Below are 57,671 nucleotides of genomic sequence, written 5' to 3' on the forward strand. Positions count from 1 at the left end.
CAGCCAACCGGCTCAGCGCCAAGCAGCCCTCAGGCAGGAAACGCGCCTTGGGGACCAGGGCGCCTTGCCGCTGCGGGACAGCGTGGACCTGCATCAAACCCCCATGATGAGAGGTGGCCGTGACGGAAACCCGTCACGGCCACCTTGCCCTACGCCAGCACGATCAGCAGATCGCCGCCTTCAACCTGCTGCACCGAGCCGATTGCCAGGCGCTGCACGCGGCCGCCCTTCGGCGCGGTGATCGCGGCCTCCATCTTCATCGCCTCGATCGTGGCTACCGTGGCACCGGCTTCGACCTCGTCGCCTTCGGACACCGCCAGCGTCACGACACCAGCGAATGGTGCCGGAACGTGGTTCGGGTTGCCCTTTTCCGCCTTTTCCGCCACCGGCAGGTTCGACGCGATCGATCGGTCGCGCACGGGAATCGGGCGCAACTGGCCGTTCAGCGTCGCCATCACGGTTCGCATGCCGCGATCGTCGGCTTCACCGACCGCTTCGAGCTCGATCAGCAGCCGGACGCCCTGCTCCAGGTCGACCGGGTACTCCGTCCCGGGCCGCAGGCCGTAGAAGAAGTCCTTGCTCGCCAGCACCGACGTGTCGCCGTACTGCTCGCGGTGCGCCAGGAACTCCTTTGTCGGCCCGGGGAACAACAACCTGTTCAACGTGCCGCGCGGGTCTTCTTCCAGCGCCTGCTTGTCCTCATCGGACAACTCCGTAACGCCCTTCGGCGCCGAACGACCGCGCAGTGCCTTGGTACGGAAAGGTTCTGGCCATCCGCCCGCTGGGTCGCCGAGTTCGCCGTGCAAGAATCCGATCACCGAGTCCGGGATGTCGAAACGCCCGGGATCGGCCTCGAACTCCTTCGGGTCAACGCCCGCGCCGACCAAGTGCAACGCGAGGTCACCGACCACTTTGGACGACGGCGTCACCTTGATCAGGTGACCAAGCATTCGGTCGGCTGCCGCGTACACCGTCTCGATGTCCTCGAACCGGTCGCCAAGGCCGAGCGCCTTGGCCTGGGTACGCAGGTTCGACAGCTGACCACCAGGCATCTCGTGCAGGTAGACACGCCCGGTCGGGCCGGGGAGACCGGCCTCGAACGGGTAGTACACCCGGCGCACGATCTCCCAGTACGGCTCCAAATCGGACACCGCCTGCAAGCTCAGCCCGGTCTCCCGTTCACTGTGGTCAGTCGCGGCCACGATCGCCGACAGTGACGGTTGTGAAGTGGTACCGGACAACGAGGCCGCCGCGCCGTCCACAGCGTCCACACCGGCCTGGATCGCCGCGAGGTAAGTCGCCAGCTGGCCGCCCGCTGTGTCGTGCGTGTGCAAGTGGACAGGAAGGTCGAATTCCTTACGCAGCGCGGTGATCAGCTTCGTCGCGGCTGGTGGCCTGAGTAGACCGGCCATGTCCTTCACCGCGAGGATGTGGGCGCCAGCGCCGACGATCTGCTCGGCCAGCTTGAGGTAGTAGTCCAATGTGTACAGCTGCTCGCCCGGATCCGACAGGTCGGACGTGTAGCAAAGGGACACTTCGGCAACGGCCGTGCCGGTGGCGCGGACCGCCTCGATCGCCGGGCGCATCTGCTCGACGTCGTTGAGGGCGTCGAAGATCCGGAAGATGTCGATCCCGGTCTTCGTGGCCTCCTCGACGAACTTGTTCGTCACCGCCTCCGGGTACGGCGTGTACCCGACCGTGTTGCGGCCACGAAGCAACATCTGCGTGCAGATGTTCGGGATTGCTTCACGAAGCGCGGCCAGTCGCTCCCACGGGTCCTCGGCGAGGAACCGCAGCGCGACGTCGTAGGTCGCGCCACCCCAGCACTCCACCGAGAGCAGCTCAGGCATGGTGTGCGCGACGTGTGGCGCCACGGCGAGCAGGTCCTTGGTCCGTACTCGCGTGGCCAGCAAGGACTGGTGCGCGTCACGGAACGTCGTGTCGGTGACGCCGACCAGTTTGGCTTCACGCAGCCAGCGCGCGAATCCCTCTGGGCCGAGTTCGGTCAGTTTCTGCTTCGAACCCGCGGGCGGGGCGCCGTTGAGCTCGATCGGCGGCAGCTTCTCCACCGGGTCGACGAACCTCGGCCGCTCGCCGTTGGGCTTGTTGACCGTGACATCCGCGAGGTACGACAGCAGTTTCGTACCTCGGTCGGCAGAACTGCGCGCGGTGAGCAGGTACGGCCGCTGCTCGATGAAACCGGTGGTGATCCGGCCTGCCCGGAAGTCCGGGTCGTCCAGCACTGCCTGCAGGAACGGGATGTTGGTTGCCACACCACGGATCCGGAACTCCGCGACCGCGCGACGCGCCCTGGCCACGGCCGTCTCCAGGTTGCGACCACGGCAGGTCAGCTTGACCAGCATGGAGTCGAAGTGCGCGCTGATCTCCGTGCCCGCGAAGGCCGTTCCGCCGTCCAGCCGGATGCCCGCGCCGCCCGGCGAACGATAGGCGCTGATCATGCCGGTGTCCGGACGGAATCCGTTCGCCGGATCCTCGGTGGTGATCCGGCACTGCATCGCGAATCCACGCAGCCGCACAGTGTCCTGGCTCAGGCCGAGGTCCGCGAGCGTCTCGCCGGAGGCGATCCGCAGCTGCGACTGGACCAGGTCGACGTCCGTGACCTCCTCGGTCACGGTGTGCTCGACCTGGATGCGCGGGTTCATCTCGATGAAGACGTGCTTGCCGGCCGGGTCGAGCAGGAACTCGACCGTACCGGCGTTGCGGTATCCGATGTGCCTCGCGAACTTGACCGCGTCACCGCAGATGCGTTCGCGCAGCTCTTCGGACAGGTTCGGCGCGGGCGCCAGCTCGATCACCTTCTGGTGGCGGCGCTGCATCGAACAGTCGCGCTCGAACAGGTGCATCACTTCGCCGGTGCCGTCGGCCAGGATCTGCACCTCGATGTGCCGTGGGTCGACCACGGCCTGCTCGAGGAAGACGGTGGCGTCGCCGAACGCCGACTCGGCCTCGCGCATCGCGGCCTCGATCGACTCGCGCAGTGCGCTTGGCTGCTCCACCCGTCGCATACCGCGGCCGCCACCACCGGCGACCGCCTTGACGAAGACCGGGAAGCCGATGCGCTCAGCCTCGCCGAGCAACTCGTCCACATCGGACGAAGGAGCGGACGATTCGAGCACCGGCAGCCCGGCAGCTTTGGCCGCGGCGACCGCCCTGGCCTTGTTGCCGGTCAGCTCGAGCACCTCGGTGGTCGGACCGACGAACGTGATTCCGGCTTCGGCACAGGCCCGTGCCAGGTCGGGATTCTCCGACAGGAAGCCGTAACCGGGATACACCGCGTCCGCACCGGACCTACGAGCTGCCTTCACGATTTCGTCTACCGACAAGTACGCCCGTACTGGATGGCCTTGCGCACCGATCTGGTACGCCTCGTCGGCCTTCAGCCTGTGTAGCGAATTGCGGTCCTCGTAAGGAAAGACGGCAACCGTTCCGGCGCCGAGCTCATAGCCGGCGCGAAACGCCCTGATGGCGATCTCGCCGCGGTTGGCGACGAGTATCTTGCGGAACATCGCCCGGATACCTCCTGGTCGCGCGCTGGTCGTCCGGAGAACGCTACCGGTCGGAGGCACCCGGGGCACGGGTTCAGGTGATCGATGTCATGCGGGCGTGTCCACTGGTTGGAACTCAGTTCGAATCAACCAGGCCATAGCCGCGCGCGTTGGTCAGGGCTTGCGGGCGGTTTCTGGCGCTGAGCTTGGAGAACAGCTGCCGCTGTTCGCTTTGGACGGTCTTGATGGCGATGCCGAGGGCTTGCGCGGTCTGCCGGACCGATTCACCCCTGGCGATCGAGTCGAGGATGTCGCGCTCGCGCCTGGTCAGATTGCGCGGCGCCTCACCACTGGGTCTTCGCGACTGCTGGCCGGGCAGCCGCATGCCGAGCCTGCCGACTTCGGCGGTGGCCTGCGTGCGGCTCTGCACGTCCAGCTTGGCGAAGATCCGGCGCTTGTGGTTGGTGACGGTGTGCGGGCTGATGCCGAGCTCGCCCGCGATCTCCGCGGCCGAGCAGCCCGCGCAGATCAGGGCGAGGATCTCCAGCTCCCGGCCACTCAGCCCATGGCCGGCGACGGCAGGGCGCCAGCCTTCGTCGGCTTCGACCAGTGCGTCACGCAGACCAGCGACGCCGAACCGCGTACTGACCAGCCGGTGGACACCGGCGTGATGCAGGAACGCGAGGCTGCGGGCGTCCAATGCGCGATGCAGGCCCACGATGTGCGGTTCGCAGCGGACCGCACGCAGTTCCCCGACGAACTCGAGCTCTTCCGGCGCGGCCGAACGCAGTTCGACCACTGCCGTGTCGGGCGATCGCAGAGTGCACAGGCGCAGCAGACCATCGCCCGTCGCCGCGGCTCCGGCGACCAGATATCCGGGTAACGACGCTATCCAGTTGGCTAACGCATCCCTTAACAGGCCGTCCACGCAACGCAGGACGACGGTGTGTCGGTAATCCGACATAGTGCGGCCCACTTCCCGCCACGCCGCGTAAGGGTGTGGACACAGGGTAAACGACCGGCGACAGACAGGTCTGGACCATTAGGGCTAATTGACTGTCCGCATGCGGGTCAGTCGACAAGGTGATCACCAATGGGCCGACTGGACCAAGATCGCTACTACCCGGTGGGCGCACCTCACAGGTTGCGCGATCGGAGGATTCACTAAAGTGGTGCAATGGCCGTTGCCAACGAGTCCCAGAAGTCCACGCCCACCTACTTCGACTCCGCGTTGAACGGATATAACAAGAAGCAGGTGAACGAGCGGGTCACCGGGCTCGTCAGCGATCTGAAAGACGCGTCGATCGCCCGCGACGAAGCGAATTCGCGAGTCGCCGAACTATCCAAGGCGCTGAACTACGCGCAGCAGGAGCTGACGGACACCAAGGGCCGGCTCGAACGGATGGCCACGAACCCCAGCAGCGCCACGGCGATGACCGAGCGCGTCCGCGAGATGATGCGGCTGGCAGAGGAAGAAGTGGCAGAACTTCGCCGAGGCGGCGAAGAACACGTGAAAGAACTTCGCGCCAAAGCGGACGCCTATTCGACGGAAACCCGATTCGGCGCGGACAAGTACGCGGTGAAGATCCGCGACGACGCGGACAAGTACGCGGCGAAAATCCGGGCAAAAGCCGACGCACTGGCCGGTGAGCTGCAAACCCAGCACGACACCCGGATGGCAGAACTGGATCGCCGCCGGGCGGAATTGGAAGAGAAGTACACGAAGCACAACAACGACCTTGACGCCGAGTTCGACCGGCTCAAGTCGCAGTTGACGGCCGAGCACCAGCAGCTGATGACCGAAGCCCGGGCAGAGGCGACGAAGATGCTCGCCGAGGCCAAGCGTGCGGCCGAGGCCGTGGACAAAGACTCGGCGGCGGTCCGGCAGAAGCTCGACGCGGACGCCGCGGCCCAGCGAAAGAAGCTGGCCGACGAGGCCGCGGCGGCTATTGCCGCTCAGCAGGCCGAGGCCGAGCGGGTGGCCGCGGAAACCAGGTCGGGCGCTGAGGAGATCGCTTCCGAGATCCTGACGAAGGCCGAGCAGAAGCAGACCGCGGCCGACACCTCGACCAAGCGCCTGATCGAGCTCCGCAACCAGATCGCGGAACGCCTGGCCGCTACCAACCAGGCCGTGCAGGAAGCGATCAAGCACTTCGAGGGCGCCGAGAAGCCCTCGAAGTAGCAGGTCACCCCTCGTGAGTGGTTACGCCGGTTAGAACCGGCGTAACCACTCACGAGGGTTTATCAGGCCTTTTGGAGGTATTCGGCTCGTTCGGAGTCGACCAGGGTTTCGGCCATCCCGCGCAGGCCTAGGCTCTTGGTGAGGCCGGGGTCGGCGGCTACCAGACGCTGGGCTTCTTCGCGGGCTTCGGCGATCATCTCCGAGTCCCGCAGCAGCGACAGCATCTTCAGCTGCGACTTCCGTCCTGACTGTGTCGCCCCGAGGATGTCGCCTTCACGACGGATCTCCAGGTCCAGCTGGGCCAGCTCGAATCCGTCCAAAGTGGACGCCACGGCATCCAGGCGTTCACGCGTAGTCGTGCCCTCAAACGCCTCGCTGACCAGCAGGCACAGGCCGGGCGCGCTGCCGCGGCCGACGCGGCCGCGGAGCTGGTGGAGTTGGCTGACGCCGAACCGGTCGGCGTCCATGATCACCATGGCCGTGGCGTTTGGGACGTTCACGCCGACCTCGACAACCGTCGTCGCGACCAAAACGTCGACCTCACCAGCGGCAAACGCCCGCATTCTGGCGTCCTTGTCGTCCGCGGGCATCTTGCCGTGCAGGACCGCGATCCGGAGGCCCTTCAACGGACCCGCGGCCAGCATTGGCGCGACTTCCTCCACTGCCAACGGCTGACGGCGCCCGTCGTCGTTCAACGGCGGCTCTTCCATTTCCTCCGAGCCAGCCTCGCCGATCCGGGGGCACACCACGTATGCCTGGTGACCGTTGGCGATCTCCTCGCGCACGCGCTGCCAGACACGGTCGAGCCACTGGGGTTTCTCGGCGACAGGGACCACGTTCGTCGCGATGGGTGAACGACCGCGCGGCAGCTCGCGAAGAGCCGACGTCTCAAGGTCGCCATAAACCGTCATGGCCACCGTGCGGGGAATCGGTGTCGCCGTCATGACCAGCACATGCGGGCTTGAACCGTCGGCGGCCCTTGTGCGCAAAGCGTCCCGTTGCTCCACGCCGAACCGATGCTGTTCATCCACAACCACAAAGCCCAGGTCGGCGAACGACACCTTGTCCTGGATCAAAGCGTGGGTGCCGACCACGATCCCCGCCGCGCCGGATGCCGCGTCCAACAAAGCTTGTTTACGCGCAGCCGCAGGCAAAGAACCGGTCAGCAGGGTCAGCCGGGTCGCCTGGTCGGCAGAACCCAGTTCGCCTGCTTGAGCCAAGTCGCCGAGCATCTCCTGCAACGAGCGGGCATGCTGCGCGGCAAGGACTTCCGTCGGCGCGAGCATCGCGGCCTGCCTGCCCGAGTCCACGACCTGCAGCATCGCGCGCAGGGCCACGATTGTCTTTCCACTACCGACTTCGCCTTGCAACAGCCGGTTCATCGGGTGCGTGCTGGCCAGGTCTGCCGCGATGGCTTCGCCGACTTCCTTCTGTCCAGCCGTCAGCTCGAACGGCAGGCGCGCGTCGAACGCGTCCATGATCCCGCCGGACTTGCATGGGCACGCTGGCGCCGGACGGGCCGCGGCCGCTTGGCGGCGCAGGGCCAAAGCGAGCTGGACCGCGATGGCTTCGTCCCACTTCAGGCGTTTACGGGCCGCGCCGATCTGGTCCCAGCCTTCGGGCATGTGGATTGCCCGCAAGGCCGCGTCCAGCGGCATCATTCCGCGGTCCTTACGCAGCTCGACGGGCAGCGGGTCGTCCGCGCCCTCCCAGACTCCGAGCAGCTGCTTCACGCAGTTGCTGATCTTCCAGGTCGGCATTTTCGCCGCCGCCGGGTAGATCGGCCGCATCTTCTGCAGGTCCGGATCGTCGTCCTCGTCGAAGATCTGCACTTCCGCGTTCTGCAGCTGCAGCTTCTTGTTGAACACGCCGACTTTGCCAGCGAAGAAGCCCTGCTTGCCGACCTGCAGCTGCTCCTTGTACTTCCCAAGCTGGTTGAAGAAGGACATGGTCAGCTTGCTCTTGCCGTCGGTGATCTCCACCTCGGTCCGCGTTCCGTGCCGCTGACGCATCTGGTGGCGGGTGACCTTGGTGATCTCGGCCTGGATCGTCACGTGTTCGCCGATCTCCAGCCCGGCGATGTTGGTCAGCTCGCCGAACTCGACGTACCGGCGCGGGTAGTGCCGCAGCAGGTCGCCAACGGTGTGCAGGTCAAGCGCCTGCGCCAGGGCATCGGCCGACTTCTTGCCCAGCACGGGCTGCAGGCTGTCATCGAACGAACTCATCGGAGAACAGACTATCGAGACCCACCGACACTTCTATTCGACACCGAGCATGACCACGCTGTCGCGCTGTCCACCCCGGTAAGCGACGAACTCCGCCGCCGGATACGAGCGACGAAGGTGTTTCTCCAGCTCGTCAGCCAAACTGTCCGGCGCATCGGCGCCCAGCATGGCTGTGACCAGCTCGCCGCCCGCGGCCAGCATTCGGTCGAGAACCGCGAACGCGCCTGTGGTGATCATCGAAGCGGTCACGGGCCCGTGCTCGATCCGCATCACGTCACCGTCGGCGAAGCCCAGGAGATCGCCTGCCTTGCACGGACCAATCCACGTGATCGCGTCCTCGCTGGCCACCACGAGCTCGCCGCGCCGAGTCGCGGCGGACGCCTCGGCCATCGAGACCACGTCGTCGCCCGCGCGCCGGGCCGGATCGTGTACGGCCAAGGCCGCAAGCGCTTGCACCGGCGAGGCGCACGGGATCACGATCACGTCCTGGCCACCGGCGACTGCCCTGGTCGCGGCCTCGTCCGCAATACCCATCAGGCCCTCGTCACCAGGCAGGACAGTCACGTGGGACGCGCCCGTCGAGGTGATCAGGTTCAGCAGGTCCCACACGTCAGGCTCGTCATTAGGGCCGATCTCGAGAACAAGGGCGCCCTCGGTACGGAACAGCGCCGCGATACCCGCGCCACGAGCCGGTATGACCACAACCCGCGCGCGTCCGAACCGTGACGGCGCGCCCTCGGCGTCGGCGAAGCGCGCGACCATGATCCGGTGCGGGCGCCCTGACTCGACGCCCGCCTCGATAGCCGCGCCGACGTCGTTGCAGTGCACGTGGACGGTCCACAACCCGTCGCCGTCACCGACAACGGACACGCAGTCGCCGAGCGTCATCAACGTGTCGCGAAGGACGGTCGTTTTGTCCTCGGCTGTGGAGTCGAGCAGGTACATGACCTCGTAGCCGAACTCGGTCGACCCGGCCTCACGAGCCGCCAAAGGCGACGGCTGAGACGTCGAGTACGGCACAACCGGCTCGTCACGCTCATTCACGACCGTGACCAACGACTCCAGCAACACGAGAACGCCACGTCCCCCAGCGTCCACCACACCTGCCTCAGCCAGCACGTCGAGCTGCTGTGGCGTCAGGGCCAACGCCTCCGACGCAGCCCGCGCGGCGGCGGCCGTGACCTCGCGCAATACGCCTGAGCGGACCCGACGAGCGCCCGCAGCCGACGCTGTGAGAACCGTCAGCATCGTGCCCGGGCGTGGCTCTGCGACGGCCTCTGCGGCCAGCTCAGCGGCTCTGACCAGGGCTTTCGCCAGGTCGTCCGCACCAGCTTGATCCACTTCACGCAGCGATTCGGCCAGGCCACGCAGCATCTGAGAGACGATCACGCCCGAGTTGCCGCGCGCGCCCGCCAAAGCACCCTTGGCCAGGACCGTCAGCGCAGCTCCGGTCTCAGAGCGCTCGTCAACCGGCGCCCTGAGCAAGGCCTCCAGGGCCGCGCGCATGGTTCCGAGCAGGTTGGAGCCGGTGTCACCGTCCGCGACCGGGAACACGTTGATGCCGTCGATCGCTTCCCGCTGCGAGTCGAGCGTCTGTACGCTCACCGCGGCCCAGCGGCGGATCGCGGCAGCGTCCAGAGCCTGCAGCACGGTCGTGTCCTCCCGCTCACGAGATGGTTCGCGCGAGAGTAACCACGAACACACGCCCGCTGCCGAGAATGGGGCCGGTTTGTAACCGCCGGACGCGACCCGTTACCCTGTCTAAGTTGCCTGGCTGGCCCGGGCTATACGTCGTCGGCTTTGATCCGCCGGCAACCCAGAGGAAAGGACACTGACGTGGCTGCTGTGTGCGACGTCTGCGGTAAGGGGCCGGGCTTCGGCAAGTCGGTCTCGCACTCCCACCGGCGGACCAACCGTAGGTGGAACCCGAACATCCAGACCGTGCACGCCAAGCTGGGCGTTTCGCAGCGCAAGCGGCTGAACGTGTGCACCTCCTGCCTGAAGGCTGGCAAGGTCGTCCGGGGCTGAGCTCTCGCTCTTTCAACCGGCCCGGGTTGCTTCGGCGACCCGGGCCGGTTCGCGTTCCCGGGTCGCCAGCAGCGTCGCGACCCCGACCAGCGCAGCCGCAACACCCGCGGTCCCCATAGCCCACTGCGGCCCAACGCCCGTGACGGCGAAACCGCCGATCAACGTGCCGAGCACGCCAGCGAGACGTATCACCGAGTCATTCGCGGCAAAGGCACGGCCGTGCAGATGTTCCGGAGTGCGCATCCGCACCAAAGCCTGTCGCGCGACCATCTGCATGCCGTTGGCGAACCCGCCGAACAGAAATGCGATCAGCATCACGGCGGTGTACGCGAAGACCGCGGGCATGAAAATCGCCAACCCGAGAGTCACCCCAGCCCAGCTCAGCGTGCGGATCATCGCGCGCTGCGTGACGAACCGGCCTGCTGTTCGGGCGCCGAGCACCTGACCGACCATCCACGTCGCGTAGATCCAGCCGACCAGCACCGGCCCGCCGTGCAGCACGTCGAGGATGAGGAAAACGTCGGCGACGTTGATCAAGGTCACACAGGTCGCGACCACCGCGAGGCCGCCGATGCTGATGACGATGATCCGATCGCCCTTCAGGTGCCGGATCCCCGCCATCGCCGCGCCTTTTTCTCTGCGTACGGATCCGTGCTCGACCCGAGGGTCCCGATCGACCCGCAGCAGCAACAACAGCAGCGCCTGGATCAGGAACGCGGCCGTGTTCAGCAGAATCGCCTGCCTCGCGCCGACCAGTTCGAGCAGCAGGCCGCCCGTGCCTGTGCCCAAGACGAGTCCGGCCGACCGGGCGCTGGCCAGCCAGGCGAAACCCTTGGCGACGTCGCCTTCGCCCGCGGCTCGTGGCGCGAGGGTGGCCGCGGTTGGGTCGGATATCGCTGAGCCACAGCCGACCAGCAACGTCAAAACGAGAATGGCGATCACGCTGTCGAGGGCGAACGCCATCCCCAGTGACGAAAGTGCTTGCAGCAGTTGGGCTGCCTGCATCAAGCGGCGGTTCGGCAGTCTGTCGACCAGCAACCCGGCGATCGGCGCGCCCAACGCGGCGGGCAGGATCCACGCGATCATCGCCGCGGAAACAGCCAGCGCGCCATCATCCTTGAGCTGCACCAAGAGGACAAGCCTGGTCAGGCTGGCGCCGAACATCGAGATGCCGACCCCGGTGACGATCAACCCCAGATCCCGCCGCATCACCCCAAGCTATTGATGATCGAGGTGAAGAAGAAACGGGTTTTCCCTATTGACTGATGACTTCCGCCAACGTCATCTCCTCCGCACTTCCCAACACCCTGTCCGCCGCCCCCAACAGCGACGCGTCAGTGTGCGGGTTCGGGATCGCGACGCAGCGCAGGCCTGCGGCCTTGGCAGCGGCCACACCGTGTGGCGTGTCCTCGAAGGCCATCGCCTCCGAAGCCACGATCCCCAGGCGCTCCAACGCGAGGTAGTACACGGCCGGATCCGGCTTGTGCGCGGAAACCTCGTCACCGCAGGCGACAACCTCGAACCGCGACCGATAACCGGACTGCTCAAGCAAAGGCAGCACCCACGAGGCAGGCGAACTGCTCGCCACAGCCAACCGGAAACCAGAAGCAGCATCGAGCCACGCCTGAATACCCGGACGGAACTGCAGGACCGCGTTCAGCGAATCCCGGTAAGCCACCCGCCGGGCATGGCTCGAAACACGGTCATACCCGGCACCGACCGCGGAAGCCAAAGTCGCGTACCGAAGCTCGCTCACGTCCCCGCCGTGATCGGCGAAGAACGTGGCAACGTCGAGTTCGAGGCCATGCTGACGCCACTCGTACTGCCAGCTCTCCAGCTGCGTGGACTCGGTGTCCATCAGCAGGCCGTCGAAATCGAAGATCAGTGCTTTCAGGGCAGTTTCCAGTCCACTGGCGACGCCCCCTGCTGCTCGAGCAACTGGTTGGCCCGGCTGAACGGCTTGGAACCGAAGAACCCACCGGCCGCCGACATCGGGCTTGGGTGCGCGGATTCGATGCACGGCAACGGATCCAGGAGCGGCCGGAGGTTACGGGCGTTGCGGCCCCACAGGATCGACACGAGCGGCGTGCCACGCGCGGCCAGCGCCCGGATCGCCTGCTCGGTCACCTCTTCCCAGCCTTTGCCCTGGTGCGAGTTCGGCTTGCCCGGCATCACGGTCAACGCCCTGTTGAGCAACAGCACGCCGTTCTCCGTCCACGGCGTCAGGTCGCCGTTGGACGGCTTCGGGTAGCCGAGGTCCTCGCAGTACTCCTTGTAGATGTTGATCAGGCTCTTGGGGATCGGCCGGACGTCCGGCGCGACCGAGAAGGACAGGCCGACCGCGTGCCCCGGCGTCGGATACGGGTCCTGCCCAACGATCAGCACACGGACGTCGTCGAACGGCTGCTTGAACGCGCGCAACACGTTCTCACCGGCGGGCAGGTACGTGCGACCCGCAGCGATCTCGGCGCGCAGGAACTCGCCCATCGTCGCGATCTTCTCCGCGACCGGCTCAAGCGCCTGTGCCCAACCGGCGTCCATGACTTCGTTCAAGGGGCGTGCCATGCAGCCGGAGGATAGTCCACCCGGAAATGCCGCTAGTCCAGGCGTCGCAGGCCCGCTTTGTAGATCTTGATCCGCTCGACGTACCCGTCCGCGATCGGCACTGTCGACATCGCGGGCACCTCGTAGTTCTCGCGGATACGAGCGGGCACGCCAAGGGCCATCCGGCGGGCGGGCAGGTGTCCGTTGAACGACATCACGGCACCCGCGCCGAGCACCGCGCCTTCCTCGACCACCGATCCGTTCAGCAGCACCGAACCCGAGGCGACCAGGCAGTAGTCGCCGACCGTCGCGCCTTCGATGTGCACGTTGTGGCCGATCACGCAGTTCGCCCCGATCACGGTCGGGTGGAACTCCGTGCAGTGCAGGATGCTGCCGTCCTGGACGCTGGTCCGTTCGCCGATCTGGATGCTGCCGGAGTCACCGCGCAGCACGGCCGTCGGCCACACCGAGGCGAACGCGCGGATCGTCACGTCCCCGATGACTGTCGCATCTGGATGGACGTACGCGTCCGGGTGGATGATCGGTTCCTTGTCGCCAAGGGCATAGATGGGCACAACACCCTCCAAAGTGGATAATCAGCGCCAGTGCTGCCAGCCGGCCGGTGCCTCGTACGGACGGCCGTCGACGGTAACCCCTTCGCCCCGTCTGACCGTGCCGATGGTGACCCAGCCCTCCGGAACTTCCGACGGCCCTGGGAAAGTCGCGGCGAGCGCGTGGTCCTCGCCGCCGGTCAGCACCCAGTGCCGGGGGTCGGCGCCGAGTGCGGTGCCGACGTCGACCAGACGTTGGTGCACCTCAAGAAGATCCGTCCGGACGTCGATCGCGACGCCGGACGCGGCGGAGATGTGGCCGAGGTCGGCGAGCAGGCCGTCGGACACGTCGATCATCGCGGTCGCCCCGCCCAACGACGCTTGCGCGCCTGCCTCGTAGGGCGGTTCCGGCGCACGATGCGCGCTGACAACCGTGACCGGTGAGCGGAACCCGCGGCCCAGCACGGCAAGCCCAGCCGCCGACCACCCCAGCCGGCCACACACCGCGACGACGTCCCCAGCCAACGCCCCGGACCGCGTGACAGGCTCCCGCCCCTGCAGATCTCCCAGCGCAGTGATGGAAATCACCAAGTTCTGCGAGCTGACGACATCGCCGCCGACCACGCCAGCGCGAGCCCGGTTCGCTTCCTTCCACATCCCGGCGGTGATCCCGTCGAGCAGCTCCACTGTGGTCTCCGGCGGACACGCCAGCCCGACGAGCACGGCTGTCGGCGTGGCGCCCATCGCGGCCACGTCCGCGAGGTTCACGGCGACCGCCTTGTGTCCAACCTGTTCCGGTGTGGACCAGTCCAACCGGAAATGCACGCCTTCGACGAGAACGTCCGTACTCGCCACCACCCGCCCGTCGGACGCCACCACAATGGCCGCGTCGTCACCGGGTCCGAGCAGCGTGCTTGGCGGCTGGCCGCGCCCGCCCGTCAGCCGCTGAATCAGGCTGAACTCACCCAACTCGGCGACGGTGCCGGGCTGATCCGGCGTGTCCGATCGCACAAAAGCCTCCGATACCGAATGTTCGGATCACCAAACATTCCCCGGTTGGGGTACGTTGCTGACCACGTTCCTACCTTGAGCATTCTTGTCCAGACGAAGGGGCACGCCGGTGGTCCACGCTTACATCCTTATTCAGACCGAGGTCGGCAAGGCGGCCGCGGTGGCCGCGGAGATCGCAGGCATACAGGGAGTCACCACCGCGGAGGATGTCACCGGTCCCTACGACGTGATCGTGCGCGCCGAGGCGGACAGTGTCGACCTGCTCGGCCAGCTGGTTGTCGCGCGGATCCAGAACGTCGACGGGATCACACGGACGCTGACCTGCCCGGTGGTTCATCTCTAGGTCATGCTGTAGTGGATAGGTGGACAGGCCAAGGATTCTGATCGCAGCCGGGCTGGCCGGGCTGCTCGTCGTCGGCGTGATCATCGTCGCCATCGTCTTCGGTTCACGGACCGACGAGCTGGCCGAGCCCGCGGTGCCACCGGCGCCACTGCGGACCGGACCGGTCGCCCTTGTGCCTGTGCCCGCACCGAATGCGGGATCCGCCGACTGCACCACCCTTGTCCAGAAGGTCCCCGCGACACTGCAGTCCGGGTCGACCACGCTGACCAAGGCGGCGCTGGCCGAGCCCGCGCCGCCGGCGTCGGTCGCGTGGACCGACCAGCGCTCCGACCCGATCGTGCTGCGCTGTGGTCTGGACAAGCCGGCCGAGCTGAAGCCGGACACACAGAACCTCCGTGCGATCGATGGTGTCGCGTGGCTGCCGATCGACAGCGAGACCGCGACCACCTGGTATCTGGCCGACCGGCCGGTGTACGTCGCGCTGACCATCCCACGCGGCACGGGAACCGGTCCACTGCAGGACATCTCCAGCCTCATCGGCAAGACCCTCACCAAAAAACCCTTGTGAGTGGTTATCAGGGTTAGAACGCGGATAACCACTCACGAGGGTCTCATGGTGTCCGGCCTGCGTGCTTGAGCAGGTCGACCAGTTGCGGCAACACACTGGCGAGCTCGTCACGCGAGCACGCCGCGTAGCCTAAGGCGATCCCGTGCCATCGGGGCCTGCCAGCGTGATGCCTGGTCAGTCCGTCAACCCTGGCCCCGAATTCCTCGGCTTTGATCCGCACTTCCCGTTCCGCGCGAGCCGAGGGCAACGGGATCACGACATGGGCACCCGCGTCATCGCCGAGAACCTCGAAACCTGCTTCCCGCAAGGCATCCACCACGAGCCAACGCCGCTCGGACAACTCCCGGCGCAGCCGTCGCAGATGCCTGCCGAGATCCCCGTTGCGGGCGTACTCGACCAGTACGCGTTGCCCGGCGACCGCGGGTCCCATTCCCGTGCGGTCACGCAGTTCCAGGATCGCCGACACGACTGACGGCGGCGCGACCATCCACCCGGTGCCCAGGGTCGGGGTGAGGATCTTGCTCGTGGTTCCCAGGTGCACCACGACATCCGGGGCCAGCGCGGCGAGCAAAGGCAGCGGCGCCACGTCATACCGCAGCTCGCCGTCGTAGTCGTCCTCGATGACAAGGAAACCGTCTCGGCGCGCGCGTTCAACGAGCTCGACGCGACGACCCGCGGGCATCCGGCCCCCCAAGGGATATTGGTGCGCGGGCGAGCAATAGACCGCTTTCACCCCATCGGGCACCGAATCGACACGGAACCCTTCCACATCGACAGGCGCCTGGACGACGTTCAGCCCGGCCGCGATCATCGCCTGGGCCGCGCGTTGGTATCCGGGTTCCTCGATCGCCACCGTCGCGCCAGGTCCCAGGACGGCGAACGCGAGTTCGGACACGGCCGACGCCGTGCCACTGGTTGCCAGCACGGTCTCGTCCTCGGCGCCGACCCGCAAACCGCGGTGCCGCAACAGATGCTCGGCGATGACCGCCCGATACTCCGCCAGGCCCGCGCGTTCCGGGCGCATCAGCGGGGGCGCGTCCGCTGCGGCACGCCACGCTCGCCGCCAGGCCGCGCGGTCGATTCCGCCTGCCCACGGGGTTCCGGGCGTGAAGTCGATCAAAGTCGGCGTGCTCGCACCGCGTTTCGGCCGGGGCGCGGATTCCGGCAGGCTGCCCGGCGGGGCTGTCGTTATATATGTGCCCGATCCGTGCTTGCCCGCGATCCAACCTTCCGCGTGCAGCTGTTCGTACGCCGCCGACGTGACTGTCCGGCTGACGTTGAGCCGTGTGGCAAGCGCGCGAGTGGAGGGAAGACGGTCCCCGCTGCGCAGCCGTCCGTCCGCTGCGGCCGAGCGCAGCGCGTCGGCAAGTTGCACGGCCAGCGGGGTTTCGGACTCGCGGTCCAACGTGACCGGCGGCGCTGGCGGGTCGGCTGACACCAGAATTGGCCTTTCGGTTTTCGATCTTTTTGGCCCTTTTATGATGCCACTTTGCCGAAGACACTGGTAGCCGTGACCAGACCTCAACTATCCCCTACACCACGCAGCACAATCAAACGCGGAAAGAAGCGCGCCGTCACCGGCCGGGCCGCGCTGGACGCCATTCTCGACGCCGGAATCATCTGCCACCTGTCGGTCGTCGTCGACGGCTCGCCGCTCGTCCTTCCAACTGGATACGGCCGCGACGGCGAAACCCTGTACCTGCATGGGTCCACTGGCGCGCTGAGCCTGCGCAGTGCGCTGGCCAACGAGATCTGTGTCGCGGTGACCCTGCTCGACGGGATCGTCTACGCCCGTTCGGTGTTCCACTTCTCCGCGAACTACCGCTCGGCCGTGATCCACGGACCCGCCCGTCTGGTCGAATCCACGGAGGAACGCCTGCACGGTCTGCGTGTTCTCACCGAACACATGGCGCCCGGTTCGTGGGAGCACTGCCGCCAGCCCAACCCGAAGGAACTGGCCAAGACCACGGTATTGGCCCTGTCGCTGGACGAAGCCGCCGTGAAGGTCCGCTCGGGCGGCCCTGGCGACGAACCCGAAGACGTCTTCGAGGACAGCGCCTGGGCCGGCGTGCTTCCGTTGACACAGCAATGGGGTTCACCCGTGCCAAGCGACGATCTGTCAGCAGGGTGGGAGATCCCGGCGCACGTCAGGGATAGGTCCGCATCTCACGGCTAGTGCGGTACACATGAATGCTCACCGCGGGGTCGGTGCCGTTGTTGGAAACCTGGTGCACGTAGTGCGGCGCGAACACGCGCGACTGTCCCGGTTGCAGCTCAAGTGTGGTGTTGGCGCGCATGACGCGCTCGGTCAGGACACCTGAGACGATCGTGAACGCACCGGTCGCGCTGCCGTGGTCGTGCAGATCCGTTGACTGTCCCGGCAACCAGCTCATCAGCCAGACCTCGTGGTCGTCGACGCGATCAAGCAGCGTCGCGAATCGTTCGGTCGGGTCGTAGCGCAGGTGGCTTTTCCAGCGGTCGCGGTCGAGTGCGAACTCGGTCGCGATCCTGGCCGCGTGCTTCTTGACAGGCGCGGCTTCGACAACGGTGTTCTCTGGTACGGCAAACATGGGGATTTCCTCGGAAAATGGCGTGGGCGATGACAGCGGGCCGATCACCGAGGAAGACACAGTGCGCTCGCGACGAAGCCGAGGTCGATGTGACCCCGTCCGTCAGCCATAGCGCGCATCATGCCGAATAGGAAAGCAGCGGATCCGAGGTCCGTCAAATCACGTCCATCAAGTGGACCGGGGGCCGTCGCATGTGACACGTGCGACACATGCGACGGCAGTGTCTGATGTGGACCTCAAAGCGCTGCGAGGACGTCCGCGACCAGATCTTCGGTGTCCTCGCAGCCAGCGGAGAACCGCAGGAAACCCTCGGGCACCGGGTCGCCCCACTGCGCCCGACGGTCGGCGGTGCTGTGCACGCCGCCGAAACTCGTCGCCGCCGTCACGAGCTTCGACGCGGCAAGGAACTGTTCAACCGCTTCCCGCGAAGCGAGCGTGAACGTGAAAACCCCGTTGAACCGGCGCATCTGCTTCGAGGCGATGACGTAGGACGAATCCTGCTCCGCCCCAGGCCATCGCAGGTTCGACACCTGCGGATGTCCGCGCAGCGCGGTGTAAAGCGCCGAGGCGTTCTGCGCCTGCCGGGCCAGCCGCAGGTCCAAAGTGCTCAGCCCGCGGTGCGCCAGCCAAGTCTCGAACGGCCCTGGGATCCCGCCGTGCATCGTTCTGGTCTGGCGAATTCTCGCCGCCAGCTCGGGCGAACGGCAGGTCACGTGTCCCAGCAGGACATCGCTGTGGCCGGACAGCGCCTTGCTGTCACTGCACACCACGATGTCCGCGCCGAGTTCCAACGGACGCTGCCCGATGGGCGTCGCGGTCGTGTTGTCCACAGCCAAAAGGGCGCCAGCGGCATGCGCCGCCGAGGCCAAGGCAGTGATATCGCACACATCCAGGCCCGGGTTGCACGGCGTCTCCAGCAACACGAGCTCGGCACCGTCGAAAGACGGCCACGGCCCGGTTGTCGGGACTTCGACGACGGAAACCGGCAACTCGGCGGCGAGCGAACGAGTCAAGTAGTAACCGTCCGAAGGCAACACGACCTTCGTCGGCGCCAGTCCGAGCACCGCGGCGATCGCGGCCATGCCAGAGGCGAAGACCACACATTCCCCGCCGTCCAACGCGCCGATCGCTGACTCCAACGCGCGGTACGTCGGGTTGTCGGCGCGGCCGTAGCCATAGGACTCGTGCCCGGCGTGGAACCCGGTCGCGAACACCGGCGAGGCCAGCAAAGGATTTCCCGGCTCCGGCTCGCCCAGACCGCCGTGCACACAACGGGTCCCGTCACCGTAGCCGGTCACCGCTCCGGCCTGACCTTCCGGCCGATCAGCTCAGCCCCGGCCTCACGCGGGTCGAGGCCGTCGTGGCAGACCCGGTGCACCACCTCGGTAATCGGCATGTCCACACCGTGGCGCACGGCCAGCGCCCGAATGGACGAACAGGACTTCACGCCTTCGGCGACCTGTCCGTGCGTCGCTTCCTGCGCCTCTGCCAACGATTGCCCACGGCCGAGCCGCTCACCGAAAGTCCGGTTGCGCGACAACGGCGACGAGCACGTCGCGACCAGATCCCCCAGCCCGGCAAGGCCTGCGAAGGTCATCGGGTCCGCGCCGAGCGCCATCCCGAGCCGGGACGTTTCGGCAAGTCCGCGCGTGATCAACGTGGCCAGTGTGTTGCTGCCGAAGCCAAGGCCGGACGCCATTCCGCAGGACAGGGCGATCACGTTCTTGCACGCGCCACCGAGTTCGCAGCCGATCACATCGGTGTTCGTGTATGGCCGGAAGTAGCCCGTGGTGCTCGCGTGTTGCAGATCGATCGCACGATCGTGGTCCTCACACGCGATCACTGTCGCGGTCGGCTGTTCGCGCGCGATCTCCATCGCCAGGTTCGGTCCGGACACCACGGCGACGTGATCCGACGGCACGCCCGCGACTTCCGCGACGACCTCGCTCATCCGCTTGAGCGTGCCCAGTTCCACGCCCTTGGCCAGGCTGACCAGGGTGGCACCGGCCGGAAGCCGCCACTGCGAGAGGTTCGCGCGCAGGCTCTGGCTTGGCACCGCCAGGATGACCGCCTCGGCGCCGTCAAGCGCCTCGGCCGGGTCCGATGTGGACGTCAGGTTGTCCGGCAGCCGGATTCCCGGCAGGTAGTCCGGGTTCTCGTGATTCTGTGCGACAGCCGCCGCGACTTGCGGGCGGCGGGCCCACAACACGACGTCAGGGCCAGCGTCGGCTATCACTTTGGCGTAGGTCGTTCCCCACGAACCCGCGCCGAGCACCGCGATCCGCCTCAGAGACATCTCAGTTCTCCGCCTTCTTCGGGTTGAAGAAACTGTTCGGTGCCTTCTCGTCGCGGATCTCGGCGAGCAACGTCTTCACGTCGTTCATGATGAGCTCGGTCACCCGCATCAAGGTGGTGTTGCTTGGCGGATCCTCGCCACGAAACTGCGAAAGATCGACCGGCTCACCGACATAAGTGGTGACCGTCTTACGCGGGAACGGCGTGAACTTCTTGGTGTACCCGTTCCAGATCTGGCTGGTGCCCCATCGTGCGATCGGCAGCACGGGCACATCGTTGGCCAGCGCGAGCCGCGCCACACCAGGGAAGGAACGCATCGGCCAGCCATCAGGGTCCTTGCTGATCGTTCCTTCCGGATAGATGCAGACAAGCTTGCCTTCGCTCAGCGCTTCGTTGGCCGCACGCAGACTGTCGGCCGCGTTGGCCGTGCCCCGGTAGACGGGGATGGTTCCCGCGCCACCGATGATCTTGCCGGCGACCGGGATACGAAAGAGGCTGTCCTTGGCCAGGAACCTCGGCACCCGCTTGTTGCGGTGCACGAAAACCGCGTCGACCACCGGATCGAGGTGCGAGATGTGGTTGAAAACCAGAATCGCGCCGCCTTGGCGGGGAATGCGTTCCGTGCCACGCGTCACCCGCTTGCCCAACCAGGTGATCGGGTAGAACACCGCAGCGGCGATCTTGACCCAGACCCCGTCCTTCTCACGACGCGCCAAAGCTCCTCCTCTGCCAACTGACTGCACAGGAGTGTATGACCAAGCACCTCCCCTGAGTTTTGATGCAGAATCTCAAGGTGCAGACAGATCTCGTCGTGCCCGTGAAAATGCTGCCGGAGGCCAAGTCGCGGCTGCGGGGCGCGGTACGTCCGGAAGAGCACACCAACCTGGTGCTTGCCGTGCTTTTGGACACAGTGACCGCCGCTGCCAATGCCGACGGTGTGCGCCGGGTCCTGGTGGTGAGCTCGGATCCGACGGTCGCGAGCGTGCTTGCCGACGAAGGGTTCGAGTGTGTGCCCGAAGGCGGACCGGGCGGGCTCAACGAAGCGTTCCGGCACGGCGCCATGCTGCTGCGCCAATCAGACCGTCAGTCGGACAAGGCCGGACAAATAGGGGCGCTCCAGGCGGATCTGCCGGCACTGCGGCCGAGCGAGCTGGCCGAGGCGATCAAAACCGCTGATGGCAGGCGGGCTTTCTGCGCCGACCGGCAGACGACCGGGACGACACTGCTGCTTTCGGCGGCTGGTGAACCGCTCAATCCCCGGTTCGGTGTTGGTTCGGCGGGTAAACACGCTGCGACCGGGGCGATCGCGCTCACCGAAGCCTGGGAATCCCTGCGGTGCGACGTCGACACCGCCGAAGATCTTCTTGCCGCTCGTGATCTAGGCCTTGGCCAGCGGACTTCCGCGCTACTGTGCGCGATGGCCGGTGGGCCGATCGAGTGTTAACCACGTTGTCCACACAGAGACGCGCACTTCGGCGATAAGTGCTGGACAATCAGGTTGTGAGCACCGACAGCAGCGACCAGCCGACCGCGCCGGCTCCACCACCGGCAGCCAACAACCGGCCCGAACGGACGGTTCCCTCGGCGCCGCCCGCGGCGACAACCGCGGCCGCGGCCGACGACAGCCTGCCCGACGACCGGTACTTCAACCGGGAACTGTCCTGGTTGGACTTCAATGCCCGGGTGCTTGCCCTTGCCGAGGACGCGTCACAGCCCTTGCTCGAACGAGCCAAGTTCCTCGCGATCTTCGCGTCGAACCTCGACGAGTTCTACATGGTGCGGGTCGCCGGGTTGAAGCGCCGCAGGGAGACCGGCCTTTCGGTACGAAGTGCCGACGGGCTCACGCCGCGCGAGCAGTTGGCGTACATCGCCAAACGCAACCAGGAGCTCGTCGAACAGCACTCGTTGGCGTTCGAGCAGCGCATCCGGCCGGAACTGGCCGAGCGCGGCATCCGCATCGTGCGCTGGGCCGAGCTGGCCGAGGACGACAAACACCGGCTGCACGTCTACTTCACCGAACAGGTTTTCCCGGTACTGACTCCGCTCGCGGTCGACCCGGCGCACCCGTTCCCCTACATCTCCGGGCTGTCGCTCAACCTCGCGGTCACCGTTCGGGACCCTGAGGCGGGCACCGAGCGGTTCGCGCGGGTCAAGGTGCCGGACAACGTGCCACGGCTGCTGCAGGTGCAGTCCAATGGGGACGAATGGAGCGCCACCTTCCTGCCGCTCGAAGACCTGATCGGAGCCCATCTCGGTGAGTTGTTCACCGGAATGGAAGTCACCGAGGTGCACGAGTTTCGGGTGACCCGCAACGCGGACCTCGAAGTCGAAGAGGACCGCGACGAGGACTTGTTGCTCGCGCTTGAGCGGGAACTGGCGCAGCGCCGCTTCGGTCCCCCTGTGCGGCTGGAAATCGCCAGCGACATGAGCGAACACATGCAGGAACTGCTGCTGCGTGAGCTCGAAGTGGCGCCGAACGATGTCGTGGTCATCAACGGGCTGCTGGATCTTTCGTGCCTGTGGCAGCTGCATGCCGTTGACCGCAAGGACCTCAAGGACCGGCCGTTCGTGCCCGCGACGCACCCGGCGTTCGCCGAACACGAGACACCCAAGAGCGTCTTCGCGACGCTGCGGGAAGGCGATGTGCTGGTGCACCACCCGTACGACTCGTTCTCAACGAGCGTGCAACGTTTCATCGAGCAGGCGGCCAGCGACCCGCACGTGCTCGCGATCAAACAGACCTTGTACCGAACATCGGGTGATTCGCCCATTGTGGACGCGCTCATCGACGCGGCCGAGGCAGGCAAGCAGGTCGTCGCGCTGGTCGAGATCAAGGCGCGGTTCGACGAGCAGGCGAACATCAAGTGGGCGAGGGCACTCGAGAAGGCCGGTGTGCACGTCGTCTACGGCCTCGTCGGGCTCAAGACGCACTGCAAGACCTCGCTCGTCGTGCGCCAGGAAGGATCGACGATCCGGCGTTACTGCCACATCGGAACGGGTAACTACAACCCGAAGACCGCGCGGTTGTACGAGGACATCGGCCTGCTCACCGCCGATCCGGCGATCGGCGCGGACCTGACCGACCTGTTCAATGTGCTGACCGGATACGCACGACAGGACACGTACCGCAAGATTCTGGTGGCACCGCACGGGATCCGGCGCGGCATCATCGAGCGGATCGAACAAGAGATCGAATTCGCCCGCGCAGGCCAGCCTTCCGGCATCCGGATCAAGATGAACTCGTTGGTGGACGAGCAGGTCATCGACGCGTTGTACCGCGCGTCACAGGCCGGTGTGCCGGTTGACGTGGTGGTGCGCGGAATCTGCACGGTGAAGCCGGGGATCCCTGGTCTGAGCGAGAACATCTCGGTGCGCTCGATCCTCGGCCGGTTCCTCGAGCACTCCCGGGTGTTCCACTTCACCGGACTTGGCGAGCACTGGATCGGCAGCGCGGACATGATGCACCGCAATCTGGATCGCCGCGTCGAAGTTCAGGTGCCGGTCCGCAATCGGCGACTGGTAAAACAATTGGACGCCATGTTCGATTCGGCACTCGATCCGGACACCCGGTGCTGGGTGTTGCAGCCGGACGGCGAATGGGAACCCTCGCCGCAAGGCAGCGACCAGGTCCGTGACCACCAACGGGAAATGATCCTGCTGCATGGAGCGACCGGCTGACGTGTCTCACAGCTCAATCGCGGCCGCTGGGGCGGTCGCATGGCAGCCGGACGGGACGGTCGCCGTGGTGCACCGTCCCAGGTACGACGACTGGTCGCTGCCGAAAGGGAAAGTCGACGCGGGCGAAACCGTGCCACATGCGGCGGTGCGGGAACTGGCCGAGGAGACCGGGTTCCGCGTCGTGCTCGGCAGACATCTGAACACTGTTCGGTATTCGGTCCGTGGCGCGGCCAAACGCGTCGACTACTTCGCCGCACGGGCCGTTGACGGATCGTTCGAGCCGAACGAGGAAGTCGACGAGCTGCGCTGGCTGCCGGTCGACAAGGCACGCGAAATCCTGACGTATCCGCAGGATGCGGACGTGCTGACCGAGTTTGCCCGGCTGCCATTGGAAACCACGTCGGTGCTGCTCGTGCGGCATGCGAAGGCCGGGAAACGAGAGGGTTGGCACGCACCGGACATCGAGCGTCCGCTCTCGCCTGCCGGTCTTCGGCAAGCCGGGGCACTGCGCTCGATGCTGCCGCTGTTCGGCGCGGATCGAATGTACGCGGCGCCGCCCGTACGGTGCGTGCAGACGATTGCGGGCCTCGCCGAGGATCTCGGTAGGACGGTGGCAATCGAGCCAGTGCTCGGCGAACAGGAGTATTCGGGCGACCCGGATGCCGGGCTGCGCCGGTTGCGGGAAATCGCGGCGGGAGAGGGGATCCCGGTGGTCTCCAGCCAGGGTGGCGTGATCCCTGGGCTGATCTCTTCCTGCGCCAAGGAATCGGGCCTTGACCTGCCAGAAGTGCGGGCGAAGAAGGGCAGTGTGTGGCTGCTGACATTCGTCCACGCGGGACTGGGACTGGCCGCGGCCGATTACTATCCCAGCCCGCTTCCGAAGCCGTGAAACACTGTTGGGCCAATTAAGCGGTGCCCCCAATCCCGGGCATTGGGGGCGCGGCCGAAACCGCCGCATATCCCCCTTGCCAGTGCCCGGTGAGGAACTTCCCGTAATGCCCCCAGAGTGGCGTTCGGAGCATCCCCCGGCCAGCCCCGGCTTTAGCAGTGGATCAGATAAAACGCCTGGATATGACCCCAAAGCCGGACCGAGGGCAGCGCGGATGGATGAACCACTTGTTGCGCCCGAAAGTGTCATAGGGGCCGCCTGACACTCCGCAAAGTGTCCTCAGGGGGCTTTCAGAGAACCCCTGAGGTACCCCGAAAGTGGCGTTCGGTGCGCTGGAGACCCTCGACATGCTCCCAAAGTGGCGCTTGGTCCTCGCACAGTCGCGTCGGGCAGGCGTGAAACGCCTGGATATGCCGGGAAAGTGGCGCTGGATGCCCGTGCTGGCGTTCGCGGCAGCTGTGATGCCGCGCGGCACATTGTGGGCGGCTAGGAGGGCCGTAGCGGCTTGTGGGGTGTTTGGGTGGTCAGGGGACACCTTGGTGGGTATAACAAAGCCGTAAGGGCCACCCAGGCGTCCCCGGGCGGCCCTCACGGCTTTATGGCTACTGCTTACTTCTTGCGCGTCGACGGCTTCTTCGCCGCGGCAGCGGAGGTCTTCTTCGCTGCGGCCTTGGCGGTCGTCTTCGCGGCTGGCTTCGCAGCGGCACGACGCGTGGTCGTGGTCTTCGCTGCTGCCGGCTTCGCGGCCTTGGCGGCCGGCTTGGCGGCGGCCGTCTTGCGGGCGGTGCTCGCGGCGGCCGTCTTACGGGTCGTCGAAGCCGTGGTGCGAGTGGCAGCGGCACGCGTGGTGGTGCCGGTGCTGCGGGAGGCGGCCGGCTTGGCGGCGGCAACCTTCGGCAGCTTCTTCGCGCCGCTCACAACCTCTTTGAAGCCAGTGCCGGGACGGAAAGCTGGCACGTTGGTCTTCTTGACCTTCACGGTCTCACCGGTGCGCGGGTTGCGCGCGGTGCGGGCTGCACGGGCGCGCTTCTCGAAAACACCGAAGCCGGTGATGTTGACCTTCTCGCCCTTGTTGACCGTACGAACGATCACGTCGACGAGACCGTCGACCGCAGCGCCTGCGGTCTTCTTGTCGCCCAGGCGTTCCGTGAGCGCCTCGATGAGCTGGGCCTTGTTCACCCTTCTGTCCTCCACTATGACCACATGACGGTTACGGCCTTTAGCGGCCGACTTATCGCCACCATATGCCGAAAAGCGCGTGACCACCACGCGCCACGCCATATTTTTGCTTATGAGTTTTGCGATCCGCCCATCGGGGTGACATTTGGGCCCGGAATCCGCCCGTCAGACAAGGGTTGTGACGGGCTTCCAGACGGGTCGGGAAGCTTCGAACGAATCGATGGCTTCGGCGTGTCGAAGTGTCAGCGCGATGTCGTCCAAGCCTTCCAAGAGGCGCCAACGGGTGTAGTCGTCGATGGCGAACGGCGCGGTGAAGTCCTTCGCTGTGACAAGCTTTTCCCGCAGGTCGACGGTCACTTCGGTACCCGGCTCGGTCTCCAGCAACTTCCACAGCTGCTCGATGTCGTGCTGCTCAACGACTGCCGCGAGCAGTCCCTGCTTACCCGAGTTGCCACGGAAGATGTCGGCGAAGCGGGACGACAGCACGGCGCGGAAGCCGTAGTTGGACAGCGCCCAAACGGCGTGCTCACGCGACGAGCCGGTGCCGAAGTCCGGACCGGCCACAAGGACGCTGCCGTTGCGGTACGGCTCCTGGTTGAGCACGAACTGCTGATCCTGGCGCCACGCGGCGAACAGACCGTCCTCGAAACCGGTCTTGCTGACCCGCTTGAGGTACACCGCTGGGATGATCTGGTCCGTGTCCACGTTGGACCGGCGGAGGGGTACACCGACCCCGGTGTGCTTGGTGAAAGGCTCCATGACGTGCTTCTTCTTTCAGTCCAGGAGGTCTTCTGTGCTGATGCTCGACCCTGCGAGCAGGTCTTCGGGAGAGGACAGGGTTCCGCGAACGGCGGTCGCGGCGGCGACGAGTGGCGAGACGAGGTGCGTACGGCCGCCCTTGCCCTGCCTGCCCTCAAAGTTGCGATTTGATGTCGATGCGCTGCGCTCGCCCGGCGCGAGCTGGTCCGGGTTCATGCCAAGGCACATCGAGCACCCGGCGGAGCGCCACTCGGCGCCGGCGGAGAGGAAAACCTCGTGCAGGCCCTCGGACTCCGCGGCTTCGCGAACCCGCATTGAACCGGGGACGACCAGCATCCGTACTCCACTGGCAACTTTGTGCCCGCGCAGAACGTCGGCGGCGGCACGGAGGTCCTCGATCCGGCCGTTGGTGCACGATCCGAGGAAGACGGTGTCCACGTGGATCTCGCGCAGCGGCGTGCCCGGCTTGAGGTCCATGTAGGACAGGGCCTTCTCAGCGGCGAAGCGCTCGTTCTCGTCGGCGATCTGTTCCGGGTCAGGAACCTTTTCAGACAGCGGCAGACCCTGGCCGGGGTTAGTGCCCCAGGTAACGAAAGGAGTCAGGCTGTCGGCGTCGAGGTCAACCTCGTGGTCGAAGACAGCGTCATCGTCGGTACGGAGGTCTCTCCACGCTGCCACGGCGGCATCCCAGTCGGCGCCCTGCGGGGCGTGCTTGCGCCCCTTGAGGTACGCGAACGTGGTCTCGTCCGGCGCGATCAAACCGGCGCGGGCGCCCGCTTCGATGGACATGTTGCAGATGGTCATCCGCGCTTCCATGGACAGCTCTTCGATGGCGCTGCCGCGGTATTCCAATACATATCCCTGTCCGCCACCGGTTCCGATCTTGGCGATGACGGCGAGGATGATGTCCTTGGCGGTGACGCCGGGGCGAAGCGACCCGGAGACGTTGATGGCCATGGTCTTGAACGGCCGGAGCGGAAGCGTCTGGGTGGCGAGGACGTGTTCGACCTCGGAAGTGCCGATGCCGAACGCCATCGCGCCGAACGCGCCGTGGGTGGAAGTGTGACTGTCGCCGCACACGACGGTCATGCCGGGCTGGGTGAGGCCGAGCTGCGGGCCGATCACGTGCACGATGCCCTGTTCGTTGTGTCCCATCTGATACAGCGGGACACCGAACTCGGCACAGTTGCGACGCAGCGTCTCGACCTGGGTGCGGGAGACGGGATCGGCGATCGGCAGCTCGATGTTGACGGTGGGAACGTTGTGATCCTCGGTCGCCACAGTGAGATCGGTGCGGCGGACCGGACGGCCAGCCTGACGCAACCCGTCGAACGCCTGCGGGCTGGTCACTTCGTGCACGAGGTGCAGGTCGATGTAGAGCAGATCCGGCTCAGCGCCATCGCCTCGGCGTACTACATGTGAGTTCCACACTTTCTCAGCGAGCGTGTGGCCCATCGCTCCTCCAACGCAGAATTCGTGGTGGGTTCCCAGATACTGGACATCTCAGATATCGGGAAGTTAGTATCGTTGTGTGGGACAGCATAGCGGAATCGGTGTTCTGGACAAGGCAATGGCGGTGCTGCAGGCCGTTGCCAAAGAACCCTGTGGTCTGGCGGAACTCTGCACGAAAACCGGTTTGCCGCGCGCGACGGCGCACCGGCTGGCGGTAGGCCTCGAAGTGCATAGGCTGCTACGCAGAGGATCCGACGGCAGGTGGCGCCCGGGTGCGGCGCTCTCAGAGCTGGCGGGTGGAGCGACAGACCCACTGTTGGACGCGGCGAACGCGGTACTGCCCCGACTCCGTGACATAACCGGAGAAAGCGTCCAGCTGTACCGCAGAGACGGAATGCACAGAATCTGCATATGTGCGGCAGAGCCACCTTCCGGCCTCCGCGACACGGTGCCTGTGGGAGCCCGCCTGCCGATGACGGCAGGGTCAGGTGCGAAGGTCCTTGCGGCTTGGGCGGATCCCGGGACCCAGCGGGCGTTGCTGAACGACGCGGTGTTTGGAGAGCGGGCGCTGCTCGAGGTTCGGCGGCGCGGATGGGCGCAGAGCGTGGCGGAACGTGAGCCAGGAGTGGCTAGTGTGTCTGCTCCGGTTCGTGATGGTGCTGGGAACGTTGTGGCTGCTGTGTCGGTTTCGGGGCCAATAGACAGGATGGGCCGCCGTCCAGGTTCGCGTTGGGCCGCGGACCTGCTGGCGGCGGCAGACGCCCTGCACAACCGCCTCTGACCTGGATCTTGTCACTCCACTGTGGATGTCTAATTCGGACATCCACAGTGGAGTTTATTTTCAGACGGTCCGCACGTGACGGTCTCGTCTGAGGGCATCTCAAAAGATGTCCTCGCCAGACGGCAGACCACCAAGAGTGAAGGGGAAAGCCGCACTCCCTTCCTCCCGTCCGGCCTGCCCGATGGGAACCATGGGCGTCAAGGAGATCCGTGCCGCCGCCGCTCGGGGCTGGTCTGCATAGGCGAACCCCCTTGACACCCACGGTTTGCAGAGCACAGGCCAGACGGGAGGAAGGGAGCACGAAGGAGGCTCTTGGCGCTGATGCGCCCGCCGTTTGACGACGGCGATCCGTATAGCCGCCGCCGTGGCCCACTTCCCGTAGGCGGACCACCGCCGCATCCGTGCCATTGTGGGACTGTCCCGGCCGGACAGAGGCTGTAACCCGCAGCCCGGCAAAGGCCAAGCCGTCCACAAAGAAGCCGCGACCAGGCCCCGAAGCCCTAGAAAAAACCCGAAGGCAGCGTGTAGTGGCGAAGCGGAACCCAAAGCCGAGCCAGCCCAAGCCCAATGCCACTGACTTAAGCATTCTGGCTGGTCGCAAGCAGCGCAGGGCCGATTGCCGGTGGCGTTGATGTCCACAATAGACGATTGATCGTCACATCAATCTCACTTAACCCCGCGCGTCACTCCTGTTACCCAGGTTGGTGCCGTGAAGGCCACCTTCGCGGCATCCAACGCGCCAAAAGTTCCCCTCACGGACCATGGCGGCTCGGAACGAAGGCCACTGTAGACAGTCCCGTCCACCTGTGGCGCGGGTACGCCGTGCTCGCGGGCCCGGCCACTCGCATTCCGCACCTCTCAAGATCAACCCCGCGCCCCACGCCCGCAGGCCACCTCCGAAGTGCGAGAACTCGCTTAAGCCAGTGGCACTGGCCCCAAGTCAGCCCAGCCCAAAGGTGAGCCCCAAGCCCCCAAGCCAAAGCGGAAGGCGGCCCCAGCCAAAGCCAAGCCCCAAGCGAAAGCCAGCAAGGCGAAGCCGAACCAGCCAAGGCAAGCCCCAAGCGGAACCCAAGCCAAAGCCAGCAAGCCAAAGCCGAACCTAGCAAAGCGAAAAGCAAGCAAGGCAAAAAGAGCCAAAACCAAAACGTGGGGGTTTGGGGGGCTCGGCCCCCCAAAATAATAGCGAAGCGCCCCCCGCGAAAGTTGCGAAGCAACTGAGCAGGGGGCGTCTGAAGCGTAGCCCCGACGGGATTTGAACCCGCGCTACCGCCTTGAGAGGGCGGCGTCCTAGGCCGCTAGACGACGGGGCCAAGAACTTTCTGTTTTCTTTTGTTGGAGGAATCCTAGCACTTGCTCCTAGGGGCTCTTCCGCTGGGGTACCAGGACTCGAACCTAGACTAACTGAACCAGAATCAGTCGTGCTGCCAATTACACCATACCCCACCGGCGTCTCGGACTGTTGTCCTTGGCGCCGGGACAGATAGTACGCGATGGGTCCTAGGGGGTGGAAATCGGGGTCTTCATCGCGGGGCTGGCACGCTCACCGACGGTGTGACGTACTCGCTGACGAGCAGCGATGGCAGTTCTGTCAGGTCTGCGATCACCTGGACGTCCTGTGGGGCGCGCTCCGACGGCACGTCTTCGCGGTTGAGCCAGATGGCGTGCAGGCCTGCGTCCCGCGCTCCGATCGCGTCGAGGTCGAGGCGGTCTCCTACGTGCACGGCGTTGCTTGGTTTTACCTGAAGTTCCTGGCAGGCGGCGTGGAAGATGCCGCTGTCGGGCTTTGCGACGCCTCGTTCTCCCGCGATTACCACCGCGTCGAAGAACCGGGTCAGGCCGAGGCAGGCCAGCTTGTCTCGCTGCGCGGGCCCAGAGGCATTCGTCACAGCGGCGAGCTTCAGGCCGGCCGCTCGCATCCAGTCGAGGCAGGGCAGCGTGTCCGCATAGAGCCGCCAGCCGCTGCACATCTGGGTCTGCCGTCGATCTTCCAGTACGCGCACTGTCTCGTCGTCCACCAGCACTCCCATGTCGGTTAGGAATGCCTTAGTCCGCTGCAAACGCATCGTCGATGGATCAAGTTCGCCGGAGACCGCTCTGGCCACGTACTCGTCCGTCGTGTGCTGCCATGCCGGCCACATGTCATCTCGGCCGATCAGTGTGAATAATGCGGATCGCGCTGCTGAGGTGAAATCCACGAGTGTGTCGTCGATGTCCAGACAGACTGCCTTGATTTCCGGTGGATTGCCCACCGATCTTTCAAGCTCCGACCGCAACTCCAGCGCTGATGCCATCCAGAGACGATAGGCGCGTCACACCTGTTTTCGATTCGTCTATCGAGGTGATTGTTGGAGCACTGACACGGTTAAGCCCCCTTGTCGCCAAGGGGGCCAAACTGCCTGTATCGGATCAACAACCGTCAGGTGTTACGTGCCTGCCTCATGCGGGTGAGGGTTGTCTCACGACCGAGCAACTCCATCGACTCGTACAGCGGCGGTGACACCGTGCGACCGGTGACCGCTACACGCACTGGCGCGAACGCTTTGCGCGGTTTGAGACCCAATCCGTCGATGAGTGCGCCCTTCAGGGCTTCCTCAATGGCCGGTGTGGTCCAGTCGGCCAGTGGCTCCAACGCCGCGATCGCCGCGTCCAGCACCGGTTTCGCGTCTTCGCCAAGTGCTTTCGCCGCGGAGTCCGGCTCAGGCGCGAAGTCCTCTTCGGATTCGAACAGGAACCTGACCATACCGACCGCGTCGGACAGTACGACCAGGCGTTCCTGAATCAACGGAGCGGTCGCGACGAACAACGCGCGCTGCTCATCCGTTGGTTTCTCAGCGACAAGTCCGGCCGCCGCGAGGTACGGGAGTGTCCGTTCCACGAAATCGTCCTGCGCCAGCGCGCGCAGGTGTGTCGCGTTGATGGCTTCGGCTTTTTTCAGGTCGAACCGCGCCGGGTTGGAGCTCACCTTGCTGATGTCAAAGGCTTGCACCATCTCGGACATACTGAATATGTCCCGGTCGTCGGCAATCGCCCAGCCGAGCAACGCGAGGTAGTTCAGCATTCCCTCTGGCAGGAAACCCCGTTCCCGGTAGGTGAACAGGTTCGACTCGGGATCCCGCTTGGACAGCTTCCGGTTGCCTTCGCCACGCACCAGCGGCAGGTGTGCGTAGTCCGGAATGGACTCAGCGACGCCGATCCGCTTGAGCGCGTGGAAAAGCGCGATCTGCCGTGGCGTTGACGGCAGCAGGTCCTCGCCGCGCAGGATGTGGGTGATGCGCATCAACGCGTCGTCGACCGGGTTGGTCAACGTGTACAGCGGCGCGCCGTTCGCCCTGACCAGCACCGGGTCGGGCACCGTGCCGACCTTGAACGTTACTTCGCCACGGATGTAGTCGGTGAAAGTGATGTCCTCGTCGGGCATCCGCAGGCGCAGCACCGGTTCGCGGCCTTGCGCGCGGAACTCGGCCTTCTGCTCGTCGGTTGTGTCCCTGTCGAAGTTGTCGTAGCCGAGCTTGGTGTCCTGCCCGGCCGCCTTGCGGCGATCGTCCACTTCTTCCGTAGTGGAGAACGATTCGTACAGCTCGCCCGCTTCGAGCAGACGGCGTGCGACATCCGCGTAGATCTCACCGCGCTGGCTTTGCCGGTATGGGCCGTGGTCGCCGCCGACCTCGGGGCCTTCATCCCAGTCGATGCCGAGCCAGTTCAGCGCGTCGATGATCGCGGTGTAGCTCTCCTCGGAATCCCTGGAGGCGTCGGTGTCCTCGATCCGGAAGACGAGTTCGCCGCCGTGGTGCCTGGCGAAGGCCCAGTTGAACAGCGCGGTACGGATCAGCCCGACGTGCGGGGTCCCCGTCGGGGACGGGCAGAAGCGGACTCTCACGCCCGCGAGCGATGTCGTGTTCATAACAGAGATGAGGCTATCCGAGCGACATCGGCTTGACGTGGCGCCCCGAGAGGAGCATCCTTCAGTTATTCAACAAGTGATGAAAAAGAGGAGGGTTCCGAGATGGAGCGCACGACCTGCGCGATCGTCGGGGGCGGACCGGCGGGCATGCTCCTTGGTTTGCTGCTGGCGCGTGCCGGGATCGAGGTCACCGTGCTGGAGAAGCACGCGGACTTCCTGCGGGACTTCCGCGGCGACACCGTGCACGCGTCGACCGTCCGGATGATCGACGAACTGGGGCTCGGCAAACAGTTCCGCAAGCTGCCGCAGTCGAAACTGCAGACCGTCGGCTTCCCATCGGGCGACGGCACCACTGTTCTCGGTGACATCAGCAGGCTTCGCGCGCCGTACAACTTCATCGCGATGGTCCCGCAATGGGACTTCCTCGACCTGCTCGCCGACGCGGGAAAGCAGGAGCCGACGTACACCCTGAGAATGAACACCGAGGTCATCGGGCTGCTCAAGGACGGCGAGCGGATCACGGGTGTCCGTTATCGCACGAAAGACGGCGAGGAGGGCGAGCTGCACGCCGATCTGACGGTCGCATGCGACGGTCGGTCGTCGTTGCTGCGCCGGGAGGCTGGGCTGGTGCCTGAGGAATTCCCGGTGCCGCTGGACGCGTGGTGGTTCCGGCTGCCCCGGTTCGAACACGAGACCGGCGAGGTCAGCGGTATCCAGATCGCGATGGGACGCAAGGAACTGCTGCTGCAGATCAACCGCGAGAACTACTATCAGATCGCGTATCTCGGCCCGAAAGGCGACGATCCGCGGCTGCGCGCCGAAGGGCTGCAAGCGTTCCGCGACCGGATCGTCGAGCTCGACCCTCGGTTGGCCGACCGTGTCGACGACATCAGGAGCATGGACGACGTCAAGATGCTGGACGTGAAGCTGAACCGGCTGCACGAATGGCACCGCGATGGCTTGCTGTGCATCGGTGACGCGGCACACGCCATGTCACCGGTCGGCGGGATCGGCATCAACCTCGCCGTTCAGGACGCCGCCGCGGCAGGCCGCCTGTTGGCCGAGCCGCTCAAGAAAGGCCGCGTGAGCCAGGAAGACCTGGCCGAAGTGCGCAAACGCCGCTGGCTGCCGATGGTCGTCGCACAAGGACTGCAACGGTTCCTGCACGCCAAGGTGCTCGCACCGGTGCTGCAGGGCGAACGGACCACGTTCCCCAAGGCGCCGACCATGCTGACGCGGCTTTTCCCACCGCTGCGGGCGATTCCGGCGTACATCATCGCGATCGGCGTCCGACCGGAGCACGCCCCCGACTATGCCCGCAGGTAAACCCTCGTGAGTGTTTTTGCCGGTTCTAACCGGCAAAAACACTCACGAGGTCTTTTTTACTTGGCTACCACGGGGTTGGTCAGCGTGCCGAGACCTTCGACGGACACCGAGACCGTCTGGCCCGCGGTCATCGGGCCGACGCCAGCCGGGGTTCCGGTGAGAATTACGTCACCCGGCAGCAGGGTCATCACGCGCGTGACCCACTCGATCAGCTCGGGCACGTCGTGCAGCAGCAGCGAGGTCCTGCTGTCCTGTTTGACCTCGCCGTCCAGTTCGGTCTTGATCGCGAGGTCGGACGCGTCCAGCTGGGTCTCGACCCAGGGGCCGAGCGGGCAGAAGGTGTCGTGGCTCTTGCCACGCGTCCACTGCCCGTCGGCCTTCTGCTGGTCGCGCGCGGTGACGTCGTTGCCGATCGTGTAACCGAAGATGACCGACGCGGCCTTCTCCGCGGGGACGTCCTTGCACGGCTGGCCGATCACCACGGCGAGCTCGGCCTCGAAGTCCACTCTGGACGAGTCGGCAGGCAGCTTGATGGCCGCGTTCGGGCCGATCACGCTGGTCGACGGCTTGATGAAGATGACAGGGTCGGCTGGTGGCTCGCCGCCCATTTCGCGGGCGTGGTCGGCGTAGTTCTTGCCGATGCAGACGACCTTCGTCGGCAGGACCGGCGCGAGCAGCCGGACATCGGCGAGCGGCCATTTCCGCCCGCTGAACGTGGGCTTCACGAACGGCTGCTCGGCGATCTCCAGCGCGACTTCCTGCCCGTCGGCGTCGCCAAGAGCGGCGTAGGCGAACCCTTCGGAATGAGCAATACGAGCGATACGCACAAGCCCACCCTAACGCTCAGACCTGGAGGCTGGCGCGCAATGCCTTGTGGACCAACGCGTCGCACAACGCCAGCCAGCTCGCCTCGACGATGTTGCCGTGCACGCCGACCGTGGTCCATTCGCGTTGACCGTCCGTCGACTCCACGAGCACGCGGGTGACCGCGTCCGTGCCCGGGTGTTCGGTGAGGATTCGGACCTTGTAATCCGCCAGCTCGACCTGCTCGAGCCACGGCAGGTGTGGCACGAGTGCCTTACGCAACGCGGCGTCCAACGCGTGCACCGGACCGTTCCCCTCGGCTGTCGCGATCACACGCTCGCCCGCGACGTGCACCTTCACCGTGGCCTCGGACACGACTGTGCCGTCAACGTGATGGTCGAGGATGACCCGATACGACTCGAGCACGAACGGCGGCGTGTCCACAGGGGACTGTTCTGCTTCAGCAACCTGGGCTCGTAGCAACAGTTCCAGCGAGGCGTCGGCGGCTTCGAACGACCATCCGCGCGCCTCCATCTCCTTGACTTTGCGTACCGCGCCGGAAAGCGCGGCGGGCCGGCCGGCCAGGTCAACCCCGAGCTCACGTCCCTTGAGCTCCAGGCTGGCCCGGCCGGCCATCTCGGTGACCAGTACCCGCATGTCGTTGCCGACGACGGCCGGATCGATGTGGTTGTACAACTCCGGATCCACTTTGATCGCGCTCGCGTGCAGGCCCGCCTTGTGGGCGAACGCTGACGACCCGATGTAAGCCTGGTGGGTGTCGGGTGCGAGATTCGCGATCTCGGCAAGAGCATGGGAGACCCGGGTGAGCTCTGGCACGCATTCGGTGGGTAGCACCGGCATGCCGAGCTTGGTCACGAGATTCCCGACGACGGCGAACAAATCGGCATTGCCTGCCCGTTCGCCGTATCCGTTGGCGGTGCACTGCACGTGCGTCGCGCCCGCCTGCACTGCCGCGATGGAGTTCGCGACCGCGCATGAAGTGTCGTCCTGGCAGTGGATGCCGACCCGGAACCCGGTCCGGTCGACGACTTCCCTGACTGTGTCGGCCAGCTGCAACGGCAACTGGCCGCCGTTGGTGTCGCACAACACGACCACGTCCGCGCCACCGTCCACACCGGCCGTGAGCACGCGCAGGGCCGTGTCGGAGTCGAAGGCGTAACCGTCGAAGAAGTGCTCTGCGTCGAGGAAGACTCGGCGCCCTTCACCTTTCAGGAAGGCGACCGTGTCACGGACCATCTCGCACGCTTCGTCCACATCGGTCTTCAAGGCCAGCTTGATGTGCCTCAGGTCGGACTTCGCGACCAGCGTCACGACCGGTGCTTGCGAGTCCAGAAGGGCCCGTACCTGCAAGTCTTCCGCTGCCGTTGTGCCAGCTTTTCTGGTCGATCCAAACGCGACAAGGGCGGCGTGCTTGAGTTCCAGCTCGCCCTCGGCCGCGCGCGCGAAGAACTCCGTGTCCTTGGGCAAGGCGCCTGGCCAGCCGCCTTCGATGAACCCGACACCCAGTTCGTCCAGCAACCTGGCGACCGCCAGTTTGTCCGCGGCCGAGTAGGAGATGCCCTCGCGCTGCGCCCCGTCCCGCAACGTCGTGTCGTACACGTGGAAGTCGTCGCCGAGCGGTGTGCCGGCCGGGGTCGTGCGAGTCACGGTCGCTCCTGGTGGTGGTCAGTCTGGACAAACAAAAAACCTCCCGCAGGATGCGAGAGGTCGGCGCACTGGGCTTCGTCGAAGCTACCCAGCGCGCTGGTCGATAATGATCACGCCATATGTGGTCATGGTGAGCATGAAACCACATCGTGAGTCCGAATACCACTCCCCGGTCGGCGACTCCCAGGTTCTGAGACCCCACCCCGGCGTGTCCACCGTTCCTGAAGCCCGTGTCCACCGTTCCTGCACCCCGAAATACACATTCCGACACAGTGCGGCTGGACAAAGTGGGGAGCTGGCTGACGTGGCCATTAGCCGGAGGCTGAGCAAGGGCAGCGATGGCTTGGTGGCGAGGGGCGCAGTCAGCACCGACCCGGGAATTTCATGGTGTCGGAATGGCGGACACGACATGCGGGAATGGTCGACACGGCATGCCGGAACGGTGGACACGGTGTGCCGGAATGGTCGACACGGTGTGCAGGAACGGTGGACACACACTTCAGGAACGGTGGACACGGCATGCCGGAACGGTGGACACGGTGTGGGCGAGGGTGGGCACGACGTGTAGAAGGCCGCCTGCTTGGGCGGGCGGCCTTCTGGGTTTCGGCTTACTGGGTTTCGGCTTGTTGGCTACGCGTTGGTGCGTGATGAGTTCGACGAGACCAGTGCCGCCAGGCGGTCGCCGATCGCGTACGTGCCGCCGGGCGAGGAGTGGTCGCGGGTTGCCAGGTCGAAGGCCACGGAGGCCTCGATCCGCCGAGCCGCTTCCCGCTCACCCAGGTGGTCGAGCAGCAACGCCACCGACAGCACCGCGGCCGTCGGGTCCGCGACACCCTGGCCTGCGATGTCCGGGGCGCTTCCGTGCACCGGCTCGAACATGCTCGGGTTGCGCCGGGTGATGTCGAGGTTTCCGGACGCCGCCAGGCCGATGCCTCCGGTCACCGCGGCCGCGAGGTCCGTGAGGATGTCGCCGAACAAATTGTCGGTGACGATCACGTCGAAGCGGCTTGGGTCGGTGACCATGTGAATGGTCGTCGCGTCCACGTGCTGGTACGCCACAGTCACGTCCGGGTGCTGCAGCGACACCTCCTCGACCACCCGCGACCACAAGGATCCGGCGTGCGCGAGCACGTTGGTCTTGTGCACAAGCGTCAGGTGCTTGCGTGGACGGTTCGCGGCACGGTTGAACGCGTCGCGGACAACGCGTTCCACGCCGAATGACGTGTTCACGCTGACCTCGGTCGCGATTTCGTGCGGCGTGTCCTTGCGCAACAGTCCGCCGTTGCCGGCGTACAGCCCTTCCGTTCCTTCCCTGACGACGATCATGTCGATGTCGCCGGGGTCGGCGATCGGGCTGCGCACGCCCGGGTACAGCCGCGCCGGACGCAGGTTCACGTGGTGGTCGAGTTCGAACCGCAGCCGCAGCAGCAGTCCACGTTCCAGAATTCCGCTCGGCACCGATGGATCACCAACCGCGCCGAGCAGGATCGCGTCATGTTCCCGGAGTTCGCCGAGAACCGACTCTGGCAGCAACTCCCCCGTCGCGTGCCATCGAGCGGCCCCAAGGTCGTACCGGGTGATCTCAGCACTCGGAATGACCTCGCCGAGCACCTTGAGGGCCTCGGCGATCACTTCCGGCCCGATCCCGTCACCGGGGATCACCGCGAGCCGCATGCAGACACCTCCGTGGATACAGGCCCAGAGTTCGGGCCACACAGTTCAGGGAAGGCTACCCGCCCCCACCCGGTCATCCGTACCTCGACCACGCTTTGGGGGTCCCCCTTTCGGATCACGAAATCTCAACTTGCGGGAATCCGCACCACCGCGGCCCGGTCTCCGGTCGCATTGTGATGGCTGAGCACCAACAAACCTTGCGACTTGTCGATGCCAAGAACCGCCTTGTCCCGCCTGATGGACAGTGCCGTGCCTGGCTTGGCGAGAAACACGAGCGCGTCACCGCCCTGGCCGGTCGCCCGCAGGCCGGGCTTGAGCGGATCGAACGACATCCCGTCCACGCTGTCAACAAGGTTGCTGCCTGAACCGGGTGGGCTGTAGTACCCGGCGACACCGACCGCATACGAGATCCGCGCCGACGCTGCCGTCGGGTCGATGCCGATCGCCTTGAGCGGCACGGGCAGCACGGCCACGTTCGTGTCGAACACGCCGGTGTCCACGTCGCCAAGCGAGCCGTTCAGCGCGACGCGCGCCACCGACGGGGTGCCGGGCTTCGCCAAGTCCACTGTGTTCACCACCCAGACATCCGTGCCGGTGAGCTTCGTCACGGCGGCTTCGAAGTCCCACTTGCCGTCACCGGTCGTGTCGATGTCCACGTACGGAACCGTGTTGCTGCCGAGGTTGTACCAGTTGCCCCAGGTGGCGATGCCGAACGCGAGGATCGCTTTCTCCGGTTTGCCTTGTTCGACGGCGTGCGGTGCGGTGGACGCAACGCCGACGTATCGGAGGTCGCCGCCCTTGGCCGTGTCGTTGACAGTGCAGCCCTTTGCCAGTTTGCGACGGCACGACGGCAGTTGTGGTGAAGTCGCCTGCAACTGAAGGACGCTGATCAGCGAACGATACGACTCACGGCCTTCGCCTTGATCGAGTCCCTTGCCGCGCAGCGGGAGCAAGGCCTGTTCCCGGCTGTCGAAGCTGACCTGAGGCTCAGCCGTGAGCTTGGCGACGGGCTTTGGCGCCGCATACACCGGAACGCGCAGCGCGGGACCGGACTTCGGCGTCAGCACGAGCCTGCCGGACGCGTCGGCGACGAACTGGCGCGCGTACTCCTCCTGCACGGGCGCGACGGTCGGGTCGATGGTCCGGCGCATCGCGAGCGGATCGTCGACGCGCAACGTGACCGTGACGGACGCGGTGCCGCGCGGAGGCACACGGACGGGGCCGCGCGAGACTTCGTACCGCACGCCAGGAGTCTTGGTGATCTCCTGATAGGCCACCTGGAACTCGGCGGGCGCGCTGCCTTTGTTGACCAGCTTCACGGTCCGGGATGCCGACATGCGGGTGACCGCCTCGACCGTGCCGAACGAGACGCTCACCGCGCCAGGCGACTCAAGGACCATCGCGAGCACCTGACTGTCCAAAGCGGACTGTGCATTCACCCGCCCGGCACCGACCCTTTGCGGCGCGAGCAAAGTGCCGTTCGGTTCGGTTCGGACATCATCGCCAGCGGTGTTCACCACCGCGGCTTTGACTTCCTCGACGGACCACTCCGGATGCGTCTGGCGGACCAATGCGGCGATCCCTGCGACGTGTGGCGCGGCCATCGAGGTCCCGCTGATCACCAAGGTCTGGTTGCCGCTGCCGGACAGCGCCGACGAGATGGTGTCGCCAGGCGCGGCCACATCGGGTTTCACGGCCGGGCCGCGTACCCCGCGTGAGGTGAAAGTGCTTGGCGTGTCGTTGATCTCGGGCGAGTTGCTCTTGTACGCCCCGCGTTTCGACCCGAGCATCCGGACCATCAACGTGCCTGCTTCCAGTGCGGGCAGCAGCGGCTTGGTCGCCGTCGCGGTGAACTGGAAGATCGGCAGGCTGTCGATACCGGCGATGCCAGCGTCGAAGTGATCGGTCGCGGACGGCAGCAACACACCAGCAGCACCGGCGGTTTTGGCGTTCGCGGCGCGACCGGCGGAGCCGCACCGGCGACTGGAGTCCTCGGGAGCCCAGTCAAGCCAGACGAACTTGCCAGCGACCTTGGTCTTGTCGGCTTCGGCGAACGGTTTACAACCATCCTTATTGGACTCAGTGGCCATGGTCACCACCGGTTGGGTCAGATCCAGCTTGTCGTATCCCTTGTAGACCATGCCGTACTGACCGCCCGCTTCCGCCTGCGTTGGAGCGGTCACTTCGACCGCGTCCCGCAGGACAAACGGGTCACGCGTGCTGGCGACGGTCAATGCTTCCGGTGTGTTGCCGGGCGCGCCGCCGATGTCGTACACGTCGCCGCCGTTGCCGCCCGCGATGACCGAAAGCACGCCGTTGCGGGCCAGTTTGCGCACGAACAGGCTGTCTGGGTCGTCCGGCGCGCCGAAGTCGCTGCCCAGCGACATGTTCACGACATCAAGGTGATCAGTGAAGTCGCCGTCCGCGTTCGGGTCGAGCGTCCAGTCCATCGCCTTCGCGGTGAGTTCGGTCGCGCCGAGACAGCCGAAGATCTTGACAGCGTAGATCAGGGCCTTGGGCGCGGAGCCTGGGCCGACTCGCATGTCGTTGGCGGCTTGGGGCGTGAGTTTGGTGTGGTCGCCGCGAAACGTGGACCCGTCCGCGTTCACGCCATACCCAGCGGCCGTCCCGGCGACGTGCGTGCCGTGATCGCCACAGGAGATCGGGTTCAGGTCCGGCGCCGGTGTCTCGGTCCCGAGTCCGCCGGAGGAGTCGTACTGGTCACCCGCGAGATCCGTGCCGCCGACGACTTTCTCGGTCGGGAAGTAGCTGGGGTCGGTTTTGGTCCGGTCGATCGCGGTGTAAGCGGCCGGTGTTCCTGGGCCACCGAAGGTCGCGTGGGTGTAGTCGACGCCGTCGTCGACGATGCCGAGCCGGATCTTGTCGCCGAGCTTCCCGGCGTTCTGCCAGGCGTTCAAGGTCTTGGTGACCTGCAGGGCGCTTGAGTTCGTGCGCGTCTTCGGCACGACCGGGCGGATCGACTGCACCTCGGGCTTCGCCGCCAGCTCGCGGATCGCTTCCGCATCGGCACGGACAACCATGCCCGCGACGGCGTTTGTGGTGGTGTAGACGAGGTTGGCAGTCGCGTCCCTGGTCTTGAGCGCGCTGGCCAGGGCTGAGGCTGTCCGACCGATCTCGTCGGCGGCTTCACGAGCCTTCTGCTTGGCCTGATCGCGGTGGCCACCGGCCCTTGTGGACTGTTCATTGTAGACATCCACGGCCGGGCGCCTCGCCAGTTCCACGAACGCGCTCACCGGACCGGTGTTCGCCACGCGCGCCGAGACCTTGTCGGTCTGCGCCAGCTGTCTGATCGGGAGGCTGGTCGCCAGCGGAAAATCGCTTGGTTTGCTGATCGCGGTGCCCGCGGTCGTCACACTCGCGACGAGCGCGAGCGTGACCGTTGCGATCACCGGACGCCTTCTCCACCCGGTCGGACGGGCCACGCATGCCTCACTCTCCGCGCATTGTTGATGCCGGAAAGCAACCTATCCGCGAATGGCCCAACGACCTAGTACATCCGGCCGAACGTCAGCCTCGTGAGTGGTTATGCGTGTTAGAACACGCATAACCACTCACGAGGGTTGAGCAGGGCGCGGGTTGATCAGGCGTCGAACTGGACCGCGCGGATGTTCGTTGCCGAGATGCTCAGGCCGATCGAGTCCAGCACCGAGGCGTCCACCTGGCGGTCGACGCGCAGCAGCATGATCGCGTCGTTGCCGGACTTGGTCTGGCTGATCTGGGCGGCCTCGATGTTGATGCCTGCCTCACCCAGCAGGGTTCCGACGGTACCCATCACGCCGGGGCGGTCGGGGTACGAGGCAAGCAGCACGGTGCCCTCGGCACGCAGGTCGAAGCTGCGGCCGTTGAACCCGACGAGCTTCTCGACCTGCGCGAGGCCCGAAACCGTGCCGGACACCGTGATCGAGGCGCCGTCGGCGTAGACCGCGCGCAGGGTCACCAGGCTGCGGTGGGCCGCGCTCTCCGACTCCTTGACGATGTCGACCTCGACACCGAGCTCCGCGGCAAGGCGCGGGGCATTCACGAACGTCACCTGGGACTCGACAATGCCGTGGAAAGCGCCGCGCAGTGCGGCAAGCGGCAGGATCGCGACGTCCTCATTGGACAGCTCGCCGCGCACCTCGACGGTGATCGACGTCGGCGTGCCACTGCCCGTCGCGGCGAGCACGAGACCCAGCTTCTGGGTCAGCGGCAGGTACGGCCGGACCTCCTCGCCGACCGCGCCACCGGCAACGTTCACACCATCGGGTACAAAGTCGCCGCGCAGCGCCAGCAGCACGCTCCGGGCGACGTCCGTGCCCGCGCGGTCCTGTGCCTCGGTGGTCGACGCGCCAAGGTGCGGGGTGACGACGACGTTCGGCAGGCCGAACAGCGGGCTGGCGGTCGTCGGCTCGGTGGCGAAGACGTCGATTCCGGCGCCGCCGACCTGGCCCGACTGGATCGCGTCGGCCAGTGCCTGCTCGTCGACAAGGCCGCCACGGGCGGCGTTGACGATGATCACGCCCTTCTTGGTCTTGGCCAGCTGCGCCGCGCCGATCAGGCCCTTGGTCTCCGGGGTCTTGGGCAGGTGCACCGAGATGAAGTCGGCCCTGGCCAGCAGCTCGTCCAGCTCGACGAGCTCGATGCCGAGCTGCGCGGCACGAGCGGCCGAGACGTACGGGTCGTAGGCGATCAACGTCGTGTCGAACCCGGCGAGGCGGGCGGCGAACAGCTGACCGATCTTGCCGAGGCCGACGACACCGACGGTCTTGCCGTTGATCTCGACGCCCGAGTACGCGCTGCGCTTCCACGCGCCGCCCTGCAGGCTCTGGTCGGCCGCGGGAATCCGGCGGGCCACCGCCAGCAGCAGGCCGACGGCGTGCTCAGCAGCCGAAACGATGTTGGACGTCGGCGCGTTCACCACCAGCACACCGCGCTCGGTCGCGGCCGGGACCTCGACGTTGTCCAGGCCGACACCGGCACGCGCGACGACCTTCAGGCGCGAGGTCGCGCCGAGCACCTCGGCGTCCACCTGGGTCGCCGACCGGACGAGCAACGCGTCCGCGTTGGCCACTTCGGTGAGCAGTGCGGGCCGGTCAGTGCCGTCGACGTGACGGACCTCGACCTCCTCGCCGAACACGTCCAGCACGGACGGCGCCAGCTTTTCGGCGATCAGAACGACAGGTCGGCTGGTTGCAGTCACGGCAACGCACTCCAATTGATCATTTCATGATGTGGGAGGAGACCGGGTACGACGCCGGGCCCGGACAAGCAGGAGTCTAGATCCTCACAGGCACGTTACGAATGAGTTATGCCGCACTACCAAGGCTCGTCGAATTCACCTGCGCGAACACCCTTGACGAACGCATCCCACTCACTGGGAGTGAACACCAGAATGGTGCCGTCCGGCTCGGTCGACTTACGCATCGCGGTGTACGTGACCCCGTCGCTGTGCTGCACGAATGCCAGTTCGACGTACTCGCCACCTGGGTCGGCACCCGGTTCGGCGAAGCGCTGCCATTCGGCGTTCGTCAGGTCGAGATTCCCGCGAACATGCGCTTTGTCGTCATAGATCGGCGCAGTGTCACCATTCATAAGCGCTAGGTATAGCAAAAACCCTCGTGAGTGTTTTCGCCGGTTCTAACCGGCCTGGTGTTTTAACGTTGTGAGGGCATGGTGGGCAGGGCCGTCGCGGAGCGGCGGCCCTGCTTTCGTTGCTGGGTTTAGGTTTTTGTCACTGGACGGACGATGCGATGCCGCGTCGCGGGGATGGATGTATGCCCTGTCGGGCGGCCCGGACCGGGCCGTGAAGGTTTTCGCGGTTTCGCCGGAGATCCCAGGCGCGGGTGAAGCCCACGAAACCCGCGTTTGACCCGTAGCGGGCTGAGCGGTCCCCGGCGTCGTTCCCAGGACAGTCGCTGATCGGCGATGAGCCCACGCGCCAGGACCAGGTGAACATAAGCCACAGCCACCAGCCAACTCCACCGCTCGGCTTGCTCGGGGCCACGCACTCGAGGGCGGGTCCAAGCCAGGTATTGCTTGAGGAACCGGAAGAGGTGCTCGATGCCGTAACGGCGCAGATACGCCCGCCACACCCGGTCAAGATCGAACGAGCCCTCAGGCCCGGTCCAGAACAACCACATCGGCGGGTACGCCGGGTCGGCCGAACACACCCAGACCACACTGCCCCGGGTCACCGGGCGGGAGTACCCGGGCCGGTAGCCAGGTTCCCGCAGTGCCGCCGATTCCGAGGCACGCGGGTGCATCCCATGCCACACCGACACACTCACCGCGGCCCGCCCAGGCTCGGCGGGCACCGCGAGGTATTCGTCCGGGTCACGCCAGCTACGGCGATCGGACAGTTTCATCTTTGGCCCGTGCACTCGCGGCCGCCCGATCGTGCCTGGTTCCCGCGGCGGCGGATCGGCCATCACCACCGCGTCCTTACGCAACCGGACCACGATCTGCACCCGCTCGCCGGTCAACCGGCCACCCAGATACACCGGGCTGTAGTCCCCGTCAGCACACACAATCGGAACCAGACCACCACCATCATCACCACCGTCCGGGTCCCGGTCGGCAGCCACCTGCTTCAGCAACGCCTCGATCTGCCCGACAGCAACCACATTGTGGTTCTCACCCACCGCGATACGCGCCACCGCCACCGGCGACGCCCACGACGAACCGCTCGTCCCGGTCGCGGCCAGCCACTGAAACCACCAGCCCGGAGTCACCACCCCGCTGCCACCGCCAACATCCTTGCCCGCGTCGTAGTTCAACGTCCGGTCCGGGCTGGTCGGCGCATCCGGACGCGGCCACTGCGAACAATCCAACGCGAACACCAGCCCCGAGGACCGATCCACCACACCCGCCAACACACCCGCCAACACCGCGGCGTCGATCCGGCCCCGATCCAACGCGGCATACACACTGCCATGCCCACGCCGCAACACCGGCTCCAAGCTTAGATACGGCAACGACTCCAACCGGCCCGGATGACACAACAACGCGTCCACCATCTCGAACAACACATCCGGCCACCTCGTGAACGACTCATACACCGCCCGGCGGAACCGCCGCAGCCGCCGGAGTTGGCCTACAAGGGATCCATCAGGCACACTGCCAGACACGGCCACCGCTTTCGTGATCAAAGTTCTGTGGAAGGAACCAAGATCATCGAGCGGTGGCCGCCTCCATGTCAAAGATCAACCACCCGGAACGTTAAAACACCAGACCGGCGAAAACACTCACGAGGGTTGATCAGGCGGTTTCCGTGATGGGCCGGTCCACCCAGGACATCAGGCCACGCAGTGTGCGGCCGACCTCCTCGATCGGGTGCTGCTCGCCCTCGGCCTGCAGCTTGGTGAAGTTCGGACGGCCGGCGGCGTCCTCGCCCACCCACTCCTTGGCGAACGAGCCATCCTGGATCTCACCGAGGATCTTGCGCATCTCCTCCTTGACCGCTGGCGTGATCACGCGCGGGCCACGGGTGACGTCGCCGTACTCGGCGGTGTCGGAGATCGAGTAACGCATCCGGGCGATGCCGCCCTCGTACATCAGGTCGACGATCAGCTTGAGCTCGTGCAGCACCTCGAAGTACGCGATCTCCGGCGCGTAACCGGCCTCGGTGAGCACCTCGAAACCGGCCTGCACCAGCGCGGTCGTGCCGCCACAGAGCACGGCCTGCTCGCCGAAGAGGTCCGTCTCGGTCTCTTCCTTGAAGGTCGTCTTGATCACGCCCGCCCGGCTGCCGCCGATGCCCTTGGCGTACGCCAGTGCGATGGCCTGCGCGTTGCCGGTGGCGTCCTGCTCGATCGCGATCAGCGCGGGCACGCCCTTGCCGTCGACGAACTGGCGGCGGACCAGGTGGCCAGGGCCCTTCGGGGCGACCATGAAGACGTCGATCTCGGGCGCGGGCTGGATCAGGCCGTAGCGGATGTTGAAGCCGTGCCCGAACGCGATCGCGTTGCCTGCCTGCAGGTTCGGCGCGATCTCCTCGTCGTAGATCTTCTTCTGCTTGGTGTCCGGCGCCAGCAGCATCACGATGTCCGCCTCGGCCGACGCCTCGGCCGGGGTGAGCACGCGCAGGCCCTGCTCCTCGGCCTTGGCACGGGACTTCGAGCCCTCCTGCAGGCCGATCCGCACGTCCACACCGGAGTCACGCAGGCTCAGCGCGTGCGCGTGGCCCTGGCTGCCGTACCCGATGACCGCGACCTTCTTGCCGCTCAGTACACCGAGGTCCGCGTCATCGTCGTAAAAGATCTCGACACTCATGCTCATTGATTCCTTTATCAACCTGTGGGGTTCTTCAGCGAACGGCCGTCGCGGTGATCGAGCGGGGACCGCGGCCGATGGCGACCATTCCGGACTGCACCATCTCACGCACGCCATAGGGCTCGAGCATCCGGCGCAGCGCCTCGATCTTGTCCGCCGTCCCGGTCGCCTCGATGGTCAGCGCCTCCGGTGAGACGTCAACCACCTTGGCACGGAAGAGCTGCACCGTTTCCAGCACCTGGCTGCGCACGGTCGCGTCCGCGCGCACCTTCACCAACAACAGTTCGCGCTGGACCGCGGAACCCCGTTCGAGCTCCACGATCTTGATCACGTTCACCAGCTTGTTGAGCTGTTTTGTCACCTGTTCGAGTGGCAATTCGTCGACTGCGACCACGATGGTCATCCTGGACACGTCTGGGTGCTCGGTCGGTCCGACGGCGAGCGACTCGATGTTAAAGCCGCGCCGGGAGAACAGACCCGCAACGCGAGCAAGCACACCCGGCTTGTTCTCGACCAGGACGCTCAGTGTGTGGGTGGACATCAGATCTCATCCTCGTCGAACAGCGGCCGGATCCCGCGTGCCGCCATGATCTCGTCGTTGCCGGTGCCAGCCGCGACCATCGGCCACACCTGCGCGTCCTTGCCGACCACGAAGTCGATCACGACCGGCCGGTCGTTGATCTCCATCGCCCGCTTGATCACGGTGTCGACCTGCTCGCGAGTCTCGCACCGCAGGCCAGCGCAGCCCAATGCCTCAGCGAGCAGCGTAAAGTCCGGAATCCGGTGCTTGTGCGTGCCGAGATCGGTGTTCGAGTACCGCTCCGAGTAGAACAGGTTCTGCCACTGGCGGACCATGCCGAGGTTGCCGTTGTTGATCACCGCGACCTTGATCGGCGCGCCCTCGATGGCGCACGTGGCCAGCTCCTGGTTGGTCATCTGGAAGCAGCCGTCGCCGTCGATGGCCCAGACTTCCTTGTCCGGCATGCCGAACTTGGCGCCCATCGCGGCTGGCACCGCGAAGCCCATCGTGCCGAGGCCACCCGAGTTGATCCAGGTCATCGGCTTCTCGTACTTCACGAACTGCGCGGCCCACATCTGGTGCTGGCCGACGCCCGCGGTGTAGATCGCGTCCGGGCCGACCAGCTGGCCGATCCGCTCGATCACGTACTGCGGCGACAGCGTGCCGTCGGTCGGCCACTCGTACCCGGCCGGGAACGTCTCCCGCCAGCTGTTCACCTGCGCCCACCACGCGGTCAGGTCGGCCTTGCCGCGTTCGTGCTCGGCCTGCACCGCGCCGATCAGCTCGGTGATGATCTCCTTGCAGTCGCCCACGATCGGCACGTCGGCCTTGCGGTTCTTGGAGATCTCGGCCGGGTCGATGTCGGCGTGCACGACCTGCGCGTCCGGCGCGAAGGACGCGAGCTGGCCGGTGACCCGGTCGTCGAACCGGGCACCGAGCGCGATGATCAGGTCGGATCGCTGGAGGCAGCCCACCGCCGCCACCGATCCGTGCATTCCGGGCATCCCAAGGTGTTGCGGATGCGAGTCAGGGAACGCGCCCCGCGCCATCAGCGTGGTGACCACCGGGATGTTGGTCAGCTCGGCGAGCCTGAGCAGCTCGGCCGACGACTGCGACTTGATCACGCCGCCGCCGACGTAGAGAACCGGACGACGGGCCGAAGCGATCAGCTTCGCGGCCTCGCGCACCTGCTTGCCGTGCGGCCGGGTCGTCGGCCGGTAGCCAGGCAGGTGGATCTCGGGCGGCCAGGAGAAGCTGGTGGTCTCCTGCAGCACGTCCTTGGGGATGTCCACGAGCACGGGGCCGGGTCGGCCCGTCGATGCCAGGTGGAACGCCTCGGCGATGGTCCGCGGGATCTCCGCCGGATCGGTGACGAGGAAGTTGTGCTTGGTGATCGGCAGCGTGATGCCGCAGATGTCCGCCTCCTGAAAGGCGTCGGTGCCGATCAGCGCCCTGGTCTGCTGGCCGGTGATGGCCACGACCGGGACGGAGTCCATGTTCGCGTCCGCGAGCGGGGTGACGAGGTTGGTCGCGCCAGGACCGGACGTCGCCATGCAGACACCGACCTTGCCGGTGGCCTGCGCGTATCCGGTGGCCGCGTGGCCAGCTCCCTGCTCATGCCGGACGAGGACGTGACGGACCTTGGTGGAGTCGAGCAGCGGGTCGTACGCCGGCAGGATGGTTCCGCCAGGAATCCCGAAGACCACCTCGCAACCGACTGCCTCGAGCGAACGGACCAGCGACTGGGCTCCAGTGACACGCACCGGGGCGCCCGTTGGCGGCGCTGGTTTCGGACGGTTGGCCGGGGCGGAGCTGTCCCCTGGTTTGGGATCAGCTCCCGGTTTCGGCGCCCCGGGCTTCGCGGCGGGTCGCGATGTAGCGCTCGTCATCGGTTCTGCCTCGTGAGTCAGTGGTCGGGTATGGGGTCCAGACACGAAAAAACCCCCGTCGACCTGATAGGTCGCACGAGGGTCGCGCGTCGACGAGTCTGTAGTAGCCCTAAGCGTCGACGCGCTTGGGAAGTACGAGACCAATCGGGTTGAACATACCTCGGACGGTAGTGCGGATCGTGCGCATGCGTCAAATCTGCGGGACACCAATCCCGGATAGTGGACCCGATCGGGGGACCCGCCGACCGGCCGCCAGCGGCAAACGTGCACCATCTTGTGTGTGACCGCCGTCAGCAAGGTTGTCTTCCGGACCCCTCCGACCGCCCATCTCGGTGCGCTGCTGCTCGCCGTCGCCGCAACGCCGTTCGCATTCGCCGCGCCGGGCTTGTTCGCGATCTACTTGGTACCGATCGCGCTCATCGTCTGGGTGCTCCGCAATCGCACGACCGCTGACACCGACGGCCTTGTCGCGCAGAGCTTGTTCGCCAGCCGCACCTTGAAATGGGACGATCTGGCGTCATTGAAACTCAACCGTGGCCGGGTGTCCGCGGTCGGCACCGACGGCACCGTGACCCGGTTGCCGGGTGTCCGGCTGCGACACGTGTCACTGCTTTCCACAGTCAGCAACGGTCGTATCCCCGACCCAGCTGCCGATCCTGTGTCCGACGACGAGGAAAGTCCGGCCACACCGGACACCCCGGCGGAGTAATCTCGCTGTAGTTCCCACCGCTGAGTCTTTTGGAGGGGCGATGCCCCAGTTGCGTTCCCGCACGACCACTCACGGCCGCAACGCCGCGGGCGCACGCGCGCTCTGGCGTGCGACCGGTATGACGGATTCCGACTTCGGCAAGCCGATCGTGGCGATCGCCAACTCCTACACGCAGTTCGTGCCGGGCCACGTACACCTTCGCGACCTCGGTGACATCGTCGCCGATGCCGTGCGCGAGGCTGGCGGTGTCGCGCGCGAGTTCCACACCATCGCGGTGGACGACGGAATCGCGATGGGCCACAGCGGAATGCTGTACTCCCTGCCGTCCCGCGAGATCATCGCGGACTCGGTCGAATACATGGTCAACGCGCACCAGGCGGACGCGCTGGTCTGCATCTCCAACTGCGACAAGATCACGCCGGGCATGCTGAACGCGGCCATGCGGCTGAACATCCCGACGGTGTTCGTCTCGGGTGGACCGATGGAGGCGGGCAAAGCCGTGGTCGTCGGCGGTGTCGCGCAGGCGCCGACCGACCTGATCACCGCGATCGCGGCGTCCGCGAACCCGTCGGTCGACGAGGACGGGCTGTCGATTGTGGAGCGCTCGGCCTGTCCGACGTGTGGCTCGTGCTCCGGGATGTTCACCGCGAACTCGATGAACTGCCTGACCGAAGCGCTCGGATTGGCCTTGCCGGGCAACGGGTCCACTTTGGCCACCCATGCCGCGCGCCGCGACCTGTTCTCCAGGGCGGGAACGACGGTCGTCGAGCTGTGCAAGCGTTGGTACGGCGCCGACGATTCCTCGGTGCTGCCGCGGGAGATCGCATCCCGTAAGGCATTCGAGAACGCGATGGCCCTCGATATGGCCATGGGCGGTTCGACCAACACGGTCCTGCACATCCTGGCCGCGGCGCAGGAAGGCGAGGTCGACTTCACGCTGGCCGACATCGACGCGACCAGCCGCCGGGTTCCGTGCCTGTCGAAGGTCTCGCCGAACTCCGACTACCACATGGAAGACGTGCACCGGGCCGGTGGAATTCCGGCGATCCTCGGTGAACTGGACCGCGCGGGACTGCTCAACCGGGACGTCCACTCGGTCCACAGTTCGGACCTGACGTCGTGGCTGTCCGAATGGGACATCCGATCTGGACAGGCGTCCGATGCGGCAATCGAACTCTTCCACGCGGCCCCAGGCGGCGTGCGGACCACTGAGGCGTTCTCTACGACGAACCGCTGGTCTTCTTTGGACACCGACGCTGCTTCAGGCTGCATCCGTGACAAGGAGCACGCGTACACGGCCGATGGAGGTTTGGCCGTGCTGCGTGGGAACCTGGCGGAGAACGGCGCGGTCATCAAGTCCGCTGGAATCGATCCGTCATTGTTCCGGTTCCAAGGTCCTGCCCGGGTGGTCGAAAGCCAGGAGCAAGCGGTTTCGGTGATCCTGAACAAGGAGATCCAGCCGGGTGACGTGCTCGTGGTCCGCTACGAAGGCCCGGCCGGCGGCCCGGGGATGCAGGAGATGTTGCACCCCACGGCGTTCCTCAAGGGCGCAGGCCTCGGCCAGAAGTGCGCGCTGATCACCGACGGCCGCTTCTCCGGCGGATCGTCGGGCCTGTCGGTCGGGCACATCTCCCCCGAAGCCGCGGGCGCGGGCACAATTGGACTCGTTCAAGACGGCGACCAGATCCTGATTGACGTCACCACCCGGACACTGGAACTGCTTGTGCCGGAAGAAGTTCTGGCCGAGCGCCGGGCGAAGATGGAGTCGAGCGAGCGGCCGTGGCAGCCGGTCGACCGGGATCGCACTGTGACAACGGCATTGCGCGCGTACGCACACATGGCGACCGACGCATCCACTGGCGCGGTGCGGCGAATCCCGTCGTAGAAACCACCTAAAGACCTTTCGGTATTTGAGTGAGTTATGTCATAGGGAAAGGCCGGTGTGGTCGAGGAAGTTGAAGCACAGTTGGTAGCTGCTGCCGACGCGTTCCAGGCCGGTCTGCGCGGCGGTGTGGGCTTCGTCGAGGGTGTCGGGGCACAAGTTGGCCAGTTCGCGTGCTTTGACGTTGCCCCATACCGTTTCCATCGGGTTGAGGTCGGGGGCGTAGCCGGGCAACGGTTCCACGTGCAGCCAGTGTCGTTGGGTGGTCAGCCATGCCTTCATGTCGTTCGATCGGTGGGCGGGCAGGCCGTCCCAGATCAGGGTGACTTTCTGGCCGTCGAGGTGCTCGTGCAGAGCGGTGAGGAACTCGATCAGCGAGGCGGTGTTGTAGGCGCCTTCTTTGATGCCGAACACGAACACCGCCTCGCTGCGGTCGGGTCGGTAGGCCAGCGCGCCGGACATCGACAGGCGTTTCCAGGAGAACCGGTGGGTCAGCACCGGGGTCTGGCCGCGTGGCGCCCAGGTGGCCCGGACTACGGGCAGCAGGGAGAATCCGGACTCGTCCTGGAAGCAGATCCAGGCCCCTCGGCGCCGGGCGCTTTTTTTATGCGCGGCCACTCCTTTTTCACCCACCTGTCGATGGCCTCCTGGTCGCGTTCGGTGGCGCGGCGGGCGGGACGCTGCCTGCTCCAGCCCAGCCGCTCGCGCAGGATCGTCCAGGTCTGGGTTTGCGAGTACCGCACCCCGGTGACCTTCTCGATCACCTCGGCCACCCGCGCCAGCGTCCACATGTCGGTCGGGAATCCGTTCGCCTTCGGCCCCTCCGCCAGCGCGCCGGCCACCTCGGCCACCTGCTCGTCGGTCAGCTTGGGCAGCCGCCCGGCACGACCAGCCCCGGCCAATGCCTGCCGTCCGCCGGCCGACCACGCCCGGTGCCACCGTGAGGCGGTCTGCGCCGAGACTCCCAACTCCACCACCACATCGACCTGCCGCTTGCCGCGGTCGAACATCTCCGCTGCCCGCATCCGACGTTCTCGCAACGCCTCAAAATCACGGCGGGCAGCTACTTTCTTGCTGCTACGGCCTTTCCGACGCTGGCCGGCCGATCGTGACGGTTCTGGCACACCACGATTGTCCTACCAGGCAAGGCGAATCACCCGCAACGACTCACCCTATTACCGAAAGATCTTTAAGTAGACGAAAGCCGGGCATTCGTGTCCGGCTTTCGTGTCATTTTCGGGCGGCTACTCCGTGCTGCACCCTGAGGTCCGGCGCGATTCCTGTCACCAGATCACACAGAGGTGGTCTTATGACGAAAACCGTCGCCGTCCCGGACATCACTGCGGTTTTCCTTGATCAGCCAGCGAGCCACATCGTCCACAAAGGACCGCTCGGCGCTCTTGCCGAGTTCTACCGTGATCCGCTGGCCCGCGTGACGCTACTGGTCACGTCGCTGTTGCTGTGTTACGTGGGCGGTGCCGCGATGTTCTACGTGCACGCGATCCTGTTCAACGAAGGCGGCCCGGCCATCAGCCCGTATCTGCATTGGGCGCTGGATTCTTCGTTCGGCTTCATCGCGCTCACTCCGATCATCGCGGTGCTACTCCCCCTCGCGGTCTGGCTGATCCGCGACCGGCCTCGCTGGCTGTTTCCGCTTGTGCTGGGCGTGTTGTTCGCGGTCATCACGATCCCCGGGCCGTTGGCGCACGACATGTTCGTGGCAAGGGGAACGCCGATCGCCGCGTTCGTCACGCACCACTGGGGCGATCCGTCGATCATCATGCAGCCGCCGACCGAGTACACGGCCGTGGCCAAGATGACGCACCAGTTCCTCGGCGGCCTGCCGGTATATCTGGCGTTGTCCACAGTGGCTTACGTGTCCATCCGCGCTATCGTTGCCAAGTGGCACAAGTCCTCGTAACCCGCGAAATGGTCGACGAAGCGATGCAGGCTTTGACGGGCCGGTGCGAGGTCGATCTCTACACCGGCCCGCCGGAAGCCATGCCGCGCGACGAGTTCCTCAAGCGCGCCAACGGTAAAGACGGCCTATTGACCATGTTGTCCGAGCGGGTCGACGCGGAACTGCTCGACGCGGCCGGTCCGCAGCTGAAGATCGTGGCCAACCACGCGGTCGGCTACGACAACATCGACGTCGCCGAGTGCACCCGACGCGGCGTGCTGGTCGCGAACACGCCGGACGTACTCACCGAGGCGACCGCGGACCTCGCGTGGGCGCTGATCCTGGCGTGTGTCCGCAGGATCGCGGAAGGCGACCGGTTTCTCAGGGCGGAAACCCCATGGATCTGGGGCCCGAGAATGATGCTCGGCCACGAACTCTACGGCCGGACCCTGGGCATCGTGGGCTACGGCCGGATCGGGAAAGCGACCGCCAAGAGGGCCGAAGGCTTTGGAATGCGGGTGATTCACAACTCCCGCTCGGGCGGCGTCCCGTTCGAAACCCTGATCGCCGAGTCGGACGTGGTCTCGATCCACGCCCCGCTCACACCCGAGACGAAACACCTGTTCAACGCGGACGTGTTCAAGAACATGAAATCCACTGCGGTCCTGGTGAATACCGCGCGCGGACCGTTGGTGGACGAGGCCGCTTTGGCGCACGCGCTGCGTACCAACGAGATCTTCGCCGCTGGGCTGGACGTGTTCGAGCGGGAGCCTCAGGTCGAGAAAGCGTTGCTGGACCTCGACAACGTCACGATCGTGCCGCATCTTGGCAGTGCGACCGTCCAGACCCGGGCGGCGATGGGACTTTTCGCCGTCGAGAACCTCCTCAACGGCATCGCCGGGCATCGCCCCCGGGCCTTGGTCAACCCAGAAGTGCTTACCTGAACACGACAAGCGTGACGACGGACAGTCCAGCCGCGACGATCAACATGAACAAGCCGAGCGGGACCGGGCGACGGCCCCACGGGGTCGGGCGGTCGAGCGAGATTCGGCCCGGACCGGTGAACAGCAGCATGAACGCCGCCGTGCCGAGCGCGAGCTCCCACTCGAAGCCGCGCGGCGGGTTGAAGAACCCGTTGCCCCACTTCAGGTAGACGACATTCGCCATCACGCCGAGGATCGCGGCCGCGCCGATCGGGGTGAACAGGCCGAGCACCAGCAGCACGCCGCCGACCAGCTCGGACACGCCGGTCGCCCAGGCGAGAATGGTGGTCTGGCTGAAGCCCTGCGTGCCGAGGAACTGCGCGAACCCGTCGATGCCCGGGCCGTTGAACAGGCCGAACAGCTTCTGCGACGCGTGCACGATGAACGTGCCACCGAGCACGAGCCGCAGTACGAGCAGACCGAAGTCCAACCCGCCATGCCATGCATATCCGGGCTTGGTTCGCTCCTCCTCGTCCGCGCCAGGTCTGGACAACACGGTTGTCGTGGACGAGCTGCTGTAGCCGGAATCGTCGTACCGGCCGTAATCCTCGTCCGACGGCTCAGCCATCCGGTGCGAACCGGAGTAGTCGTCGCCGCCCATGGAATACATCCCTGGGTAGCCGCCCGCGGTCCTCGAGCGGTCATCGTCGGTACTCACGGCGGGGAGGCTACGGGAAAGCGCCGGAAAACGCTCTACAAAGTTTTTATCAATACTCGCCACGGACCAGATTCGACGGTTTCTCGCCTGCCGCGAACATCGAGATCTGGGTTGCCGCCACGGCATACGCGCGTTCGAAGTTGCCCGTGCATGTTCCGGCAACATGCGGAGTCAGCAGCAGGCCAGGTGCCGTCCACAGTGGATGATCCGACGGCAGCGGCTCCGGGTCGGTGACGTCGAGCGCGGCGCGCAACCGGCCAGAACGCAGTTCAGCGAGCAAGTCGTCGGTAACCACAACAGGTCCACGCGCCGCGTTCACAAGTACGGCACCGTCCGCCATCTGGGCCAGGAACTTCGCATCTACCATTCCGACGGTTTTCGGGGTAACCGGCACCATCAGAACGACAACGTCGTAGTCGCCGAGCAACTGGGGAAGTTCGTCCACACCGTGAACGCCTTCACGCGCGGTCGTGCCGACCAAGGTCACCTGCGAGTCAAAGGCTTCCAGCCTGCGCTTGAGCTGGGTTCCAAGATCACCGGCGCCGATTGTCAGCACGCGTTTGCCTTGCAGCGTGTCGGTCTTGCGCAAGTCCCACCGGTGTTGCGCCTGCGCGGCCGCGAACTCGCGCATTTCCCGGTAGATCGTCAGCAGTGCGGCCATGACCCACTCAGCCGTGCTGCCGCCGTGCGCACCGCGGCAGTTGGCGAGCATGATCCCATCAGGCAGCTTGCCGACCCAGCTCTCCGCGCCTGCCGAGAGCAGTTGCACCAGCTTGAGCTTCGGCAGCTGCGGGATGTACGCGACCGACTGGGCCCCGGCCTGAAAACCGGGGATGAGCACGTCCGCCTCCTGCGCCCCAGGTGGCAGAGGTTCGCCGACCTCGAAGCGGACCGGTCGCACGCCGTCCAGCTCGGCCAGCACGGACATTCCGTAATCATCAGGTACCAGAACAGTGATCGGCACGAAAACAACAGTAGGCCTTATCGATCTCGCCGGCCTGACTAGGGCAGACTCTGCGTCGATGCACGAACACGACGTGACCTCGCCGGACGGGACGAGGATTCGCGGCTGGCGCACCGACAACGCGGGCCCGCCGGTGTTGCTGTGCCCGGGATTGGGCACAGCGCCGGAAGTGTGGCCGATGCTGCTGCTGCCGGACTCTGCTGTTGAGCAGGGGGGCGCACGGGTGCTGTCCTGGTACCACCGCGGCACGATGGGCTCGGACCGACCGGCTGACGAGAGCCGGATCGAGCTGGCTGACCACGTCGCCGACGCCCTGGCCGTGCTGGACGCCGCTGGGGTACGGCGCTGTGTCGTGATGGGCTGGTCGGTCGGTGTGATGGTGGCCGCCGAACTGGCTCGCAGACATCCCGAGCGCGTCTCCGGCCTCATGTTCGTCGCGGGCGTGCCGGGCGACCTTTTCGGCGCGATGCTCGGCTCGCTCGGGATTCCGGCCGTGCTGCGCCGCGCGCTGACGTTGACCGGGACGCACGCATTGCGCGCGATCTCGCCGATCATCGACGCGATCCTGCACCGGATTCCGGTGAACACGGTCACCGCGACCCTGGCCCAGCGCAGCGGCCTGATGATGCCGGGCGCGGACACCCAGGCGGTCATCCGCATGCTGCGCCGGTTCGTGCAGCACGACTGGCGCTGGTATTTCACGCTGGCGCTCGCGGTCAGTTCCGTGCCCGCGCGTGATCTGCGTGGGCTGACGTGCCCGGTCACCGTGCTCGCTGGGCAGTACGACCTGCTGGCCTCGCCGGAACGGGCGACAAAGCCCGTCTCGATGCTCCCGCAAGCCCGCGTGCGGATCGTCCCGACCAGCCATTTCCTGCCGCTTGAGGCGCCGGATGTGGTGGTCGACGAGCTGCGGTCGCTGCTTCGCCGGGTTGCCGCGGTCGAGCGGGCACGTGAGCTGGCCAGGCCACCCGCCCGCGATCCGATCGACGCGTTGATCCCGCCCGCGCTTACCTACGGTTCACGACTTCGCACCTAGCCTGGGTGACGTGTCACGTTCCGGATGGCGGCTCGCCGCGTGTTGCGTCGCCGCAGGCCTCGCGCTCAGCGGGTGCGTGTCGTTCGCCGAACAGCCCGCGCCAGCGAAGTGGACCCAGCAGCCCGAACTGGCCCCGGAAAGCGGCCCGAGCGAGGGTGGCGGCTCCGGCGGGAACAACGGCCCCGGCCGTGGCGGCGGAGGCGGTCCACAGACGCCGGTTCCCCCGCCGGAGGGCTGCAAGGACTACCACCCAGCCGTGGTCGGTACGTGCATGGACACCATCGACTCGGTGGCGCCGTTTCCGAACAGCGACCCGCCCGCGGGGCTTGCGGGTGAACGCAAGTCCGGCCGCGTGCTGCAGGTTCGCTACGGCAACACGCCGAATCCGGTGACCACGATCCCTGTCGACGGAACAACCGACGGTGGCCTGACCGGGCTCGCGCTGTCGCCGACGTACACCGAAGACCAGTTGATCTACGCCTACATCACGACCCCGACCGACAACCGGGTCGTTCGTTTCGCCGCGGGCGACACGCCAAAGCCCGTGCTGACTGGAATTCCTCGCGGGCCGTCCGGCAACCGTGGCGCGCTGCTGCGTGACCTCACCGGCAATCTTCTTGTGGCGACAGGTGACGCGGGCAACCCCGCGCTGGCCGCGGACCCGAAGTCGTTGGCAGGCAAGCTGCTACGCATCGACACGACCGGCAAGCCCGCGAAGGGCAACCCAGACCCGAGCACCGCGGTGATCGCCAGCGGTTTCCACGCACCGGGCGGCATCTGCATCGGCGCGGACGCGCGGCCGTGGGTGACCGACCGTGGGCCGCAACGCGATGCGATCTACCACGTGGAGCCGGGCAAGCCGCTCGGCAACGCGGTGTGGACGTGGCCGGACAAACCAGGCGTCGCCGGATGCGTCGTCACTCCG

Annotated in this window: 49 protein-coding genes, 2 tRNA genes and 1 pseudogene (2 of these 52 cut by a window edge); 16 read left to right on the top strand and 36 right to left on the bottom strand. The window is 66.0% G+C overall.

The genetic code is table 11. The features are described from left to right. The 3 genes from LWC34_RS34040 to LWC34_RS34050 all read right to left on the bottom strand — a co-directional run. Positions 1 to 94 carry the beginning of an arginase family protein gene (locus LWC34_RS34040; RefSeq protein WP_233729370.1) on the bottom strand. The gene continues 692 nt to the left of window position 1, outside the view, so only the first 94 of its 786 coding nucleotides appear in the window; its start codon is at positions 92 to 94; its stop codon lies off the left edge, out of view. Positions 95 to 149: 55 nt separating this feature from the next. Beyond that, the gene (locus LWC34_RS34045) at positions 150 to 3,527 is read right to left on the bottom strand and encodes a pyruvate carboxylase (RefSeq protein WP_233729371.1); all 3,378 of its coding nucleotides are present in this window, start codon (positions 3,525 to 3,527) and stop codon (positions 150 to 152) included. Positions 3,528 to 3,642: 115 nt separating this feature from the next. After that, positions 3,643 to 4,434, bottom strand: coding sequence for a response regulator transcription factor (locus LWC34_RS34050; protein WP_233729372.1), 792 nt, complete (start codon positions 4,432 to 4,434; stop codon positions 3,643 to 3,645). Between the two features lie 249 nt (positions 4,435 to 4,683). On the opposite strand from LWC34_RS34050, the gene LWC34_RS34055 reads away from it, so the two are divergent. Next, entirely contained in the window at positions 4,684 to 5,688 is a 1,005-nt protein-coding gene (locus LWC34_RS34055) for a coiled-coil domain-containing protein (RefSeq protein ID WP_233729373.1), read from the top strand. A 62-nt stretch (positions 5,689 to 5,750) separates the two neighbouring features. Here LWC34_RS34055 and recG read toward each other — a convergent pair whose 3' ends face one another. Together recG and LWC34_RS34065 are read right to left on the bottom strand one after the other, a co-directional pair. Further along, positions 5,751 to 7,913 (bottom strand): ATP-dependent DNA helicase RecG, encoded by a 2,163-nt coding sequence (gene recG / locus LWC34_RS34060; protein WP_233729374.1) that lies wholly within the window; start codon positions 7,911 to 7,913, stop codon positions 5,751 to 5,753. A gap of 33 nt (positions 7,914 to 7,946) precedes the next feature. After that, positions 7,947 to 9,563 (bottom strand): DAK2 domain-containing protein, encoded by a 1,617-nt coding sequence (locus LWC34_RS34065; RefSeq protein ID WP_308200181.1) that lies wholly within the window; start codon positions 9,561 to 9,563, stop codon positions 7,947 to 7,949. Positions 9,564 to 9,749: 186 nt separating this feature from the next. Between LWC34_RS34065 and rpmB the strand changes: the two genes are divergently transcribed. Further along, on the top strand, positions 9,750 to 9,941 hold the full coding sequence (rpmB, locus tag LWC34_RS34070) for a 50S ribosomal protein L28 (protein WP_033380326.1): 192 nt from the start codon (positions 9,750 to 9,752) through the stop codon (positions 9,939 to 9,941). 12 nt (positions 9,942 to 9,953) lie between these two features. Here the strand turns inward: rpmB and LWC34_RS34075 are convergent, their stop codons facing one another. Genes LWC34_RS34075 through LWC34_RS34095 form a run of 5 tightly spaced genes read right to left on the bottom strand, consistent with a single transcriptional unit; the run spans position 9,954 to position 14,047 of the window. Continuing rightward, the gene (locus tag LWC34_RS34075) at positions 9,954 to 11,150 is read right to left on the bottom strand and encodes an MFS transporter (RefSeq protein WP_233729375.1); all 1,197 of its coding nucleotides are present in this window, start codon (positions 11,148 to 11,150) and stop codon (positions 9,954 to 9,956) included. A gap of 46 nt (positions 11,151 to 11,196) precedes the next feature. After that, the gene (locus tag LWC34_RS34080; RefSeq protein ID WP_308200212.1) at positions 11,197 to 11,847 is read right to left on the bottom strand and encodes an HAD family hydrolase; all 651 of its coding nucleotides are present in this window, start codon (positions 11,845 to 11,847) and stop codon (positions 11,197 to 11,199) included. Beyond that, a complete protein-coding gene (locus tag LWC34_RS34085) occupies positions 11,832 to 12,506 on the bottom strand; it encodes a uracil-DNA glycosylase (protein WP_233729377.1) in 675 nt (224 codons plus the stop codon). Before LWC34_RS34085 ends, LWC34_RS34080 begins: the two co-directional genes overlap by 16 nt. Before the next feature lie 32 nt (positions 12,507 to 12,538). Then, entirely contained in the window at positions 12,539 to 13,060 is a 522-nt protein-coding gene (locus LWC34_RS34090) for a gamma carbonic anhydrase family protein (protein ID WP_233729378.1), read from the bottom strand. A 21-nt stretch (positions 13,061 to 13,081) separates the two neighbouring features. Further along, a complete protein-coding gene (locus tag LWC34_RS34095; protein WP_233729379.1) occupies positions 13,082 to 14,047 on the bottom strand; it encodes a thiamine-phosphate kinase in 966 nt (321 codons plus the stop codon). Positions 14,048 to 14,156: 109 nt separating this feature from the next. On the opposite strand from LWC34_RS34095, the gene LWC34_RS34100 reads away from it, so the two are divergent. Then, positions 14,157 to 14,390, top strand: coding sequence for an Lrp/AsnC ligand binding domain-containing protein (locus LWC34_RS34100; RefSeq protein ID WP_033380331.1), 234 nt, complete (start codon positions 14,157 to 14,159; stop codon positions 14,388 to 14,390). Between the two features lie 19 nt (positions 14,391 to 14,409). Continuing rightward, a complete protein-coding gene (locus LWC34_RS34105) occupies positions 14,410 to 14,958 on the top strand; it encodes a DUF3515 domain-containing protein (RefSeq protein ID WP_233729380.1) in 549 nt (182 codons plus the stop codon). Between the two features lie 43 nt (positions 14,959 to 15,001). Here the strand turns inward: LWC34_RS34105 and pdxR are convergent, their stop codons facing one another. Then, positions 15,002 to 16,396 carry a MocR-like pyridoxine biosynthesis transcription factor PdxR gene (gene pdxR / locus LWC34_RS34110; protein ID WP_233729381.1) on the bottom strand — a complete coding sequence of 465 codons (1,395 nt, stop codon included), beginning with the start codon at positions 16,394 to 16,396 and terminating at the stop codon, positions 15,002 to 15,004. A 51-nt stretch (positions 16,397 to 16,447) separates the two neighbouring features. On the opposite strand from pdxR, the gene LWC34_RS34115 reads away from it, so the two are divergent. Further along, positions 16,448 to 17,134, top strand: a complete 687-nt coding sequence (locus LWC34_RS34115) for a pyridoxamine 5'-phosphate oxidase family protein (RefSeq protein ID WP_233729382.1) — start codon at positions 16,448 to 16,450, stop codon at positions 17,132 to 17,134. Here LWC34_RS34115 and LWC34_RS34120 read toward each other — a convergent pair. From LWC34_RS34120 to LWC34_RS34135, 4 genes are all read right to left on the bottom strand, one after another. Beyond that, positions 17,106 to 17,528 carry a cysteine dioxygenase gene (locus LWC34_RS34120; protein ID WP_233729383.1) on the bottom strand — a complete coding sequence of 141 codons (423 nt, stop codon included), beginning with the start codon at positions 17,526 to 17,528 and terminating at the stop codon, positions 17,106 to 17,108. The two genes, LWC34_RS34115 and LWC34_RS34120, sit on opposite strands and share 29 nt — an antisense overlap. 236 nt (positions 17,529 to 17,764) lie before the next feature. Then, complete coding sequence (locus LWC34_RS34125) at positions 17,765 to 18,826, bottom strand: cystathionine gamma-lyase (RefSeq protein ID WP_233729384.1); 1,062 nt, start codon at positions 18,824 to 18,826, stop codon at positions 17,765 to 17,767. Continuing rightward, positions 18,823 to 19,824: an NAD(P)H-dependent glycerol-3-phosphate dehydrogenase gene (locus LWC34_RS34130; protein WP_233729385.1), complete on the bottom strand. Its 1,002-nt coding sequence runs from the start codon at positions 19,822 to 19,824 to the stop codon at positions 18,823 to 18,825. Before LWC34_RS34130 ends, LWC34_RS34125 begins: the two co-directional genes overlap by 4 nt. Position 19,825: 1 nt before the next feature. After that, the gene (locus LWC34_RS34135) at positions 19,826 to 20,539 is read right to left on the bottom strand and encodes a lysophospholipid acyltransferase family protein (protein WP_233729386.1); all 714 of its coding nucleotides are present in this window, start codon (positions 20,537 to 20,539) and stop codon (positions 19,826 to 19,828) included. Between the two features lie 77 nt (positions 20,540 to 20,616). Here LWC34_RS34135 and cofC point away from each other — a divergent pair, with 77 nt between their 5' ends. The 3 genes from cofC to LWC34_RS34150 are packed head-to-tail and all read left to right on the top strand — an operon-like array spanning position 20,617 to position 24,390. Next, on the top strand, positions 20,617 to 21,267 hold the full coding sequence (cofC, locus tag LWC34_RS34140) for a 2-phospho-L-lactate guanylyltransferase (RefSeq protein WP_233729387.1): 651 nt from the start codon (positions 20,617 to 20,619) through the stop codon (positions 21,265 to 21,267). A 56-nt stretch (positions 21,268 to 21,323) separates the two neighbouring features. After that, positions 21,324 to 23,501 carry an RNA degradosome polyphosphate kinase gene (locus LWC34_RS34145; RefSeq protein WP_233729388.1) on the top strand — a complete coding sequence of 726 codons (2,178 nt, stop codon included), beginning with the start codon at positions 21,324 to 21,326 and terminating at the stop codon, positions 23,499 to 23,501. Beyond that, the gene (locus LWC34_RS34150) at positions 23,485 to 24,390 is read left to right on the top strand and encodes an NUDIX hydrolase (protein ID WP_372496683.1); all 906 of its coding nucleotides are present in this window, start codon (positions 23,485 to 23,487) and stop codon (positions 24,388 to 24,390) included. The genes LWC34_RS34145 and LWC34_RS34150 overlap by 17 nt, the downstream gene beginning before the upstream one ends. A 609-nt stretch (positions 24,391 to 24,999) precedes the next feature. On the opposite strand, the gene LWC34_RS34155 is transcribed toward LWC34_RS34150, so the two are convergent. The 3 genes from LWC34_RS34155 to leuC form a co-directional block, all read right to left on the bottom strand. Further along, on the bottom strand, positions 25,000 to 25,569 hold the full coding sequence (locus LWC34_RS34155; protein ID WP_233729390.1) for an HU family DNA-binding protein: 570 nt from the start codon (positions 25,567 to 25,569) through the stop codon (positions 25,000 to 25,002). A gap of 165 nt (positions 25,570 to 25,734) precedes the next feature. Further along, entirely contained in the window at positions 25,735 to 26,328 is a 594-nt protein-coding gene (leuD, locus tag LWC34_RS34160; RefSeq protein ID WP_233729391.1) for a 3-isopropylmalate dehydratase small subunit, read from the bottom strand. 15 nt (positions 26,329 to 26,343) lie between these two features. Continuing rightward, positions 26,344 to 27,783: a 3-isopropylmalate dehydratase large subunit gene (leuC, locus tag LWC34_RS34165; protein WP_233729392.1), complete on the bottom strand. Its 1,440-nt coding sequence runs from the start codon at positions 27,781 to 27,783 to the stop codon at positions 26,344 to 26,346. Between the two features lie 76 nt (positions 27,784 to 27,859). On the opposite strand from leuC, the gene LWC34_RS34170 reads away from it, so the two are divergent. Beyond that, complete coding sequence (locus LWC34_RS34170; protein ID WP_185845626.1) at positions 27,860 to 28,561, top strand: IclR family transcriptional regulator; 702 nt, start codon at positions 27,860 to 27,862, stop codon at positions 28,559 to 28,561. 1,237 nt (positions 28,562 to 29,798) lie between these two features. On the opposite strand, the gene LWC34_RS34175 is transcribed toward LWC34_RS34170, so the two are convergent. From LWC34_RS34175 to gltX, 4 genes are all read right to left on the bottom strand, one after another. Continuing rightward, positions 29,799 to 29,871: transfer RNA gene (locus LWC34_RS34175), tRNA-Glu, on the bottom strand. A gap of 61 nt (positions 29,872 to 29,932) precedes the next feature. Then, positions 29,933 to 30,004: transfer RNA gene (locus tag LWC34_RS34180), tRNA-Gln, on the bottom strand. Between the two features lie 77 nt (positions 30,005 to 30,081). After that, entirely contained in the window at positions 30,082 to 30,852 is a 771-nt protein-coding gene (locus LWC34_RS34185) for an HAD family hydrolase (RefSeq protein ID WP_233729393.1), read from the bottom strand. Between the two features lie 125 nt (positions 30,853 to 30,977). Beyond that, positions 30,978 to 32,462 (bottom strand): glutamate--tRNA ligase, encoded by a 1,485-nt coding sequence (gene gltX, locus LWC34_RS34190; protein WP_233729394.1) that lies wholly within the window; start codon positions 32,460 to 32,462, stop codon positions 30,978 to 30,980. Positions 32,463 to 32,564: 102 nt separating this feature from the next. On the opposite strand from gltX, the gene LWC34_RS34195 reads away from it, so the two are divergent. Then, a complete protein-coding gene (locus LWC34_RS34195; RefSeq protein WP_233729395.1) occupies positions 32,565 to 33,788 on the top strand; it encodes an FAD-dependent oxidoreductase in 1,224 nt (407 codons plus the stop codon). 56 nt (positions 33,789 to 33,844) lie between these two features. On the opposite strand, the gene LWC34_RS34200 is transcribed toward LWC34_RS34195, so the two are convergent. The 10 genes from LWC34_RS34200 to LWC34_RS34245 all read right to left on the bottom strand — a co-directional run bounded on the left by LWC34_RS34200 (position 33,845) and on the right by LWC34_RS34245 (position 48,614). Further along, positions 33,845 to 34,615, bottom strand: coding sequence for a fumarylacetoacetate hydrolase family protein (locus LWC34_RS34200; RefSeq protein ID WP_233729396.1), 771 nt, complete (start codon positions 34,613 to 34,615; stop codon positions 33,845 to 33,847). Between the two features lie 16 nt (positions 34,616 to 34,631). After that, the gene (gene cimA / locus LWC34_RS34205) at positions 34,632 to 36,260 is read right to left on the bottom strand and encodes a citramalate synthase (protein WP_233729397.1); all 1,629 of its coding nucleotides are present in this window, start codon (positions 36,258 to 36,260) and stop codon (positions 34,632 to 34,634) included. A gap of 630 nt (positions 36,261 to 36,890) precedes the next feature. Continuing rightward, positions 36,891 to 37,934, bottom strand: a complete 1,044-nt coding sequence (locus LWC34_RS34210) for a 3-isopropylmalate dehydrogenase (protein WP_233729398.1) — start codon at positions 37,932 to 37,934, stop codon at positions 36,891 to 36,893. Positions 37,935 to 38,059: 125 nt separating this feature from the next. Further along, a complete protein-coding gene (locus LWC34_RS34215; protein WP_233729399.1) occupies positions 38,060 to 41,344 on the bottom strand; it encodes a S8 family serine peptidase in 3,285 nt (1,094 codons plus the stop codon). 191 nt (positions 41,345 to 41,535) lie between these two features. Beyond that, positions 41,536 to 43,134: a phosphoglycerate dehydrogenase gene (gene serA / locus LWC34_RS34220; RefSeq protein ID WP_233729400.1), complete on the bottom strand. Its 1,599-nt coding sequence runs from the start codon at positions 43,132 to 43,134 to the stop codon at positions 41,536 to 41,538. A 116-nt stretch (positions 43,135 to 43,250) separates the two neighbouring features. Beyond that, complete coding sequence (locus LWC34_RS34225) at positions 43,251 to 43,526, bottom strand: DUF397 domain-containing protein (protein ID WP_233729401.1); 276 nt, start codon at positions 43,524 to 43,526, stop codon at positions 43,251 to 43,253. 128 nt (positions 43,527 to 43,654) lie between these two features. Then, the gene (locus tag LWC34_RS34230; RefSeq protein ID WP_372496548.1) at positions 43,655 to 45,067 is read right to left on the bottom strand and encodes a transposase; all 1,413 of its coding nucleotides are present in this window, start codon (positions 45,065 to 45,067) and stop codon (positions 43,655 to 43,657) included. Positions 45,068 to 45,191: 124 nt separating this feature from the next. Continuing rightward, positions 45,192 to 46,205 carry a ketol-acid reductoisomerase gene (gene ilvC, locus LWC34_RS34235; protein WP_233729402.1) on the bottom strand — a complete coding sequence of 338 codons (1,014 nt, stop codon included), beginning with the start codon at positions 46,203 to 46,205 and terminating at the stop codon, positions 45,192 to 45,194. A 34-nt stretch (positions 46,206 to 46,239) separates the two neighbouring features. Further along, the gene (gene ilvN / locus LWC34_RS34240; RefSeq protein WP_233729403.1) at positions 46,240 to 46,746 is read right to left on the bottom strand and encodes an acetolactate synthase small subunit; all 507 of its coding nucleotides are present in this window, start codon (positions 46,744 to 46,746) and stop codon (positions 46,240 to 46,242) included. Continuing rightward, the gene (locus LWC34_RS34245) at positions 46,746 to 48,614 is read right to left on the bottom strand and encodes an acetolactate synthase large subunit (RefSeq protein ID WP_235730280.1); all 1,869 of its coding nucleotides are present in this window, start codon (positions 48,612 to 48,614) and stop codon (positions 46,746 to 46,748) included. The genes ilvN and LWC34_RS34245 overlap by 1 nt, the downstream gene beginning before the upstream one ends. 280 nt (positions 48,615 to 48,894) lie before the next feature. On the opposite strand from LWC34_RS34245, the gene LWC34_RS34250 reads away from it, so the two are divergent. After that, complete coding sequence (locus LWC34_RS34250) at positions 48,895 to 49,323, top strand: PH domain-containing protein (protein ID WP_233729405.1); 429 nt, start codon at positions 48,895 to 48,897, stop codon at positions 49,321 to 49,323. A 40-nt stretch (positions 49,324 to 49,363) separates the two neighbouring features. Continuing rightward, positions 49,364 to 51,208 carry a dihydroxy-acid dehydratase gene (gene ilvD, locus LWC34_RS34255; protein WP_233729406.1) on the top strand — a complete coding sequence of 615 codons (1,845 nt, stop codon included), beginning with the start codon at positions 49,364 to 49,366 and terminating at the stop codon, positions 51,206 to 51,208. 39 nt (positions 51,209 to 51,247) lie between these two features. On the opposite strand, the gene LWC34_RS34260 is transcribed toward ilvD, so the two are convergent. After that, positions 51,248 to 51,994: an IS630 family transposase gene (locus LWC34_RS34260; protein WP_233729407.1), complete on the bottom strand. Its 747-nt coding sequence runs from the start codon at positions 51,992 to 51,994 to the stop codon at positions 51,248 to 51,250. Further along, positions 51,886 to 52,230 (bottom strand): annotated as a pseudogene (locus LWC34_RS34265) (helix-turn-helix domain-containing protein); the annotation flags it as partial. The pseudogene LWC34_RS34265 and the gene LWC34_RS34260, both read right to left, overlap by 109 nt. A gap of 284 nt (positions 52,231 to 52,514) precedes the next feature. On the opposite strand from LWC34_RS34265, the gene LWC34_RS34270 reads away from it, so the two are divergent. Both LWC34_RS34270 and LWC34_RS34275 read left to right on the top strand, forming a co-directional pair. Further along, positions 52,515 to 53,126, top strand: coding sequence for a hypothetical protein (locus LWC34_RS34270; protein ID WP_233729408.1), 612 nt, complete (start codon positions 52,515 to 52,517; stop codon positions 53,124 to 53,126). Continuing rightward, on the top strand, positions 53,108 to 54,049 hold the full coding sequence (locus LWC34_RS34275) for a 2-hydroxyacid dehydrogenase (RefSeq protein WP_233729409.1): 942 nt from the start codon (positions 53,108 to 53,110) through the stop codon (positions 54,047 to 54,049). The genes LWC34_RS34270 and LWC34_RS34275 overlap by 19 nt, the downstream gene beginning before the upstream one ends. Here LWC34_RS34275 and LWC34_RS34280 read toward each other — a convergent pair. Next, positions 54,042 to 54,746, bottom strand: a complete 705-nt coding sequence (locus LWC34_RS34280; protein WP_233729410.1) for a DoxX family protein — start codon at positions 54,744 to 54,746, stop codon at positions 54,042 to 54,044. The two genes, LWC34_RS34275 and LWC34_RS34280, sit on opposite strands and share 8 nt — an antisense overlap. 49 nt (positions 54,747 to 54,795) lie before the next feature. Continuing rightward, positions 54,796 to 55,710: a 2-hydroxyacid dehydrogenase gene (locus LWC34_RS34285; RefSeq protein WP_233729411.1), complete on the bottom strand. Its 915-nt coding sequence runs from the start codon at positions 55,708 to 55,710 to the stop codon at positions 54,796 to 54,798. Between the two features lie 58 nt (positions 55,711 to 55,768). Here LWC34_RS34285 and LWC34_RS34290 point away from each other — a divergent pair, with 58 nt between their 5' ends. Then, positions 55,769 to 56,746: an alpha/beta fold hydrolase gene (locus LWC34_RS34290; protein ID WP_233729412.1), complete on the top strand. Its 978-nt coding sequence runs from the start codon at positions 55,769 to 55,771 to the stop codon at positions 56,744 to 56,746. A gap of 10 nt (positions 56,747 to 56,756) precedes the next feature. After that, positions 56,757 to 57,671, top strand: the 5' portion of a protein-coding gene (locus LWC34_RS34295; RefSeq protein ID WP_233729413.1) for a PQQ-dependent sugar dehydrogenase. Its footprint extends 264 nt past the window's final position; only the first 915 of its 1,179 coding nucleotides appear in the window; it begins with the start codon at positions 56,757 to 56,759; the stop codon falls past the right edge of the window.

This window comes from Kibdelosporangium philippinense (genome assembly GCF_021390435.2).
In the GTDB taxonomy this organism is placed as follows: Bacteria; Actinomycetota; Actinomycetes; order Mycobacteriales; family Pseudonocardiaceae; genus Kibdelosporangium; species Kibdelosporangium philippinense.

Bases quoted from the DNA above. Each gene is read 5' to 3' on its own strand.
- LWC34_RS34195 (WP_233729395.1), top strand. From the start codon at position 32,565: ATGGAGCGCACGACCTGCGCGATCGTCGGGGGCGGACCGGCGGGCATG.
- LWC34_RS34290 (WP_233729412.1), top strand. From the start codon at position 55,769: ATGCACGAACACGACGTGACCTCGCCGGACGGGACGAGGATTCGCGGC.
- ilvD (WP_233729406.1), top strand. From the start codon at position 49,364: ATGCCCCAGTTGCGTTCCCGCACGACCACTCACGGCCGCAACGCCGCG.
- ilvC (WP_233729402.1), bottom strand. From the start codon at position 46,205: ATGAGTGTCGAGATCTTTTACGACGATGACGCGGACCTCGGTGTACTG.
- LWC34_RS34075 (WP_233729375.1), bottom strand. From the start codon at position 11,150: ATGCGGCGGGATCTGGGGTTGATCGTCACCGGGGTCGGCATCTCGATG.
- recG (WP_233729374.1), bottom strand. From the start codon at position 7,913: ATGAGTTCGTTCGATGACAGCCTGCAGCCCGTGCTGGGCAAGAAGTCG.
- LWC34_RS34185 (WP_233729393.1), bottom strand. From the start codon at position 30,852: ATGGCATCAGCGCTGGAGTTGCGGTCGGAGCTTGAAAGATCGGTGGGC.
- LWC34_RS34130 (WP_233729385.1), bottom strand. From the start codon at position 19,824: ATGTCTCTGAGGCGGATCGCGGTGCTCGGCGCGGGTTCGTGGGGAACG.
- LWC34_RS34225 (WP_233729401.1), bottom strand. From the start codon at position 43,526: ATGAATGGTGACACTGCGCCGATCTATGACGACAAAGCGCATGTTCGC.
- leuC (WP_233729392.1), bottom strand. From the start codon at position 27,783: ATGGGCCACACGCTCGCTGAGAAAGTGTGGAACTCACATGTAGTACGC.
- LWC34_RS34210 (WP_233729398.1), bottom strand. From the start codon at position 37,934: ATGCGGCTCGCGGTGATCCCCGGTGACGGGATCGGGCCGGAAGTGATC.
- LWC34_RS34245 (WP_235730280.1), bottom strand. From the start codon at position 48,614: ATGACGAGCGCTACATCGCGACCCGCCGCGAAGCCCGGGGCGCCGAAA.
- ilvN (WP_233729403.1), bottom strand. From the start codon at position 46,746: ATGTCCACCCACACACTGAGCGTCCTGGTCGAGAACAAGCCGGGTGTG.
- LWC34_RS34120 (WP_233729383.1), bottom strand. From the start codon at position 17,528: ATGTTTGCCGTACCAGAGAACACCGTTGTCGAAGCCGCGCCTGTCAAG.
- LWC34_RS34085 (WP_233729377.1), bottom strand. From the start codon at position 12,506: ATGGCACGCCCCTTGAACGAAGTCATGGACGCCGGTTGGGCACAGGCG.
- LWC34_RS34055 (WP_233729373.1), top strand. From the start codon at position 4,684: ATGGCCGTTGCCAACGAGTCCCAGAAGTCCACGCCCACCTACTTCGAC.
- LWC34_RS34270 (WP_233729408.1), top strand. From the start codon at position 52,515: ATGACGAAAACCGTCGCCGTCCCGGACATCACTGCGGTTTTCCTTGAT.
- gltX (WP_233729394.1), bottom strand. From the start codon at position 32,462: ATGAACACGACATCGCTCGCGGGCGTGAGAGTCCGCTTCTGCCCGTCC.
- LWC34_RS34150 (WP_372496683.1), top strand. From the start codon at position 23,485: ATGGAGCGACCGGCTGACGTGTCTCACAGCTCAATCGCGGCCGCTGGG.
- LWC34_RS34045 (WP_233729371.1), bottom strand. From the start codon at position 3,527: ATGTTCCGCAAGATACTCGTCGCCAACCGCGGCGAGATCGCCATCAGG.
- leuD (WP_233729391.1), bottom strand. From the start codon at position 26,328: ATGGAGCCTTTCACCAAGCACACCGGGGTCGGTGTACCCCTCCGCCGG.